57 protein-coding genes (2 of these 57 cut by a window edge) are annotated in these 56278 nt (G+C 59.2%); 20 read left to right on the top strand and 37 right to left on the bottom strand.

Annotated elements, in window-relative coordinates; genetic code table 11:
• The 3 genes in view from hslU to hslV are tightly spaced (at most 15 nt apart) and all read right to left on the bottom strand, a layout consistent with a single transcriptional unit that may run on beyond the window.
• Positions 1-1132 carry the 5' portion of an ATP-dependent protease ATPase subunit HslU gene (gene hslU / locus QNI81_RS13830; RefSeq protein WP_283966878.1) on the bottom strand. The gene continues 179 nt to the left of window position 1, outside the view, so 1132 of the gene's 1311 nt are visible here — the first part of the coding sequence; its start codon is at positions 1130-1132; its stop codon lies off the left edge, out of view.
• A 15-nt stretch (positions 1133-1147) separates the two neighbouring features.
• Positions 1148-2203 (bottom strand): hypothetical protein, encoded by a 1056-nt coding sequence (locus QNI81_RS13825; protein WP_283966877.1) that lies wholly within the window; start codon positions 2201-2203, stop codon positions 1148-1150.
• Positions 2200-2757: an ATP-dependent protease subunit HslV gene (gene hslV / locus QNI81_RS13820; protein ID WP_283966876.1), complete on the bottom strand. Its 558-nt coding sequence runs from the start codon at positions 2755-2757 to the stop codon at positions 2200-2202. Before hslV ends, QNI81_RS13825 begins: the two co-directional genes overlap by 4 nt.
• Positions 2758-2991: 234 nt before the next feature.
• Between hslV and QNI81_RS13815 the strand changes: the two genes are divergently transcribed.
• Positions 2992-3186, top strand: a complete 195-nt coding sequence (locus QNI81_RS13815) for a DUF1127 domain-containing protein (protein WP_005616102.1) — start codon at positions 2992-2994, stop codon at positions 3184-3186.
• Between the two features lie 144 nt (positions 3187-3330).
• Here the strand turns inward: QNI81_RS13815 and trxA are convergent, their stop codons facing one another.
• From trxA to regB, 8 genes are all read right to left on the bottom strand, one after another.
• A complete protein-coding gene (gene trxA, locus QNI81_RS13810) occupies positions 3331-3651 on the bottom strand; it encodes a thioredoxin (RefSeq protein WP_005616100.1) in 321 nt (106 codons plus the stop codon).
• Positions 3652-3713: 62 nt separating this feature from the next.
• The gene (addA, locus tag QNI81_RS13805; RefSeq protein WP_283966875.1) at positions 3714-7079 is read right to left on the bottom strand and encodes a double-strand break repair helicase AddA; all 3366 of its coding nucleotides are present in this window, start codon (positions 7077-7079) and stop codon (positions 3714-3716) included.
• A complete protein-coding gene (gene addB / locus QNI81_RS13800; protein WP_283966874.1) occupies positions 7076-10009 on the bottom strand; it encodes a double-strand break repair protein AddB in 2934 nt (977 codons plus the stop codon). Before addB ends, addA begins: the two co-directional genes overlap by 4 nt.
• Entirely contained in the window at positions 10002-10691 is a 690-nt protein-coding gene (locus tag QNI81_RS13795; RefSeq protein ID WP_283966873.1) for a nucleotidyltransferase family protein, read from the bottom strand. The genes addB and QNI81_RS13795 overlap by 8 nt, the downstream gene beginning before the upstream one ends.
• Positions 10688-11686: an aminoglycoside phosphotransferase family protein gene (locus tag QNI81_RS13790; protein WP_283966872.1), complete on the bottom strand. Its 999-nt coding sequence runs from the start codon at positions 11684-11686 to the stop codon at positions 10688-10690. Before QNI81_RS13790 ends, QNI81_RS13795 begins: the two co-directional genes overlap by 4 nt.
• Positions 11683-12159, bottom strand: a complete 477-nt coding sequence (gene tsaE / locus QNI81_RS13785) for a tRNA (adenosine(37)-N6)-threonylcarbamoyltransferase complex ATPase subunit type 1 TsaE (RefSeq protein WP_283966871.1) — start codon at positions 12157-12159, stop codon at positions 11683-11685. Before tsaE ends, QNI81_RS13790 begins: the two co-directional genes overlap by 4 nt.
• A 41-nt stretch (positions 12160-12200) precedes the next feature.
• Positions 12201-13751 carry a PAS-domain containing protein gene (locus QNI81_RS13780; RefSeq protein ID WP_009178267.1) on the bottom strand — a complete coding sequence of 517 codons (1551 nt, stop codon included), beginning with the start codon at positions 13749-13751 and terminating at the stop codon, positions 12201-12203.
• A gap of 85 nt (positions 13752-13836) precedes the next feature.
• Positions 13837-15234 carry a sensor histidine kinase RegB gene (gene regB, locus QNI81_RS13775; protein WP_009177587.1) on the bottom strand — a complete coding sequence of 466 codons (1398 nt, stop codon included), beginning with the start codon at positions 15232-15234 and terminating at the stop codon, positions 13837-13839.
• A 118-nt stretch (positions 15235-15352) separates the two neighbouring features.
• Between regB and QNI81_RS13770 the strand changes: the two genes are divergently transcribed.
• From QNI81_RS13770 to QNI81_RS13760, 3 genes are all read left to right on the top strand, one after another.
• Complete coding sequence (locus tag QNI81_RS13770) at positions 15353-15976, top strand: SCO family protein (protein ID WP_005627565.1); 624 nt, start codon at positions 15353-15355, stop codon at positions 15974-15976.
• Between the two features lie 81 nt (positions 15977-16057).
• Positions 16058-16612: an ActR/PrrA/RegA family redox response regulator transcription factor gene (locus QNI81_RS13765; RefSeq protein ID WP_005627563.1), complete on the top strand. Its 555-nt coding sequence runs from the start codon at positions 16058-16060 to the stop codon at positions 16610-16612.
• Between the two features lie 7 nt (positions 16613-16619).
• Positions 16620-17837 carry a glycosyltransferase 61 family protein gene (locus QNI81_RS13760; RefSeq protein ID WP_283966870.1) on the top strand — a complete coding sequence of 406 codons (1218 nt, stop codon included), beginning with the start codon at positions 16620-16622 and terminating at the stop codon, positions 17835-17837.
• A gap of 2 nt (positions 17838-17839) precedes the next feature.
• On the opposite strand, the gene QNI81_RS13755 is transcribed toward QNI81_RS13760, so the two are convergent.
• Entirely contained in the window at positions 17840-18436 is a 597-nt protein-coding gene (locus QNI81_RS13755) for an HD domain-containing protein (RefSeq protein ID WP_110365637.1), read from the bottom strand.
• A gap of 242 nt (positions 18437-18678) precedes the next feature.
• Here QNI81_RS13755 and QNI81_RS13750 point away from each other — a divergent pair, with 242 nt between their 5' ends.
• The 3 genes from QNI81_RS13750 to QNI81_RS13740 all read left to right on the top strand — a co-directional run bounded on the left by QNI81_RS13750 (position 18679) and on the right by QNI81_RS13740 (position 21087).
• Complete coding sequence (locus QNI81_RS13750; RefSeq protein ID WP_065325608.1) at positions 18679-18993, top strand: hypothetical protein; 315 nt, start codon at positions 18679-18681, stop codon at positions 18991-18993.
• Positions 18994-19131: 138 nt separating this feature from the next.
• Positions 19132-20517, top strand: coding sequence for an adenosylhomocysteinase (ahcY, locus tag QNI81_RS13745; RefSeq protein ID WP_283966869.1), 1386 nt, complete (start codon positions 19132-19134; stop codon positions 20515-20517).
• 228 nt (positions 20518-20745) lie between these two features.
• A complete protein-coding gene (locus tag QNI81_RS13740) occupies positions 20746-21087 on the top strand; it encodes a DUF2853 family protein (RefSeq protein WP_005651880.1) in 342 nt (113 codons plus the stop codon).
• A gap of 200 nt (positions 21088-21287) precedes the next feature.
• Here the strand turns inward: QNI81_RS13740 and QNI81_RS13735 are convergent, their stop codons facing one another.
• From QNI81_RS13735 to tsaD, 5 genes are read right to left on the bottom strand one after another with little or no spacing between them, the layout of a single operon-like run.
• Positions 21288-21683 carry a DUF1761 domain-containing protein gene (locus tag QNI81_RS13735; RefSeq protein ID WP_283966868.1) on the bottom strand — a complete coding sequence of 132 codons (396 nt, stop codon included), beginning with the start codon at positions 21681-21683 and terminating at the stop codon, positions 21288-21290.
• Positions 21684-21740: 57 nt separating this feature from the next.
• Complete coding sequence (locus QNI81_RS13730; protein ID WP_283966867.1) at positions 21741-22163, bottom strand: EVE domain-containing protein; 423 nt, start codon at positions 22161-22163, stop codon at positions 21741-21743.
• A complete protein-coding gene (locus tag QNI81_RS13725; protein WP_283966866.1) occupies positions 22163-22435 on the bottom strand; it encodes a YciI family protein in 273 nt (90 codons plus the stop codon). The genes QNI81_RS13730 and QNI81_RS13725 overlap by 1 nt, the downstream gene beginning before the upstream one ends.
• A 1-nt stretch (position 22436) precedes the next feature.
• On the bottom strand, positions 22437-23399 hold the full coding sequence (locus QNI81_RS13720) for an NAD(P)H-dependent glycerol-3-phosphate dehydrogenase (protein ID WP_283966865.1): 963 nt from the start codon (positions 23397-23399) through the stop codon (positions 22437-22439).
• A complete protein-coding gene (tsaD, locus tag QNI81_RS13715; RefSeq protein ID WP_283966864.1) occupies positions 23396-24493 on the bottom strand; it encodes a tRNA (adenosine(37)-N6)-threonylcarbamoyltransferase complex transferase subunit TsaD in 1098 nt (365 codons plus the stop codon). The genes QNI81_RS13720 and tsaD overlap by 4 nt, the downstream gene beginning before the upstream one ends.
• A 74-nt stretch (positions 24494-24567) precedes the next feature.
• Here tsaD and QNI81_RS13710 point away from each other — a divergent pair, with 74 nt between their 5' ends.
• The 3 genes from QNI81_RS13710 to QNI81_RS13700 are packed head-to-tail and all read left to right on the top strand — an operon-like array spanning position 24568 to position 28131.
• Positions 24568-25305 (top strand): uroporphyrinogen-III synthase, encoded by a 738-nt coding sequence (locus QNI81_RS13710; RefSeq protein WP_283966863.1) that lies wholly within the window; start codon positions 24568-24570, stop codon positions 25303-25305.
• A gap of 50 nt (positions 25306-25355) precedes the next feature.
• Complete coding sequence (locus tag QNI81_RS13705; protein ID WP_283966862.1) at positions 25356-26627, top strand: COG4223 family protein; 1272 nt, start codon at positions 25356-25358, stop codon at positions 26625-26627.
• A gap of 10 nt (positions 26628-26637) precedes the next feature.
• A complete protein-coding gene (locus QNI81_RS13700) occupies positions 26638-28131 on the top strand; it encodes a heme biosynthesis protein HemY (RefSeq protein WP_009177452.1) in 1494 nt (497 codons plus the stop codon).
• An 84-nt stretch (positions 28132-28215) separates the two neighbouring features.
• On the opposite strand, the gene QNI81_RS13695 is transcribed toward QNI81_RS13700, so the two are convergent.
• Genes QNI81_RS13695 through QNI81_RS13685 form a run of 3 tightly spaced genes read right to left on the bottom strand, consistent with a single transcriptional unit; the run spans position 28216 to position 31096 of the window.
• Positions 28216-29496: a TRAP transporter large permease gene (locus tag QNI81_RS13695; protein WP_005616437.1), complete on the bottom strand. Its 1281-nt coding sequence runs from the start codon at positions 29494-29496 to the stop codon at positions 28216-28218.
• On the bottom strand, positions 29493-30056 hold the full coding sequence (locus tag QNI81_RS13690) for a TRAP transporter small permease (protein ID WP_009177759.1): 564 nt from the start codon (positions 30054-30056) through the stop codon (positions 29493-29495). The genes QNI81_RS13695 and QNI81_RS13690 overlap by 4 nt, the downstream gene beginning before the upstream one ends.
• 56 nt (positions 30057-30112) lie before the next feature.
• The gene (locus QNI81_RS13685; RefSeq protein WP_283966861.1) at positions 30113-31096 is read right to left on the bottom strand and encodes a TRAP transporter substrate-binding protein; all 984 of its coding nucleotides are present in this window, start codon (positions 31094-31096) and stop codon (positions 30113-30115) included.
• Between the two features lie 238 nt (positions 31097-31334).
• On the opposite strand from QNI81_RS13685, the gene QNI81_RS13680 reads away from it, so the two are divergent.
• Genes QNI81_RS13680 through QNI81_RS13660 form a run of 5 tightly spaced genes read left to right on the top strand, consistent with a single transcriptional unit; the run spans position 31335 to position 36651 of the window.
• A complete protein-coding gene (locus QNI81_RS13680; protein WP_005616431.1) occupies positions 31335-32510 on the top strand; it encodes an L-rhamnonate dehydratase in 1176 nt (391 codons plus the stop codon).
• Positions 32507-33418 carry a dihydrodipicolinate synthase family protein gene (locus tag QNI81_RS13675; RefSeq protein WP_283966860.1) on the top strand — a complete coding sequence of 304 codons (912 nt, stop codon included), beginning with the start codon at positions 32507-32509 and terminating at the stop codon, positions 33416-33418. The genes QNI81_RS13680 and QNI81_RS13675 overlap by 4 nt, the downstream gene beginning before the upstream one ends.
• A 1-nt stretch (position 33419) precedes the next feature.
• Complete coding sequence (locus QNI81_RS13670) at positions 33420-34139, top strand: GntR family transcriptional regulator (protein ID WP_283966859.1); 720 nt, start codon at positions 33420-33422, stop codon at positions 34137-34139.
• Between the two features lie 2 nt (positions 34140-34141).
• On the top strand, positions 34142-35149 hold the full coding sequence (locus QNI81_RS13665) for a 4-hydroxythreonine-4-phosphate dehydrogenase PdxA (protein WP_283966858.1): 1008 nt from the start codon (positions 34142-34144) through the stop codon (positions 35147-35149).
• Positions 35146-36651: an aldehyde dehydrogenase (NADP(+)) gene (locus tag QNI81_RS13660; RefSeq protein WP_283966857.1), complete on the top strand. Its 1506-nt coding sequence runs from the start codon at positions 35146-35148 to the stop codon at positions 36649-36651. Before QNI81_RS13665 ends, QNI81_RS13660 begins: the two co-directional genes overlap by 4 nt.
• A gap of 94 nt (positions 36652-36745) precedes the next feature.
• On the opposite strand, the gene QNI81_RS13655 is transcribed toward QNI81_RS13660, so the two are convergent.
• Positions 36746-38128 (bottom strand): NAD-dependent succinate-semialdehyde dehydrogenase, encoded by a 1383-nt coding sequence (locus QNI81_RS13655; protein ID WP_283966856.1) that lies wholly within the window; start codon positions 38126-38128, stop codon positions 36746-36748.
• 180 nt (positions 38129-38308) lie between these two features.
• Between QNI81_RS13655 and QNI81_RS13650 the strand changes: the two genes are divergently transcribed.
• From QNI81_RS13650 to QNI81_RS13630, 5 genes are all read left to right on the top strand, one after another.
• Positions 38309-39259 (top strand): diacylglycerol/lipid kinase family protein, encoded by a 951-nt coding sequence (locus QNI81_RS13650; RefSeq protein WP_283966855.1) that lies wholly within the window; start codon positions 38309-38311, stop codon positions 39257-39259.
• A complete protein-coding gene (locus tag QNI81_RS13645) occupies positions 39256-40059 on the top strand; it encodes a metallophosphoesterase family protein (RefSeq protein WP_283966854.1) in 804 nt (267 codons plus the stop codon). Before QNI81_RS13650 ends, QNI81_RS13645 begins: the two co-directional genes overlap by 4 nt.
• 517 nt (positions 40060-40576) lie before the next feature.
• Positions 40577-41689 carry a DUF4123 domain-containing protein gene (locus QNI81_RS13640; protein WP_283966853.1) on the top strand — a complete coding sequence of 371 codons (1113 nt, stop codon included), beginning with the start codon at positions 40577-40579 and terminating at the stop codon, positions 41687-41689.
• 3 nt (positions 41690-41692) lie between these two features.
• The gene (locus tag QNI81_RS13635; protein WP_283966852.1) at positions 41693-42550 is read left to right on the top strand and encodes a Tox-REase-5 domain-containing protein; all 858 of its coding nucleotides are present in this window, start codon (positions 41693-41695) and stop codon (positions 42548-42550) included.
• 38 nt (positions 42551-42588) lie between these two features.
• The gene (locus QNI81_RS13630; RefSeq protein ID WP_283966851.1) at positions 42589-43353 is read left to right on the top strand and encodes an Imm52 family immunity protein; all 765 of its coding nucleotides are present in this window, start codon (positions 42589-42591) and stop codon (positions 43351-43353) included.
• A 166-nt stretch (positions 43354-43519) separates the two neighbouring features.
• Here QNI81_RS13630 and QNI81_RS13625 read toward each other — a convergent pair whose 3' ends face one another.
• The 16 genes from QNI81_RS13625 to QNI81_RS13550 form a co-directional block, all read right to left on the bottom strand.
• Positions 43520-43795, bottom strand: a complete 276-nt coding sequence (locus QNI81_RS13625) for a hypothetical protein (protein ID WP_283966850.1) — start codon at positions 43793-43795, stop codon at positions 43520-43522.
• Positions 43792-44514, bottom strand: coding sequence for a lysozyme (locus tag QNI81_RS13620; RefSeq protein WP_283966849.1), 723 nt, complete (start codon positions 44512-44514; stop codon positions 43792-43794). The genes QNI81_RS13625 and QNI81_RS13620 overlap by 4 nt, the downstream gene beginning before the upstream one ends.
• 62 nt (positions 44515-44576) lie before the next feature.
• Complete coding sequence (locus QNI81_RS13615; protein ID WP_046002836.1) at positions 44577-44903, bottom strand: hypothetical protein; 327 nt, start codon at positions 44901-44903, stop codon at positions 44577-44579.
• Positions 44904-44912: 9 nt separating this feature from the next.
• On the bottom strand, positions 44913-45320 hold the full coding sequence (locus QNI81_RS13610) for a DUF4376 domain-containing protein (protein WP_283966848.1): 408 nt from the start codon (positions 45318-45320) through the stop codon (positions 44913-44915).
• Positions 45317-45646: a hypothetical protein gene (locus QNI81_RS13605; protein WP_283966847.1), complete on the bottom strand. Its 330-nt coding sequence runs from the start codon at positions 45644-45646 to the stop codon at positions 45317-45319. The genes QNI81_RS13610 and QNI81_RS13605 overlap by 4 nt, the downstream gene beginning before the upstream one ends.
• A 13-nt stretch (positions 45647-45659) precedes the next feature.
• On the bottom strand, positions 45660-46634 hold the full coding sequence (locus QNI81_RS13600; RefSeq protein ID WP_283966846.1) for a pyocin knob domain-containing protein: 975 nt from the start codon (positions 46632-46634) through the stop codon (positions 45660-45662).
• Between the two features lie 12 nt (positions 46635-46646).
• Complete coding sequence (locus QNI81_RS13595) at positions 46647-47552, bottom strand: hypothetical protein (RefSeq protein WP_283966845.1); 906 nt, start codon at positions 47550-47552, stop codon at positions 46647-46649.
• Complete coding sequence (locus QNI81_RS13590; RefSeq protein ID WP_283966844.1) at positions 47552-52366, bottom strand: hypothetical protein; 4815 nt, start codon at positions 52364-52366, stop codon at positions 47552-47554. The genes QNI81_RS13595 and QNI81_RS13590 overlap by 1 nt, the downstream gene beginning before the upstream one ends.
• Positions 52367-52645, bottom strand: coding sequence for a hypothetical protein (locus QNI81_RS13585; protein WP_283966843.1), 279 nt, complete (start codon positions 52643-52645; stop codon positions 52367-52369).
• Between the two features lie 38 nt (positions 52646-52683).
• Complete coding sequence (locus tag QNI81_RS13580) at positions 52684-53052, bottom strand: hypothetical protein (protein WP_283966842.1); 369 nt, start codon at positions 53050-53052, stop codon at positions 52684-52686.
• 3 nt (positions 53053-53055) lie between these two features.
• A complete protein-coding gene (locus QNI81_RS13575; RefSeq protein WP_283966841.1) occupies positions 53056-53499 on the bottom strand; it encodes a phage tail protein in 444 nt (147 codons plus the stop codon).
• A gap of 48 nt (positions 53500-53547) precedes the next feature.
• Entirely contained in the window at positions 53548-53910 is a 363-nt protein-coding gene (locus tag QNI81_RS13570) for a hypothetical protein (protein ID WP_283966840.1), read from the bottom strand.
• Positions 53907-54380, bottom strand: coding sequence for an HK97-gp10 family putative phage morphogenesis protein (locus tag QNI81_RS13565; RefSeq protein ID WP_283966839.1), 474 nt, complete (start codon positions 54378-54380; stop codon positions 53907-53909). Before QNI81_RS13565 ends, QNI81_RS13570 begins: the two co-directional genes overlap by 4 nt.
• Positions 54380-54715 (bottom strand): head-tail adaptor protein, encoded by a 336-nt coding sequence (locus QNI81_RS13560; protein ID WP_283966838.1) that lies wholly within the window; start codon positions 54713-54715, stop codon positions 54380-54382. The genes QNI81_RS13565 and QNI81_RS13560 overlap by 1 nt, the downstream gene beginning before the upstream one ends.
• A complete protein-coding gene (locus QNI81_RS13555) occupies positions 54715-55281 on the bottom strand; it encodes a head-tail connector protein (protein ID WP_283966837.1) in 567 nt (188 codons plus the stop codon). The genes QNI81_RS13560 and QNI81_RS13555 overlap by 1 nt, the downstream gene beginning before the upstream one ends.
• 9 nt (positions 55282-55290) lie before the next feature.
• On the bottom strand, positions 55291-56278 hold the 3' portion of the coding sequence (locus QNI81_RS13550) for a phage major capsid protein (RefSeq protein ID WP_283966836.1). The gene runs 296 nt beyond the window's last position; only the last 988 of its 1284 coding nucleotides appear in the window; its start codon lies beyond the right edge, outside the window — the gene reads right to left on this strand; the stop codon is at positions 55291-55293.

Below are 56278 nucleotides of genomic sequence, written 5' to 3'. Positions count from 1 at the left end.
GGTTCACCTCCGCTGCGATCTGGGCAAGTGCATGGATGCCCTCTTTGGTGAAGGTGACTTTGACCTTTTCCGTTCCCAAAAGCGCCTCATACTGACGGGTCAGCGCGTTATCGGTTTCGGTCAGGATACGCACAAAATCCTCTTCGCTGAGGGCGCGCAGATTGACGCGGATCGGTAGGCGACCCTGAAGTTCCGGCAGCAGATCCGAGGGTTTCGCGATATGGAACGCCCCGGAGGCAATAAACAGGATGTGGTCGGTTTTGACCGGGCCATGTTTGGTGCTGACGGTGGTGCCTTCAATCAGCGGCAACAGGTCACGCTGCACACCCTCGCGGCTGACATCGCCACCGCGTGCGTCGCTACGGGCGCAGACTTTGTCGATCTCATCAAGGAAGACGATGCCGTTCTGCTCAACTGCTTCGAGGGCCGCTTTATTGACGGTTTCATCGTCCAAGAGCTTGTCAGCTTCTTCACCGATAAGCACATCATAACTCTCTGCTACAGTGAGCTTTTTGCGCGTGGTGCGCCCGCCCATGGCTTTGCCAAACAGATCGCCGAGGTTCATCATCCCCATGTTTGCGCCCGGCTGACCGGGAATTTCAAACATGCCGCCCATTGGATTGGAGGTATCGGCAATGTCCAATTCAATCACCGTGTCGTCCAGATCACCCGCTTTGAGTTTCTTGCGAAACATCTCCAGCGTGCTCTCGCGGGCGTCGCTACCTGCGATCGCTTCAAGGACGCGGTCTTCGGCAGCTTGATGCGCCTTTGCCTTCACGTCCTCACGCATGTGGTCGCGGGTCTGTACGATGGCTGTGTCCACCAGATCACGCACGATCTGCTCAACGTCGCGACCGACATATCCGACCTCGGTGAACTTGGTGGCCTCGACCTTAATGAAAGGCGCGCGGGCGAGTTTGGCCAGACGGCGCGAGATCTCGGTTTTGCCGACGCCGGTGGGGCCGATCATCAGGATGTTTTTTGGATGCACCTCGTCGCGCAGATCATCTGGCAACTGTTTGCGCCGCCAGCGGTTGCGCAGGGCCACGGCGACAGCGCGCTTGGCGTCCTTTTGGCCGATAATGAACCGGTCGAGTTCGGAAACGATTTCGCGGGGGGTCAGATCAGTCATGTCTATCCCTTGAGGTCAGTGAGAAGGTGGCAGCCGATGAAGCGGCAGCACACCAGATAAGAGCGAGAGCAGCACTGCGCGAATCCGGGCCCAGAAGGCACCAAGGATCACCAGAACCACGCCAAGCATCAGGATGCTGATCCCGGTGCCCTCGCTGTCGAAGACGGTTGTGCTCAGAGCTACGATATAGCCGATGGCGGTAATCAGGAACGACCGGCGGTCAATCACGATGGCAATGAGCGCGAAGAAGCCAAGAACCAGCGCAAGCACCACCTCTTGATCGCGTTCAAGGAGCGACAGCGCGATGGTATTCACCAGTGCGGGGGCCGCCACCACATGCAGCCAAAAGCCCTGAGCGGAACGGCGGGTCACGCGGTGGGGATCACTGAGGTCAAAGGCCATGGCGACCGCAAAGACCAACAGACCCACCGCCAATGTGATCCATGCAAACGGGCCGTTGGCACTCAGCAGGAACAGATCACCCAGCTCGGTGGGGACGCCGGATTGATCGGCTGCAACGATTAGGGCAACCGCGAACAAGCCAAGCGCGATCAGCGCCATGGCAAAGGGCACACGAAACCGGCCCCAGAACACAAAAAGCGCCAGCGTCGAAAGCCCTAGGGCCATCGGCAAGGACGAATAATCCTCCTGCGCGATCATGAAGGGCTGAGCGTATTGTGCGATGAAACCGGTTGCGGCGTTTCCGGCAAACATCACCGACAAGGCGATGGCGGGGGCGACCATGCGGCGGCGGCGAATAAAATACTCGGAAAGTCCCCAAAGGATCACCGCACCAAACAGAGCAGCCGAAGTGGCCTGAGTGCGATAATTGACGATCTCAGTGAGCATGGAGGCGGTGTTGACAGTGACCCAACCCATCGCGAGGATCACGAGGCCGACGACGATAAAGATTTCATTGAAGCCCTTGAACAGCTCAAACGGCTCATCGCCAGGCGCAAGATCCTCTCGCGCACCGCGTCGGCTGTCTGCGAGTGCTGACAAAGACGCCGCCTGTGCTTCGGACAATAGCCCGGAGCCGACAGCCGCCCTGAGATCATCGCGCGATATCATTTACTGATACGCTCCACCGTGAGGTTTCCGTTGGTGTAGACGCAGATGTCTGAGGCGATCGCCATTGCGTCACGGGCCACTGTTTCTGCATCACGATCGCTGTCCATCATGCCCCGCGCCGCAGCCAGCGCGAAGTTTCCGCCCGACCCGATGGCAGCCACGTCATGTTCCGGCTCCAGTACGTCACCTGCGCCAGTGATGACATAGAGCTCCTTGCCATCTGTGACGATGAGCATGGCCTCGAGCTTTTGCAGGTATTTATCGGTGCGCCAGTCTTTGGCCAGTTCCACACTTGCGCGCTGAAGCTGTCCGGGAGTTGCCTCCAGCTTGGCTTCGAGCCGCTCCAGCAGGGTGAAGGCATCGGCGGTTGAGCCGGCAAAACCTGCCACGACATCATATCCGCCGGGCGATAGCCTGCGCACCTTGCGCGCACTGCCTTTAATCACGGTCTGTCCCAGCGACACCTGTCCGTCACCTGCAACCACAACCTCGCCCCCTTTGCGGACTCCGATGATTGTGGTGCCGTGCCAGCCGGGGAATTGATCCTCTGCCATAAAAGCCTCCGTTTCTTTGCTGACCTATATGGAAGTATCGCCAGTCCGCCGCAAGGGCAGGGGCCGATCAGGGTGGTTCAAAGGGCAGGGTGCAAAGTTTAATAACTGCTTAATTGCTATGCACTGGGTGCAAGACGGGGCTGAAGAATAGGCAATTGTGAGACTCGCTGCACGATCGTACATGAGCATCAACAACCGACAAGGGGTCGGCTGGAACCATCAAGGAACACGATCATGGCAAACGCAAGCAACGTTATTGCACCGGCCGGCTCCGTCGCAGTTCTGCGCGCAGTCGACTTCTTCTTCAACCTGCGCAGCAACTTCGCTGACTGGAATGAAGCTCGCATTACCCGCAAAGCTCTGTCCGAGCTGAGCGACGACCAACTGGAAGACATCGGCCTGACCCGTGCCGACATCGCGGCGCTGTAACGCTCGATGACATATCCGGTAAAGTAAGAGCCGTCCTGACGCAGGGCGGCTTTTTCTTTGTCCGGGACTGGCGAGCTGATCCGCCACGAAAAAAGGCGCCTCCCTCGGGACGCGCCTTTCTCTAACTCATATCTGGCTGGCAGATCAGATGGATTCGTCAATCCAGCTTTTGAGTGCAGCTTTGGGTGCGGCACCTGCGCGGTTTGATACCACTTGGCCATCCTTAAAGACGAAGAGCGCAGGAATGCCACGCACGCCCATTGCGGCGGCGGCGTTCGGGTTGCTGTCAACGTCGACTTTGGCGATTTTCACCTTGTCGCCGTATTCGGCGGCCAGCTCTTCGAGAGCGGGGCCGATCTGTTTACAGGGGCCGCACCATTCGGCCCAGAAGTCCACCACAACGGGGACATCGGAATTCTTGACTTCGGCGTCGAAGGTCGCGTCGGTAACGGCTACGGTGGACATGGGTATGTCTCCTGAGAAGTTTGGCAACTGGACCCGGAACCTATGGACGCGAGCAGGCGACGTCAAGGTTCCAGCCGCTGGAAACCAGCGCGTTCACGCGCCTGTGTGATCAAGGTGACCGGAAGCGGCATCAGAGTGGCAGTGCGCGTCCAGAGGATCGCGGTTTCAATCTGGCGATCTGGATAGATCTGGCGCAGTGCTGCATCATAGGCCCCCATCTGCCGCAACAGACCTTCGGGGCAGGTTTCGGGGCTTTGGGGGACAACCGCGTTGGATTTGAAATCGACCGCAAGCACCCGGTCTGGCGTCACCACCAGTCGGTCGATAATGCCATGCATGCGGGTCTCACCCAGATCTGCGGTGATGGGCACTTCGGCCAGCGTGTTCGGCGCGAACACTTCCTTGCACTCCGGTGCGCGGAGGACCCGCCGCGCCTCCGCCAGCAGAGCCTGCCAGTCATCATGCTGCGCGATATGTTCGGCGCGACTGTCCCAATCTACCTGCGGCACAGTCGGCAGATGTTCGAGCAGGAGGTGCAGCGCCGTGCCGCGGGCCTTGGCCTCCTCTTCGCTGAGGCCGCTGTCACCGGGCAAGGCCTTGGCCCCGCCCAGATCTTCGGACGGGCGCAGGGTTGCTGTGGGCGCAACATAGGCGGGGGCTGCGCGGCGAAAGACGTCTGGCAGCGTGATCTCTTCTTCTTCGGTCAGATCGGACGGTACAAACGGTGGGGCATTCCAGTCCCCATGCGCCCACCGCAAGCCGTCTCCGCCGGGGGCGTCAAAGGGCAGGGCGCCCATGGTTTTTAGGGCCGCTTCTACCCGCTGGTACCAGCTGTCTCCGCCCTTATCGAGATCTCCAGCCCCGGCCACGATCAGCCATTTTTCCGCCCGCGTCAGCGCCACATAGAGCAGTCGCAACCGTTCGTTGGCCTGTTTTTCCTGCGCAAACGCCCGGGCGGCATCCATGGCTGGTGGCATCTGGTCACTGCTCATACGCCAAAGCGGCGTGCCTTCGACCTCCATCACCTCTGGCGCAGGCGAAGGGCGGCGCTTGGTGGTGTCGGGCAGGATCACGATCGGGGCCTCCAGCCCCTTGGAGCCATGCACCGACATCACCCGGATCATCGAACTGGCAGCCCCCATCTGGCGCTTGATTTCCAGATCATCGGTCTGCATCCAGACAAGGAACCCGGTGAGGCTCGGCACTTCCGTGCGTTCATAGGCCAAGGCCTGCGACAACAGCGCGTTGATGCCATCCTCAGCCTCGGTGCCCAGACGCCCCAGCAGTTTTGCACGGCCCAGATGGCGGGTCAGGATACGTTCGATCAGATCATAGGGGCGCAGGAAATCCGCCTGACCGCGAAGATCATCGAGAATCGCCATGGTCTCGGGGAATTCTTCAGATCGCGCACGTAAAGCAGGCCAGAGGTGCATCTCTGTGCGTCGATGCGCTAGGTCAAAGAGCTGTTGCTCGCTCCAGCCAAAGATCGGCGATTTCAGGGCTTCAGCAAGTGACAGTGAATCCTCGGGCAGCGCAAGAAACCGCAGCAAGGCTGCAATATCCTTCACAGCCAGCTCGGCCCCAACCTTGAGGCGGTCAGCGCCCGCGATTGGCAGCCCGGCGGCCTTGCAGGCGCGAATGATCTCGGAAAAAAGGTCCGACCGGCGCTGCACAAGGATCAGGAAATCGCCCGCATGAACGGGGCGGCGCTGGAACGTGCCACGCTCTGGGCCATCTTCGGGGATGGTGACGCCGCTATCGATCATCTCCTTGATCTGCCCGGCGATCCGCTCTGCGAGGATTACGGAATGGTGGCGCGGGCTTGGGCGGTCCACCGGGTCCGTCCAATCGCGGTCTTCCTCATCCTCTGTCTTTTCCACCAGCGGCCACAGGTCCACCCGTCCCGGCAGGTCGGATTTAAACGCCTGGTGTTTGGCATCGCGCGCAAACCCGGCTCTATCCTGACCATCAAACACCACGTCAACCAGACCAAGGATCGCCGCAGAGGAGCGGAATGAAAACGCAAGACTTGCGTTCTGCAAGCCCTCGCCGGTCTCCTCCAACCTGCGCCCGAACTCCGCCTGCATGCGATCAAAGGCATCCGGGTCCGCGCCCTGAAAGGAATAGATCGACTGTTTCTTGTCGCCGACCACGAAAATGGTGCGCTCAACATCAGCGCGGGCGCCTTCACCGGCGGTGAACTCCTGCGCCAGTTTTTCCACCACATCCCATTGCACCGGGCTGGTGTCCTGCGCCTCATCCACAAGGATATGGTCGATGCCGCCGTCCAGACGATAGAGCACCCACGCCGCCACCGCTGGATCATTCAGAAGGTTGCGCGCCTTGACGATCAGGTCGTCGAAATCAAGCCAGCCCCGCAGCTGTTTGCGCCGCTCATATTCCGGTAGGAACACTCGGGCAAAATCATGCAGGACGAGCGATTTATCCATCGCATCCAGCGCCAGGCGACGGGGGCGGGCTGTTTCGACCCGCGCCATGAAGGGCTCCAGCTGATCCATCAGCGTGCCATGGCTTTCGCGCAGTTTCTTGGTGGGAAAGCTGCCGATCTTGGCGCTGAAGGGCTCTTTTGCGCTTTTCCCGGTGAGGAACACATCCTCCAGAATGGGCAGGACCTCGGGCGTGACGGAGGAAATCCGCGCGAGTTTCTCGGCGTTCTTGGCATCCGTTGCCCCGCCGGACTTCAGCATCTCGATGGTGCGCGACAGGATGTCGGCCTCATTGCCGAGAAACACCTCGGATCTCAGCGCCTCCTGATCATAGCCAGCGGGCAGCTCGAACACTTCACCCAGCGCATTGCGGTCAAGGTTGGGGTCAAATCCAGCTTGCCGGCGGCAAATCTCGGCGGTCAGGCTCTCAAAATCCAGACCCCCGATATGAAAGGACGCAGCCTCAACCACATGCGCGTCGGGGCCTTGCGCCATGTCCTCGGTTATTTCCGCACGCAGCATGGCGGCCGCGCGATCTTCCATTTCGGAAAACTGCGGGCTGACACCGGCCTCCAGCGGGAAACGGCGCAGAAGCGACGAACAGAACGAGTGAATGGTCTGGATCTTGAGACCACCGGGCGTCTCGATCGCGCGCGCAAAAAGGGTGCGTGCCTGCGCCAGCCCATCCCCGACAGAGGCATCTTCGGCACCAAGGTCCACCAGTGCCGCGCGCAGTTTGGCATCGGGCAGCATCGCCCATTCCCCCAAGCGCTGAAACAGCCGGTTCTGCATCTCGCTGGCGGCGGCCTTGGTGTAGGTCAGACAGAGAATATGTTGCGGTTCCACCCCGCGCAGCAACAGCCGTGCAACCCGGTCGGTCAGAACCTTGGTCTTGCCTGATCCGGCATTGGCCGCAAGCCATGTGGAGGCATCGGGGCGGGCGGCGCGAAACTGCGCCTCGGACGCGGCGTTGCGGCTCATGTCAAATCCTCCGGCACAGGGTCCGAGCTGCGATCCCATTCGCCGTAGCGGGCGAGGTGGTCGTAATCCCCGGCAAAGTCATCCCGGTGCACCATGCGGCGGCTGCTGTAGCCCTGTTCGGCGTCAAAATAGGCCTCGATGAGGCTGCGCAACTCTTCCCAGACCTTGGCGGGTGGTTCATCCAGAATAGGGGCCGCGACCTCTTTCACCGGAGGCTTCAGCCCGATGTAGAGCGACCGTTCCACCCGCGCTGCACCATAGTCCTCGAATGCGCCTTGCTCCGCCATGGCGGTCTCGATCAGAAGCTGTTTTTCAAAGGATTTCTGTTGTTTTTCCGAGGGCGGATCCCCGGTTTTATAGTCATAAAGATGCAGCATGCCGCGTTCATCCACATCAATCCTGTCGGCCTTGGCGGCAATCTCGAAATCGAGGGGATCAAGGCGGACCTGACCGGATTTCTCAAACCCCGACGGGTGGGCACGCAATTGGCGCTCTCGCTCACCAGAGACAAAATCCTCCGCTACTTTTTTCAAGCGTGTCAGCCAGAGCGTGCGGGCAACCGGCCATGGCACCTCTGCCTCCAGGATGCGCTGTGATTGCTCGATAAACGCGCGGGCGGTGAGGGTTTCTGGCTGTTGCTGAGCGGATTTTATAAAATCTTCGAGCACCTTATGGATGATGGTGCCACGCAGCAGGGCGTCGGGTTCCTGCAACAAAGGGTCCACAGGTTTCAGCCGCAACACGTGTTTGGCGTAGATCGCATAAGGGTCGCGGATCAGTTTGGGGATCTCCGTCACAGTCAGACGACGCGGCCTTGCTGCAACCGGCGGGCGCGGCGAGGGTCGGGGGCTGAGCGGCGAGGGCTGCGGCGCATCCAGAACGCTGGCCCAATCCAGCCAGACTTGCCCTCGCATGCGCATCGCGGACAGCGCGGCCTGACCACCCTGATCCGGCAACCCACCCAGGAGGTTGGTCATTCGATTGAGCCAACGCGAGGGCACTGTGTCGGCCTCTTCAGACCGCACCGCGCGGGTGAGCCAGACTTCGGGTGCCGCGACTGCCTGTTGGAAGTCATGCGCCGACAGACCGATGCGCCGCTCTGGCAAGAGCAAACCGGCCTCGTGGCGCAGTTTGCGGTTGAGCCATGGATCGGGGCTTGCGGCTTCGGGCCAGCTGCCCTCATTCAGGCCGCCAAGGATGACCAGATCAGCGCCCTGCACCCGTGCCTCCAGAGTGCCCCAGATCATGATAGACCCATAGGGCGCATCGCGATCACGCACTTCGCCTTGTGACAGCAGCGCGCCCAAAAGGTCTGCAAAATCGCGTGCGGTCATTTCGCCGCCATGGGGGGCCTCGGCTTCAAGCTCTTCAAAAATCTCAAGCGCCTTGCGCCCGGCCTTCTTGTCCCAGAGTTCGCCAGATCCACCTGTTTGCGATCCCGCAGCGATAAACTCGGCGGTTGTACGCAGGTCAGCGACCCAATTGCTCAATGCGCGCAGGCCCGTCTGCTCGCGTCCGGCAAAGCTATGGGCGAGCCAGTCAGACCAGCCCGGTTGCAGGTCGCGCGTAGTGCCAAAGGCGCTCAGGCTCTCATGATCCGGGAAGGGCGGACCATAGCGGCGCATATGAAGTTCAAGATCGCGGGTGTGCAGCAGGTGCAAACCACGCTCCTCGCCGGAGTGGGTCAACGGGTGTTTCAGCAGTGTCAGCAGCATATCGGCCTGCAAGGGCCGACAAAACAGATCCGCGACATGGCGCAGGAACCGACCCGGTGGCGACAGCTGTAGCGGTAGACCCGCGGAATCGTCCGGCAGGATGTTCCAGCGATCCAGCGCGGCAGAGACCTGTCGGGTGAGCATCCGATCCGGTGTGATCAATGCCGCCGTCTGCCCGTCCTCGGCGGCCTGACGCAGACGCAGTGCAATTGCCAAGGCCTCGCTCCGGGGGCTTGTGGCCTCGATGAGCGTCAATGCGTCGGTGGCTTGGTCGAGATCGGTCAGGTGCGTGCCCTCGCTCATCCATGCATCGGTCACGGGCGCGGGGCGCAGAGCCAGTGAAATCAACTTGTTGCGCGGTGGGGATACGGGTTTCGTGCTGATCCAAGCGCGAATGTCGCGCGGGCGCAGATCAAGATCGCGCATCAACTTGAAAAAGCGGTACTGCGGGTGATCTTCGGCGACCAACCCGTCGGCCAGACTGTCCCAGACGTCCTCTGGTTGGTCAAAGTCGAACCCCGGCAGGACCACAGCGCCCTGCGGCAGGCGCGCGATGGCTTCCATCAGCAAGAGCGTGGTGCCGCGCGAACCGGTGGAGCCTGCCAGGATGATCGGGTGTTGCGGGGGCGTGTGTTCCCACTCCGCAATCAGATCCAGAACCACCTGCCGTTGCCGCGCATTCACATCGAGCGCGCCTTCGTGCATTTCGACAAACTGATCGGCGATGCCGATGAAATCCTGCGCGCGTTTCCAGTGCCCGGACATATCCGACACATCCAGCGCGCGGATCTGGTCGGTGGTCACGCCTTCGCTTTGCATCTCGTCGATCAACTCGGCCAGACTGTCCGAGAGATCATAGAGCGATGAGCGCGCCGCCAGATCGGGCTGCGCATCGAGGAGTTTTGCAATCAGTTGTGACAGTTCCAACCGGCGGCGCAGCGGCGGCAAAGCCGGGGGCAGACCGCGTAGATTGGCTTGTTTGTTGAGGCCTGAGAGCAGCGAAATGCGTGGTAAAAGCCGCGCCGGGCCGCTGTCGAACAGTTGACGCACCCGGCGCTGCATACGTTCTGTGTTCAGGATCAGCTCAACCCGGGCCAGCGCCTCTGGTGGTTGATCTGCAAATCGCTGGCTTAGCCCATCCACAAGCGCGCGCGGGAAATCCACACCGCAAGGAACGGCGAACAGACGCGGTGTGGTCTGGCTGGGGTCAAACATCTGCATGCGCCATCATGTTTTCGGCCAAGGTGATGCCTTCGGGGCGGCCCACGTCGCACCAGTGGCCGGGGTATTCAACCGCCGAGACGCGTGCGTCGGGAATGAGAAGATCCCATAAGGCGTTGAGGGAGAAAACCTTTTCAGTCATGCGATCTAGCTGGTCAAGTTTGATGATCTGCGCACCGGTGTAGACGAGATCGCCCCCACGGCTGATGTGACCTGCGTTACTTGCGGTGAAATCTCCGGCCCCCAGTCGCCCCACGGCGCGCGCGGTCGGCACGCAGAGCAACAGCGCATCCATGTGTTCCGGTCGCCAAGCGTCGCGCAACACCATGAGAGGATTGGGCCCGCGCCACGCAACATCGGGGTTCAGCGTATAGCTGCAGGTGGCATCGAGCAGGTCGCGCGCTTGTTTCAGCCCACCACCGGTATCAAGGATTTCGTCCCCCTCATGACTGATGAGGACATCGCGACCTTCTAGGTGGGTCGCCAGAACCTCGGCCTTGTAATGCGTATTGATAACAATGCGCTGGGGCGAGATGTCAGAGACCAGATCCAGCGCATGATCAATCAGCGGCCGCCCGGCCACGGGGATCATCGGCTTGGGTCTGTCGGCTGTGAGCGCGCCCATGCGGGTGCCAAATCCGGCAGCAAAGATCATAACAGCGGTCGGGGCAGTCATGCGCGCAGCCTTTCCATGGCCTCGGGTGACGGGGCGGGCAGGGCGGAGAGCAATTCCTCCGCCACGCTGGCGAGGGCGGGGTGGCTCAGCCCACGTTCGAAATGATCCCAGACGCGCGGTACAAGATCGATATAGTGGTGTTTGCCAAACTGCTGCGACAGGCGCGCAAAAATGCCAAGGATACGCATATTGCGCTGAACACCGATAACAGCATAGGCGCTGCGAAATCTGGACTCATCCACACCCGTTTGACGAATATAGTGGTCAATCATCTGCATCTCGACGCCAGCAGGGACATCGCGGCGGGCATCCTGCAACAGCGACACCAGATCATAGGCGCGATGACCGGCTTTTGCGTCCTGAAAGTCGATGACCCCGACTTTGGCAATGCCTTGCCGTTCCGGCAACCAGAGCAAGTTCTGGGCGTGAAAGTCGCGATGAACAAAGACCATATCGCCGTCTAGATGATCGCGTAAAACTGCCTCAAACCTCTGCTCAAACTGCGTGCGGATATCGTCTGCGGTATCACCAAGTATGGTGTGCCGGTATTCGCTGAACGCGAGCGCGGTCATGTCTGCCATGATACGAGGTTCAAGGGATGGCAAGTCCGGCACTTTCGCGTCGTGCAGACACACCAGAAGATCCACCGCAGCCTCGTAAAGTGGCAGTTCCATCGTCGGATCATCGGCGATCACTTCGGTGAACAGGGCATCGCCGAGATCTTCTATCAGCAGCAAACCCTGCGCATGATCTTGTGCGAGGATCGCAGGCGCTGAAGCGCCAAGCGCGCGCAAATACTCTGCAAGCTCGGCAAAAGGGCGTGTGTCACCTCCATCAATGGCTGGCCAGTCCATTAAGACCACGCTGTCTCCGGTTTGGGATGTCAGCCGTTGATACCGGCGGCTGGAAGCATCACCGGCGAGTGGGGCAGCTTTCCAGCTGGAATAGCCATGCGCGGCCAGAAAGCGCGCAATTTCTATCTCGCGCGTGGTCATGACATGATCCCTTCGAGACGTATGTTCCATTTCTCAGCGCTCCAAACAAACTCTGCTTGTCGGGCGTCTTCTATCTCCGCGTCCAGTGAGAGGCGCAGCGTGAGCGCGTCGTTGGGGCAAAGATCGTCGAGTTTGTCGGGCCACTCAATCAGGCAGATTGCGTCGTCAAATGCGGCGATCAGCCCGAGTTCCTCGACCTCATCCACATGCGATAGCCGATAGAGATCTGCGTGCCACAACTCACCTGTTGGAACATCATAGGTCTGAACCAATGTGAAGGTCGGAGAGGGCACGTCCTCGGGCACGTCCATCAGGGATTGGATCAGGCTGCGGGCAAAATGGGTTTTTCCGGCGCCAATGGGCCCTTCAAGCAAGACAACATCGCCCGGAACGAGGATCCGGGCGATGTTGCAGGCCAATTCTGATGTTGCCTCGCTGCTGGGCAGTCGGCAGGTCGCGGAGCGTTTTGTCATGGCGCCACAATGACGTTGCGCGCGAGGCTCCGCAAGCGGGTTCAGCTCTCCTTGAGGGCGGCGAAGCGCTCTTGTTCGGGCGGCGCGAGCGGGACACCGATTTGCTGGAAGCGCACCATCACCGACCCGTTTTGCAGGGATTGTACACGGCACAGCAATTGCTCGCCATTGCGCATGTCCACGCGCGACCACCAATCGGAGCGATCACTGGTGCCGCCAGCGACGAAATCGCGAACCTCGCCCCATGTGGGGGTCGGACCTGACAATTCCTGCCACGTGCGGCATGCATCGGTGATGGAGATTTTTGCAAAGCTCGCATCAGGGTCGGTTTTCCACATCGTGTGATAGGCGGTGTTGGAATAGACCATGCTGCCATCTGTACCAAAGACCGCAAAGGCATCGTCAATGTGATCAAGGATCGACTGGCCGAGTTCCAGTTCCGAGCGGAATTGACGGGTCAGAGTGATCTCGGCAGTGATATCTTCAAAGAGGAAGGCAATGGCACCATCGGGATGCGGGCGGCCTGATACCGAATAGACCGAGCCCGACGGCAAGGACCATGTTTCCTGATAGCGCCCTTCTGCTGCGGCTTCCAATAGATCCGCCATTTGGTGACGCCAGCTTGAATAGTTCTTCGGCTCCGGCATCATGCGCTGATCGCGCAGGCGGTCAAAGAATGACATCATATTAGGACGCGAGCTGAGGAAGCTTGCGGGCAGAGCGGTAAGGTCGATCAGCACTGGGTTGAACAGCACCAACTGACGATTGCGGTCAAAGATCGCAAGACCGATGGAGAGCTGAGCAAAGGTTTTCGCCAATGTCTGCACAAAGTTGCGTTGCGCGATTTCGGCGTCGACCACGGCATTGACGTCCATCGCATGACAGAGCCAACCAGCCTCTGTTTCGGTGGTGGAGACATTGTACCAGAGCTTCTTGTCAGTTTCCGGCAACTCAATCGAGACGCGTTCCGCGCGACCGCTGCTCATCGGGGCGTCGAGGTTGGGAAACAGCGGTGCAGAGGTGTCGTTGCCGCGACCGCGGATTTTCTGGTTCAGGCGATCATAGGCGAGGTTGGTCCAAGTGACGCGTGCATCGTCCGACTGCAGCCAAACCGGGTAGGGGGCCTGATGAACCGCTGCACGCAGGGTCGTAAGTTCCTGATCATCTCCCACATGCCCCAAATCTGTCGCGGCGCGGCGCAACTGAACGCGGGTGACACCGTCGATCCACTCACAATGCGCCTCGCGATTGTCGGCTTCTGCTGTGCCTGACAGCGTGAGAGAACCAACATCGCGCAAGAAGCCGGGGGATTGAGGCAATCCGGGGTAACAGCGCGACAGTTTGTCCCGCAGTTTGCCCCAGCTGAAGTCCTCGGTGTTGTCATCGAGAAATTTCCGAGCGCCGGACGACCATGCGATCAGCGTTTGGTCATCGAACAGAAACACCGCATCGGTGCGACCATCCGCGATCAACAATTCATGCTCCATCCCCTTGGCGTCTGCCTTGGGGTTGAGAAACCAGACCGCAACCGCTGCGCTGGCGATGCAAAGGGTCACCAGAATGAACCACTCTACGGACATCAAATCTTGCATGGACACGGCCTCGCTATTTCTCCTTGTGCTCAGTTTCCATGACAATGGTTAAGTGAAGTTTAATTGGTTTCCCAAAAGTGAATAGTTAAAACTGTATTGGAGTGTTTTCCCCGGTTGGCACAGGGGTGTCGCCGCTGATTGCGTCGATTTTGCGCCGCGGCCAAGTCACCACCACCAATGCCCCTTGCTGCGCTGGGGTCAGGTTTTGCGAAATGCGTACATCGCGACCGTTCAGGAATTCCAGATGTGCGCCGGTACGTTCCAGCAGGGTTTTTGCGATGAACAATCCAAGCCCCATGCCCTCATACTCCGGGCGTTTCCCACGGTCTGCATGGGAGCTTCGGCGTCGCATGAAAGGATCACCGAGACGCCCGAGCAGATGGCCCGGAAACCCGTTCCCATCATCACTGATCCTGACCGTGATTTCGTCATCGCTCCAGTGCAACTCGATCCAGACCTTTGATTGGGCAAAGTCGACGGCGTTTTGAACAAGGTTACGCAAACCGTGAATGATCTCGGGTTTACGCAGCACGCTGGGTTGGTTCAGCCCGTCGCCCTCAGCGGGATGCTCACTGAACCTGATGTCTTTGCCACGGTCGAAATGTGGTTCGGCGGCCTCATGAACCAATGTCGAGAGAGGCGCTTGTCGCAGGTGCAGGTCGTCTTTGCCCGCACGCCCCATCCCACGCAGGATGTCTCGGCAGCGGTCGGCTTGTTCGCGGATCAGGCGCGCGTCGTCCTGCAGTTCGGGGTTGTCGTCCAACTCTTCGATGAGTTCCGAGCTGGTCAGCTTAATGGTCGCCAGTGGTGTCCCAAGCTCATGCGCGGCTGCCGCCACAACGCCGCCCAGATCGGTGAGTTTTTGTTCTCGCGACAGGGCGAATTGCGTCGCAGCCAGAGCATCCGACATTGATCGAATTTCCGCGCTGATGCGGTAGGAATAGGCGCCCATGAACATGATCGCGATCACCAGCGCGCACCAATGGCCAAACACAAAGAGCGAGGGCATCTTCAGGATTTCGCCCGTCGCCGTCTCTAGGGGAACATGCAGCGGAACCAGAAGGGTGACGAGAATAATCGCGCTGGTGCCAATAATGAGCGTGGAGCGCAGACCCATCACCGAAGCTGAGATTGTCACAGGTCCCAAAACCAGTAGCGCAAAGGGGTTATTCAACCCGCCGGTCATATAAAGGAGGAAACACAGCTGCAGCAGATCAAAGAGCACCATCAGGAAATTCTGAAACTCCGTCAGGCGCTTGTTTTCCGGAAAGACGATTAACGCGACCAGATTTGCCAGTGCGGACACACCGATGGCAAAATAGCAGGGCAGAACCGAAAGCTGCAGATCGTATTGGGTTTGCGCCACGCCGATTGCGGTGGCCTGACCGATGATGGCAACCCATCGCAAAACGATCAAAGTGCGCAGCCTGACCCAGTGGCTGCGTTCCTGGCCGCTCATCAGGCCAAAGGTGGTCTCGCTCATGTGACGTTTGCTCCCGTTGCATCGTCGGTAATTGTTGATAGGTCTACCGCAAACCGGGATCAACTCGGGTGCGTCTTCCCTGAGTGCCCGCCCGTTCAGGTCTGTGAGGAAACAAGACATGATGAGAAACATCGCAATTCTGGCTTTTGCCTGTGTCGTCGCCCTTCTGGGGGGTGTTTGGTATCTGACCCTTCGTGGCAACGGTTCTGATGATGCATTTGCGCAGTGCCGTGCAAGCGCGGTTGCAGGTGGCAGCGCAGCGATTGGCGGGCCGTTCGAGCTGTTGAACGCCAAAGGTGAAACAGTTACCGACAAAGACGTGATTACCGAACCGTCCCTCGTCTACTTCGGATATACGTTCTGCCCGGATGTCTGCCCGTTCGATGCTGCACGCAATGCCGATGCAGTGGATGTGCTGGAGGAACGTGGATATTCGACAACACCGGTTTTCATCTCCATCGACCCTAAGCGGGACACGCCCGAAGTGGTCGGAGATTTCGCCTATAATATTCATGAGAAAATGATCGGTCTGACCGGATCGCCTGAGCAGATCAAAGCTGCGAGCCAAGCTTACAAGACCTATTACAAGGCGCAGGAAGGTGATGATGACTATTACCTCGTGGATCACACGACCATGACTTATCTGGTGTTGCCGGAGTATGGTTTTGTCGATTTCTTCCGCCGCGATGTGACGCCAGAGCAGATGGCGGACCGTGTCGCCTGCTTCATGGACAACAGCTGAAACTCGGCAGTGATTTGACGTTTCAGTTCCGAGACGTAATATCTCGGGAAATAAATGCGCGTGACGCTGGAAGGAAAGTGAATGGCCGAAGCAGCTCAGTCCGAGATCGGGCCTGACCCCTCGCTACTCTTGGTCGATGACGACGAACCATTTCTGCGCCGCCTCGCCAAGGCGATGGAAAAACGTGGATTTGCGGTTGAAACCGCAGATTCCGTGGCTTCGGGGCAGGCAATCGCAACTGCGCGGCCACCGGCCTATGCGGTGGTGGATCTTCGACTTGAGGATGGTAACGGCCTCGATGTGGTCGAAGTTTTGCGTGAAAAACGTCCCGATAGTCGCATTGTGGTTCTGACCGGATATGGCGCAATTGCAACCGCCGTGGCTGCCGTGAAAATCGGGGCGACAGATTATCTGTCAAAACCAGCGGATGCGACGGACATCACAAACGCGCTGTTGGCAGGCGATGATGCGTTGCCACCGCCCCCCGAAAACCCGATGAGCGCAGATCGCGTGCGCTGGGAGCATATCCAGCGTGTCTATGAACTGTGCGATCGCAACGTCTCGGAAACCGCGCGTCGTTTGAACATGCACCGTCGGACCTTGCAGCGCATCCTCGCCAAGCGCAGCCCGAGGTAAGCACCCGATGAGCGCAGCTGGCGAACTTGATCCCACGCAGCTCCCTTCTCCGAAAGGGGGCTGGTCGGAGAGTATGACGGTGTTGCGCAACGTCACCGTGGTCCCACCGGTTGAGAGCAGCATGGTTCAGGCTGCGGGTCTTCTGCGCGAAGATGGCAGCTATTGCCATGAGGGTGCTTTGTGGCGGCGGCACCGCCCCATCACGACAGAGCCGGATATGCCCAAGGAAATCACCCAGAAAATCCCTGGCCGTTGGCTTTGGGGTGGGGTGCTTTGGGCGCATTTCGGGCATTTTCTGGTGGAAAGCACCGCGCGCCTCTGGGCGTTGGCCAATCTGGATGTACCGGTTGACGGGGTGTTGTTCATCCCCAAACGTCCGGCCGTGCGCGATCAGGTACGTGGGTTTCAGTCCGAATTTGTTGGCTTGATGCAAAAAGATCTGCCGATCCGCGTAGCGGCTGATCCGGCGATGGTCGAGGAACTGGTGGTGCCCGGACAGGGGTTTGGGCTTGGTGACATTACTGAGGCCACGCCCAAATACCGTAACGCGATCCACGCACAATTCGCGCGAGACATCAAACCCGAAGGGCCGGAGAAGCTTTATATCTCTCGTTCGAAACTGGGTTTGGGCAAGGGTGGTCTTTTGGGCGAGGAGCAGATGGAGGCGTATCTCGCGGCTGAGGGCTACGAGATTTATCATCCGCAGGAACATAGCCTTTCTGCGCAACTGGCCCGCTATAAAGCGGCGCGCAAGGTGATTGCTGCGGACGGGTCGGCGCTGCATCTTTATGCGATGGTGGGACGGCCAGACCAGAAAGTTGCAATGGTGCTGAGGCGTAAATCCACGGCGCATACTCTGCTCACCGACAATGTTCGCCACTTCTGCAAATGCGATCCGCTGGTGATTGGCGCCCTTCGTACGGAATGGGTGCCAAAGGACAATCAGCGCTCCAGCCGATTGAGTTTCGGGGAGTTGGATCATTCCGTGATCGGACGCGCGCTCAAGGATGGTGGTTTCATTTCAGGTGGTGAAAATTGGCCCGTTCTGGATGATGACGCACGCCAGAACGTCCTCAAGGACAAGGGGATCAAGAGCAATCGTTTTGTAGAGTCCCCTGCCTTCCAAAAGGCCCGCGAAGAACAAGAGCGCGCGGAACGTCGCGCCCGCCGTGCTGCGCGCCGTGCCCGCCGAGAGGCCCGCGAAGCAGCACAAAACGACGGCTGAGTCTAAAGCTGACCCAGCAATGCCTCATGACGGCTGACAAAATCTCTGCGCACCTCCACAGGGGGGCGCAGATAGATGTCCAGACCCTCAATCAATTCGGCATTTGGCCTGCCAAAGAACTTTGTCGCCTCAGATTCAGAAAATCCAGCAATCTGGACCGCTTCCATCCATGCAGAGACCTTATCTGCACGTTTGATCTGCGCTTTCACCGTTTTAGGAAGGGCTGCGGGCAGACCAAAACGGATGTGAATCGCTGAGGTGAGACGTGCGTCCAGCTCTCCATATCCCGGGCCTACTGCAGCCTTCACAGGTGAAATCATATCCCCGATGACATATTCCGGCGCATCATGCAGAAGTGCTGCAAGTTTCCACTTAACCGGAGCTTTGGGGTACATGCGGCCGTGAATGATCTCCACCAGTAGTGAGTGTTCTGCCACTGAATACGCAAAATCTCCACGCGTCTGGCCATTCCAGCGGGCAACAAAGGCAAGCCCATGCGCAATGTCTTCGATCTCGATATCAACTGGGGTCGGGTCAAGCAGATCAAGCCTGCGCCCAGAGAGCATTCGTTGCCATGCACGGGGAGATTTCGCAGCCATGATGTGATCCGTGATTGTCGCGCTGCGCACTTGCTACCCCTCTCGCCGCGTAGTTGCAAACCGACAGTCATGTGCAGTGCGGCCTATGTAGACAATGCTCGGCGCTCACTGTGAGCGACGATAAGTTGAACTGGGCTTTTCTTGATCCGCAGAGCTTAGATCCCCATATTTACGGTAGAAAGGGGCACGTCCCCGACATGGCCTGTCCTTTTCCGATGCTTACACAGGAAAGGAGAAGCACAATGTTCAAACGGCTCATATCCTCAGCATTGGTGTTCGGCATGGCTGCCATCGCGCCACCTGCTCGGGCACAAAACTGTGCCCCTCGAGAGATTGTGGTTGAACGTCTGGAACGCCAGTTCAACGAAACGCTTAGCTCTGCTGGACTGCAAAGCGGTCGTTCTCAGGATGTGATCATTGAGATCTGGTCATCATCCCAAAGCGGCACGTTCACAGTGCTGGTCTCACATCCCACAGGTCTGAGTTGCATGGTGGCTTCGGGGCATGACTACTTTATCGTTCCGGAACATAAACGGCGCAATGATCCTGCCAGTTGATCGCATCCTGTATACGAGTGGCAGATCGTATATCCTCCGGTATCGCCGAAGCGCGCCGCCATCTTCGTTGCTTATCAACCTTTGCGGTGTTACCTCCCAAAACCAAGAATCCTGTGGAAATCTCAAACGGAGCAGAAAATGGCCGGAGACTATATCGTCAAGGACATCTCGCTGGCGGGCTTTGGCCGCAAAGAGCTGGACATCGCAGAAACTGAAATGCCGGGCCTGATGGCGCTGCGCAAGGAATACGGTGAGGAGAAGCCCCTGAAAGGCTCTCGTATCGTCGGTTCGCTGCATATGACGATTCAGACCGCTGTGTTGATTGAAACGCTGGTAGCGTTAGGTGCCGATGTGCGCTGGGCGTCCTGTAACATCTTCTCGACCCAAGACCATGCTGCTGCGGTCATCGCCGAAGCGGGTGTTCCGGTTTTTGCGATCAAAGGTCAGAGCCTTGAAGAGCATTGGGATTATCTCGACCGGTCCTTCCAGTTCCCTGAAGGCCCGAACCTGATCCTTGATGATGGCGGCGATGCGACGCTCTATATTCTGCTGGGCGCACGTGCCGAGGCGGGTGAAGACGTGATCGCGGTTCCGACCTCCGAGGAAGAAGAGGCCATCAAAGCGCAAATCAAGAAGCGGATGGAGCAGTCCCCCGGCTGGTTCACCAAGATGCGCGATCAGATCAAGGGTGTTTCCGAGGAAACCACCACCGGTGTGCACCGTCTCTATGAGCTGGTGAAACAGGGTCAGCTGCCCTTCCCGGCGATCAACGTGAACGATTCTGTCACCAAGTCGAAGTTCGACAACAAATACGGCTGTAAAGAGAGCCTCGTGGACGGTATCCGCCGCGCCACCGACACCATGATGGCGGGCAAGGTTGCCGTTGTCTGTGGTTATGGTGACGTGGGCAAAGGCTCTGCCGCGTCGCTGAGCGGTGCCGGTGCACGGGTCAAAGTGACCGAAGCAGACCCGATCTGCGCGTTGCAGGCCGCCATGGACGGCTATGAGGTGGTTCTGCTGGAAGAGGCGCTGGACGCGGATATCTTCATCACCACCACCGGCAACAAAGACATTCTGCGCATCGAACATATGCGTGAGATGAAAGATATGGCCATCGTCGGCAATATCGGCCACTTCGACAATGAAATTCAGGTGGCGAACCTGAAGAACCACAAGTGGACCAACATCAAGGAACAGGTGGATATGATCGAGATGCCTTCGGGCAACCGGCTCATCCTGCTCTCTGAGGGACGTCTGCTGAACCTCGGCAATGCGACCGGGCATCCGTCTTTTGTGATGTCTGCCTCCTTCACCAACCAGGTTCTGGCGCAGATCGAGCTTTGGACCCGTGGCGATGAGTACGACAACAAAGTCTATATCCTGCCCAAGCACCTCGATGAAAAAGTCGCGGCGCTGCATCTGGAGCGTGTCGGTGCAAAACTGACCAAGCTGACGTCTGAGCAAGCCGCCTACATCGGTGTAAAACCCGAAGGCCCGTTCAAGCCGGAACACTACCGCTACTGAGCGACTGGATATTTGAAGAACTGGAAAACCCGGCCATTGCGCCGGGTTTTTTCGTGATGCTGTCCGGCGCTCGTTCCGGGGGAACATCGCCCCTCCCACCATCCCGCAACGCATTTGTGATGCGCAAAGCGAAGAAAAACCCCTTTGTTGGAATATGAAATCCTCCTACCGTCAAACCACAGTAACTCTGCCAGCAGGGCAGAAGATCCAGGACAGGAGAATTTAACGATGGGCAAGCGTGAAGAGCTGATTGCGCAATATGCGGATGATCTGAAGAACAAATGCGGCATGACGCCGGATATGGATCTTCTCACCAAGGTGACAATTGGTTGCGGTCCTGCGATCTATAATGCCGATGCCTCTACCGTAGCGTCGAGCCAACCGGATGAGTTGGAGACAGTGAAAAACAACTTCTTGATCAAGAAACTCGGCTTGGCAGACGGTCCAGAGCTGATGGATGCGATCAACAAGGTGATCGAGACCTATGGTAAATCGGAGCGCAACAAATACCGCGCCGTCGTGTATTACATGCTGACCAAACATTTCGGCAAAGAGGCGATCTACGCCTAATCAGATCGGCCCGATAGAAACCCTAGTGTTTTAATGAGATTGTAGGATCGTAAGAATTGCACTCCTTCGCGCTCTCGGGGTAGATAGTGAGGAGACGCAACTTTTGCGAGAAAATCTCGGACGTGCACGGTGGGAGTGGGCGTTGAGTACACGAGAAGGCCGCGGCATCGCCAGCGGCCTTTTTCGTGGTTTGATGCCAGTTAGAACAGGGTCAGGATCAGCCCCATTATGGAGCATGCAAGGGCCGCGTATCCGCCGTCGATGATCGTCAACATTCGTGGCCGCATGCTGTAGAGATTGTTGAGTGCGATCCAAGGCGTGATGAAAAACAACCCAATACCCAGCCCGGCAAGAAACCCTGCGCCGAGAGTTTCAATCCCGGAGAGGCTGAACACGTGACGCATCATGCCCGCGATAATCAACTGGCAGAGAAACGCGATGGCAAAAATCGCAGGAGTTTGACCGCCTTTGGGTTTTCCCTCCGCGTCACGTTCAACGCCAGAGGCTGTCATCCATGGATCGGCAAGCGCGCCATAATAGGCTGCGCCTGAAGCAAATGCCGCAAGTGTCGCTACGAGTACACTGACCAGTTCCATGCCATAGTCCCTTCCTGCTGCGGGTTAAGGAGAACAATGCCAGATCACGTGATCCGGTCAATCGGCCTGTGTGCGTCCCATCTTGCAGATCTCATTCCACTCGGCTTCTGTCACGGGCTGGACGGAGAGCCGCGAGTTCTTGACCAGGACCATGTTTTCCAGGGCCGGGTTTGACTTGATCTGGTCCAGAGATACCGGCTGTGCAAAGGCACGAATGGCCTTGATGTCCACGCATTCCCAGCGTGGATCATCCGTTTTGCTGTCTGGGTGCACCTCGGCGCAGACCTCGACGATCCCGACCACGGATTTTTCCTTCAGGGAATGATAGAAAAACCCACGATCCCCCAGTTTCATCTCCCGCATGAAATTGCGGGCCTGATAGTTGCGCACGCCGTCCCATTCCTCGCCAGCATCCCCTTTGGCGACCTGGTCGTGCCAGCCCCAGATGTTGGGTTCGGATTTGAACAGCCAATACGCCATCAGCCCATGACCTTCTTCCAGGTGATCAACTCGACCGCTTCAAAGAGACCAGCCTTGTTGTAGGGATCATTGGCAGCCCATGCGTCGCCAGCGGCCATATCTTCGACATCGAGAATAACCAGAGAGCCAACCATGTCGCCGTTCTGGTCCAACAGAGGGCCCGCTTGGGCGACAACTCCGGTCGACTCGATATAGGCAAGATGTGCCGCACGATTGTCGAGACGGGTTTGCAGATGGTCGGGTTTGTCGCGGGCAATCAATGCAATAAGCATTTTATTCCTCTTTTAGTGGTCTTTTAAGCAGTTGATCCGCAGCATCCGCGATCGTCAACCTTTGATCCAGCAAATTGGTTACCGTTTGCGTGATCGGCATCTCCAGCCCCATCACTTGGGCGGCTTTTGCCGTTGCGCGGGCGGTGGCGGCGCCTTCAACGGTGATCGACGGGTCAAAAACTTCGCCACGCCCCAGGCTGAGGCCAAGGCGAAAGTTGCGGGATTGTTCCGAGCCACAAGTCAGCGTCAGGTCACCAAATCCAGAAAGCCCGGCGAGGGTTTCCGGCCGCGCACCGCGCGCAAGGGCCAGTCGCTGCATCTCTGCGTAGCCGCGTGTCATCAGCGCCGCGCGGGCACTGTCGCCAAGCTGTGCGCCGATGACCGCACCGCAAGCAATGGCGATGACATTCTTCAGCGCGCCACCAATCTCGGCACCGACGAGATCCGTGGTGCGATAGAGCCGCAGATTGTCCGTCGATAAATCCGTTTGCAGGCTTTTGCCGGCTTCGTCCGGCTCGCAGGCCAGCGTCAGCGCGGTGGGCAGGCCCTTTGCGATATCTGCGGCAAAGCTGGGGCCAGTCAGCAAGGCCGCTGTTGCCTCAGGAGCCGCTTCACGCAGCACGGAGACAGGACCCAATCCAGTGTCGAGTTCGATCCCTTTGCAACAGGCCACCAGTGTCTTGGTCGCAAGTGCCGCACGATGCTGCACCAGAAAGCTGCGCATTTTCTGCATCGGCACCGCAAGGAGGATGACATCATGCGCCTCGAAACAGGCATTGTCCGAAGTGACGGTCAGGGACGCGGGCAGGGGTGCTTTCGGCAGGCGGCGGGTGTTTTCCCGAGAGGCCTGCATGTCGGCCGCATGGGTCTCATCACGACACCAGAGCGTTGTAGGCGCTTTGCGCGCCAGCGAGATCGCCAAGGCGGTGCCAAAAGCACCTGCGCCGAGGACCGCGACGCTCATGCTTTCGCTCCTTTTTTCCCGCTGCCAATAAGCGCGGGGCTGGTCTGGTCCAGCGGCCAGCGCGGGCGTGCAGCTAGATCCATGCCATCGCGTGCTCCGGCACGAAATCGCTCAAGCCCGGCGTAGGCGATCATGGCCGCGTTGTCCGTACATAGATTTAGGGGTGGCGCGAGGAAATCAGTCTCTAATTCGGCGCAAAGAGCCATTAGGCCAGCGCGAATTTCTGTATTGGCCGCAACGCCGCCGGCGACGGCCAGCGTAGGAATTGCGGGCGCTTCATCAAGGTAGAGCCTGAGTGCGCGGCGTGTTTTTTCAACCAGTGTATCGACGATAGCGGCCTGAAAACCGGCGCAAAGATCGGCGCGGTCTTGCCAAGTCAAGCCGCCTTTCTCCGTTACGATCTGATCCCGCATCCGCATCAAGGCCGTCTTCAGTCCGGAAAAGGACAGGTTGCAATCGGGGCGGTCCAGCAGGGGTCGCGGAAAACGGAACCGTGTCGGGTCGCCATGCTCCGCTTCTTTTTGCACGGATGGGCCGCCGGGTTGTGGCAGGCCAAGCAGACGTGCGGTTTTGTCAAACGCCTCACCCGGCGCGTCGTCAATCGTTCCACCGAGGCGAGAGAACACCTCTGGCCCGCGCGCAATCAGATATTGGCAATGGCCGCCTGACACCAACAGCATCAGATAGGGATAAGCGACATCATCCGTCAGCCGGGGCGTCAGCGCATGCCCTGCAAGGTGATTGACACCCACCAAAGGCAACCCTTTTGCCGCCGCGATCCCCTTTGCACACATCACGCCCGACATCACGCCGCCGATGAGCCCCGGACCTGCGGTCACGGCTATTGCGTCGAGGTCATCCAGCGTCAGATTTGCCTCAGACAAGGCATCCCGCACGCAAGTATCGAGCTTTTCTGCGTGAGCGCGGGCTGCGATCTCTGGTACGACACCGCCAAAGGCGCTGTGCAGCTCCGTTTGGCCAAAGACGACCGACGACAGGATTTCTGCAGGGGCACCGTCCTGTTGCCGCACAATGGCAGCAGCAGTGTCGTCACAGCTGCTTTCCAGTCCAAGAAGAGTGAGCGTTTGGGTCATAGGCCTACCGTTGCATCCTTTGTGCTGCGGGGCTACCACCATGAGGTGATGCAAACAATCCCGGGAGCGTGCAGGTGAACGAGAACGGGCTAGCCCTTCTGATGACGCGCCCGCGCGAGGCCGCGCAGCGGTTTGTTGAGTTATTGCCGTCTAATCTGCGCGCAAATTTGCCCATCATCTATTCTCCGCTGCTGGAGATATCCGCTCTGCCGGTCATGATTGATCTTGGTGGTGTGGATGCGGTGATCTTTACCTCGGGCGAGGGAGTGAGGGTGGCTTCAGATGGTCAACCGCTTCGTATTAGAGCCTATTGCGTGGGGGAGCGCACGACGAAAGCAGCAAGAATGGCAGGATGGGACGCGCAGTATTCTGGTGACACTGCTGACGCTTTGGTCGCAGCCTTGCGGGCTGATGTGCCGGGCGGAAATCTGCTACATCTACACGGGGAATATACCCGTGGAGCAGTTGCAAAACGCCTGTCGGATACGGGGATTTTATGCAGTGGTATGGCGATTTATCGTCAGGAGTTATCTTCCTTTACGGCAGAAGCTGATACGGCGCTTGCGACGCAGAGGCCGTTGATCGTGCCGCTTTTTTCACCGCGCACCGCTGCGCATTTTGCCAGCTTATGTCCTGAAAATGCGCATTTGTCGCTGATTGCAATGAGTGAGCAGGTCGCCGAGGTGATGCCGCGCTTGCAAAGTGGTGCACGACACGTAAGTAAGTTTCCAACAGCTGAAGCGATGGTGGAATTGGTGTGTGATGTCGCACAGACGTGGCTTCGGGTTGAGACGGAGCCGTCTGAAGACTAGGGTCGGACCGTAGGGTGTTGAGTACGTTTGGGGAATCGGGGGAGGCCAGAGTGGCTGAAGACAAGAAAACTGGTGACATGGCAAAACCGACCCCGGAGGAGTCCAGGGACGATCTTGAGCAGGATCTCAGCACAGAGTCTGAACAGGTAAGTAAAGAGAAGGTCGAAGAGCGGCTGGTCACGGAGGAGCTTGACGACTTCGCTGAAACCGAAGTGCCTGTTTCCGAGACCGAGACCGAGACCGAGACCGAGACCGAGACCGAGACCGAGACCGAACAGGGCGCAACCCACGAAGAGTCAGCGCCTGTTCCTGTGATTCAAGAGCGCATCGTTGAAAAGCGCGGCGGCTTTGGGGCTGCGGTTCTGGGGGGGGTCGTAGCGGCGCTGATCGGCTTTGTTGCAGGCAAGGGCGACGTGCTCGATAGCGTTCTGCCGCCTTCTTTGCGTGGCAGTAGTGTTGATATCGAACCGTTGCAGACCGCTCAGGCGGATTTGAAATCGCAGCTTGCGGACCTTCGCAGTAGCGTATCGGCGATCAAAGTGCCTGATCTGGAGCCGATTGATGCACGTCTGTCCGCGCTTGAGACTGCTCAAGAAGCTGAGGACCAACCGGGGTCCGATCTAAACGCAGAAGTGGCACAAACCCTGCAAGGCCTCTCGGACCGTGTCGCAGCATTGGAAGCGCGCCCAATTACTGAAGGTGCATCCGCTGACGCAGTCGAGGCATTTGAAACAGAACTGCAGCGTGTCCGCGATAACCTGAGCGAGCAGCAGGCCGAAGTAAAACGCATGGTCACTGAAGCGCAAGAGATGGAGCGTGCGAGTGCGGAAGCCGCGCGCATAGCCGCCGCACAATCGGTGGTTTCACGCCTGCGCTCCGCATTGGATGCGGGTGCGCCTTATGGTGATCTGGTTGCGGAACTCAACCGTCTTCAAGTTGAGGTGCCTGAGGATATTCAAGTCGCGGCAGACACAGGCGTTGCGACGCTGGCTGGTTTGCGCGACGGGTTCGCCCCGGCCGCCCGCGCGGCGCTTGCAGCAGCGCGAGAGGAAACCAAAGGCAGTGGTGGCATCGTGGCCTATGTGAATCGCCATCTTGGTGCGCGCTCCGTTGCCCCACGCGAAGGCGATGATCCGGATGCGATCTTGTCACGCGCCGGTGCCGCCGTTGAGGGCGCAGATATATCCGCCGCGCTTGATGAACTTGCAGCCCTGCCTGATAGCGCAAAAGCACAGTTGGAGGCCTGGCAAACATCGGCACGGATTCGTCTTGATGCCGAAGCCGCCACCGACGCGCTGTCGCAAAGCCTGAACGCCAACTAAGGACGTCGCCATGCTCTGGTCATTGTTGAAGATTCTCGTATTCGTCGCGATCGTTGCGCTTATGGCCTTCGGTGCGGGCGTCCTGATGGAAACCGCCGGAGGTGTGCAAATCACCGTTGCGGGCATCGAATATACACTTGGTGCGCTGCAGTCCGTGATGGCGCTGGTGGCGCTGATGGTACTGACATGGCTGTTCTTTAAGCTGCTGTCGCTGCTGATCGCGACGCTGCGTTTTCTGAATGGCGATGAAACGGCTCTATCACGCTATTTCGACAAAGGGCGCGAGCGGCGCGGATATCAGGCGTTGTCGGACAGTCTCATGGCGCTGGCTGTGGGCGAGGGGCGCACGGCGCTTTCAAAAGCTGCAAAAGCAGAGCGCTATCTTCAAGACCCGGCCCTGACGGATCTTGTGGTGGCGCAAGCCGCGGAAATGGCTGGCGACACGCATAAGGCGTCAGAGGCTTACAAACGTCTATTGTCCGATCAATCCACCCGTTTTGTTGGCGTGCGTGGGATCATGAAACAGAAACTCTCTGAAGGGGATACCGAGACCGCGCGGCAACTGGCTGAAAAGGCGCTCGCATTGCGGCCCAAGCACGAAGAGGTGCAGGACACCCTGTTGAAGTTGCAAGCGCAGGCCGAAGACTGGGCCGGCGCGCGTCAGACCTTGGCGACCAAACTTAAGACCGGAACGCTACCGCGCGAGGTGTTTAAACGTCGTGACGCTGTGCTTGCGCTTTCCTCGTCCAAGGCGCTTTTGGCTGAGGAAGCCACGCCGGAGCAACAGGAACAGGCCATTGAGGCCAACCGCCTCTCGCCAGATCTGGTGCCTGCTGCAGCCCTTGCCGCGCGCAGCTACATCGCAAAAGGTAAGCCGCGCAATGCGGTGCGTATTCTCAAGAAAGCATGGGAGGCGCAGCCTCATCCCGATTTGGCTCACGCCTTTGCTGAGATTGAACCCAATGAGAGCGCGCAGGAGCGTGTGAAACGGTTCGAGACCTTGTTGCGGGTAAAACCAGACCACGATGAAACGCGTCTGGTGCGGGCAGAGCTTTTGATTGTCGCAGAAGACTTCCCTGAAGCACGTCGCGCGCTGGGCGATCTGGTGGACCGTGCGCCGGATGCACGCGCACTGACGCTGATGGCAGCAATTGAAAAAGGCGAAGGTGGCCCCGATGCCATGGTACAGGGGTGGCTAACGAAGGCGCTTACTGCGCCGCGCGGGCCGCAGTGGGTTTGCGAGAGCTGCAATCACATCCACGCGGAGTGGGCACCGACATGTGAAAACTGCGCAAGCTTTGACACGCTGACTTGGAAGCGTCCTGAAACACCGGAATATCACTCGGCGACTGGGGCGGCGATGCTGCCATTGCTGGCGGCGCGTGCAGAGGCTGGTACCGGCGCGCTCACGATCGTTGATCCGGACCCGATTGATGTCAGTGATGACGTCGAAATCGATCTGGATGACACTTCGGAACCAAGTAAGGGCGACGTGAAAAGCTGACAACCGGCTGGGAACATTGCCACTGTTCGCCTCGCCAGATGAAAATACCCCCGGCCAAGCGAGACTTGGCCGGGGGTATTGCGTTTAGTCGAGGAAGCGTGTCAGCCCCAAGGAGAGCTCCGGCACATATGTCACCAACAGCAAGATCAGCGCCAGCACCCCGATAAAGGGCAGGTTGGTACGTGAGGTTTCCCAGATCCCGGCACGCGCAATCGAGCAAGACGTAATCAGGACCGACGCAACTGGCGGGGTCTGTTGCCCGATGGCAAGGTTCAGCGTCACCATGATGCCAAAGTGAATGGGATCAATCCCCACCGCATTCACCAAGGGCATCACCACAGGCACCACCAGAATGATCGCCGCCGCACCATGCAGGAACATGCCCAGCACCAGCAGGAGTATGTTCAGCAGGGCCAGAACAATCAGCGGGTTGGTGGTGACTTCTGTGATCTGCGCCGCCAATTGCTGCGGGACCTGCGCTTGGGTAAGGAACAAGCCCAGAGCGGCAGATGTGGAGACCAGAAGCATCACAATCCCGGTCTGGCTGATCCCTTCGAGCATGGTTTTGCGCAGTCGCGATACATCCAGATCTCGGTAGATAAACAGACCGATCACCAATGCGGCCACAACGGCAAGCCCGGCGCCCTCGGTTGCAGTGACAAAGCCAGAGAAGATCCCGCCAAGGATAATTACTGGCATGGTGAGCGCCCAGAAGGCCTCTTTGAAGGTGCGCCAGACGTGCGCGGGGTCAAACCCTTCGGCGCGCGGCAGATCGTAGCGCACCGCCAGCACCCACGTGACGAGCATCAGCAAGAAGGCCCCCAGCAATCCCGGCACCACGCCTGCAACAAAGAGCTTGATTACCGAGGTTTCCGCGATTGCTCCGTACAGGATCATTGGGATTGAGGGCGGGATAATGATCGCCAGTGACGCCGATGAAGAGGTGATCGCTGCCGCCAATGTGCGTGAGTAGCCGCGCTTCTTCATCTCGGGGATCAAAACCGTGCCGGTCGCAGCCACATCAGCCACGGCAGAGCCGGAGATTTCGGCAAACACCATGGAGACACCGATATTCACCATGCCGAGCCCGCCTCGGATGAACCCGATCAGTGCTGTCACAAAATTGATAAGCCGAAGTGAAATCCCGGAAGTGTTCATCAGGTTTCCGGCCAGAATGAACAGTGGAATCGCGATCAAAGGAAAGGAGGTCGAACCCGAATAGAGCTTGATCACCATGTCGTTCAGGCTTTCGGGACCTGCGGTCAGCAGGAAACCTCCCATCGAGACAACACCAATCGCGACGGCAATCGGGACATTGATAAGGATCAGTGCGATCAGGACGATTGTGGTCAGCAGCAGGATCATTTTGCGCCCTCCTTTTCTGCCATTGCGGAATTTTCTGCTTCGGCCTCTGCGATGGCCTGTTCGATCTCGGCATGTTCCGGGTCGATCCCTTCAGCCGCAAAACGCAGGGCACGGGGGAGCGTCAACACTGTGCCGATAATCATAATGACCGAGGCAATCGGGATCACGGATTGAACAATGTCCAATGTCATCCAGCGCAGCGAGAGCAGCGAGTCCCACTTGGCCACGGCGAGCACCGCATTGCCGTACCACGCAACCACCGCGAAATAGGTGATCACCAAGAGTTCGGAAAACAGCGCCAGCGCAACAGCCAGCGGTTTTGGCAGCGCGGTTACAATGCCGGAAAATCCCATGTGCTGGCGCAGGAACACCGCATAGGCCGCGCCGAAGTAAGTGAGCCACGCCAGAAGGACGCTGGCAATTTCATCATACCACGCGGGCGACGCGCCAAGGTATCGCATGGTGGTCGAATACACGACGGACACTGCCAGGATTACCAGCAGCAATAGGCATATCGTCTCGATTGCCCGTAACAGTATACGCTCGATCATTGCGATCATGCCCATCTCCTGTCTCAAGTTGGCTCCGGCCGGTTATGGCCGACCGGAGCGCATGGTTATTTCTGGGCCAGATCTTGTGCGCGGCTGACAAGCGCATCACCACCGGGCACCTGATTATCAAAGGCTTCGTAGATCGGGGCTGACGCCGCGATAAAGGCCGCCTTGTCTGCCACATTGACCTCGACACCGGCGGCACGAACCTTATCGACCAGCTCGTTGTCGGCGGTTTCGCCCTGCTCAAGCGCCCAGTCCTGAACCGAAGCCGCAACTTCGGTGACGGCGGCTTTTACATCATCGGGCAGTTTCTCCCACGTCTGCGCGCCGCTGGTCAGATAGGTGGGCGAATAGACGTGACCGGTCAGGCTGAGGTATTTCTGCACCTCTTGGAAATTCGCACCGACAATGTTCGTCAGCGGGTTTTCCTGACCGTCCATTGTGCCGGTTTGCAGGGCAACAAAGACTTCGGAAAAGGACATTGGGGTGGGGTTTGATCCCCATTCCTTGAACATCGACACGCGCCATTCCGACGAAGGCGTGCGGATTTTCAGACCATCCAGATCGGCGGGGGTGTTGATGGGACGGGTGCTATTGGTGATCTGGCGGAACCCATTTTCCCATGTGGAGAGAACCTTTAGCCCGGCCTGCTCTGCCAGAGGAGCGAGATCGGTCTGAACAATCTCGGCATCGATGGCCTTCAGGTGCGCGCGGTCCTGCACAAGGAACGGCATGTCAAATAGCGCGAACTCTGGCGCGACATTGGTCATGATCGACGAAATCAGCGTGAAATCGACAGTACCCAGACGCAGCTTCTGCATCAGCTCTTTTTCATTGCCAAGCTGCGCATCGGCGTAAAATTCGATCTTATGCGCATCACCAAGCTGGGCCTGCAACTCTTCGGCAAAGCGTGCGGCGCTTTTTCCTTGCAGGCTGTTTGAGGCGGCGCCCACCGCCACAACATAGGTATCCGCCGCAACAGGCGCCGCGATGGTCAGGGCTGCGGCGGCGAGGCCGGCGCTCAGTGTTTTTGTCAGGGTTTCCATGATTCTTCCTCCGTTGATCAGGAAAGTCGTGCCGCAGGCCGACGCCGTTTTGGTGGGCTAGTATAGGGCAACCGGAATGCATGAGGCGTTCCGATTTGCGCTGTACTCTCTCCTCCCTTGTTTTTGGCGCTACAGCATTTTGGCATTCCAAAACACCATTATCATGTTAAGACAGATGTCAACATGATTCGTGTTTCGGCCTGTCCCGAACACCCAGCCAAAAGAGAGAGGGGCCTTGATGACCAAGATCAAATCCGTCCGAACCCGCGTCTGGACCTGGAAAGGGCCAACGGTTCCACCGACCGGCAATTTCTGCACCAACGCCTCTGATGCCCTGTGGATCAAGGGCGATGCGATGCAGTCCTTTCGTTTTCACCAATGGCTGACCTGCGAGGTCGAATGTGAAGACGGCACCATCGGTATCGGCAATGCCGCCCTCGCGCCGACGCTGGTGAAACAGGCAATCGACGATTGGTATGCCCCTTTGGTGGTGGGCGAAGATCCGTTTGATTACGCCTATATCTGGGAAAAGATGTACCGCCGCAGCCATGCTTGGGGCCGAAAGGGCATCGGCATGACAGCCATGTCCGCGATCGACATCGCCATCTGGGACCTGATGGGCAAACTGGTTGGAAAGCCGGTGTTCAAACTGCTCGGCGGACGGACCAAAGAAAAGATCCCGGTCTATTATTCCAAGCTCTACGCAGGTCCGGTTGAGGACATGCAGGCCGAGGCCGAAGAGGCGATGAAAAGCGGCTACACCGGTTTCAAATCCCGCTTTGGCTATGGACCCAAAGATGGCATGGCGGGCATGCGCGAGAACCTCAAACGGGTCGAGGCGCTGCGCGAAGTGATCGGTTACGACACAGACCTCATGCTTGAATGCTACATGGGCTGGAACCTTGATTATGCAAAACGCATGCTGCCCAAACTGGCCAAATACGAACCGCGCTGGCTCGAAGAACCGGTAATTGCGGACGACGTGGCAGGCTATGCTGAACTCAACGCGATGGGGATCGTACCGATTTCCGGCGGTGAGCATGAATTCTCGGTCATCGGTTGTGCAGAGCTTATCAATCGCAAGGCCGTCAGCGTCCTGCAATATGACACCAACCGGGTTGGTGGCATCACCGCGGCCCAAAAGATCAACGCCATTGCAGAGGCCGCGCAGATCCCGGTGATCCCGCATGCTGGCCAGATGCATAACTATCACCTGACCATGGCCAACACCAACTGTCCGATGTCAGAGTATTTCCCGGTCTTCGACGTCGAAGTCGGTAATGAGCTGTTCTACTACATCTTCGAGGGCGACCCGGAGGCGGTGGATGGCTTCCTGCAGCTCGACGATGATCTGCCCGGTCTCGGCATTACGATTTCCGACAAGCATCTTCATAACTTCGAGATTACAGAATGACCAAATATTCAGGCATCTGGCCCGTCGCGCCCACCCCATTCCATCCGGATGGAACCGTTGATTACGAAGGTATGAAACGCGTGATCGATTGTATGGTCGATCAGGGCAACGATGGCATCTGCATCCTTGCCAACTATTCCGAGCAGTTCCTGATCTCTGATGAGGAAAGGCGTAAGCTGACAGAGATCTCGCTGGCACATGTCGCGGGTCGGCTACCAGTGATCGTGACGGTCAGCCATTTTGCAACCCAGATCGCGGTGGAACGCGCCCAACACGCCAAAGATCACGGTGCCGCCATGGTGATGATGATGGCCCCCTATCATGGGGCGCTGATGCGGGGCACAGCCGAACAGACCTTTGAACAATTTGCGCTCGTAGGCGATGTGGGGTTGCCGATTATGGTTCAGGACGCGCCCCTGTCCGGTGTCGATCTGCCTGTTCCGCTCTTGCTGCGCATGGCGCGCGAGATCGAAATGGTCAAACTGTTCAAGATCGAATGCCCGCAGACCGCAGCCAAGCTCCGCGCACTTGTGGCGGAAGGTGGCGATGCGATTGAGGGCCCGTTTGATGGCGAGGAGGCGATCACCCTGCTGGCGGACCTCGAAGCGGGGGCCACGGGCACCATGACCAGCGCCATGATCCCTGATCAGATCAAACCGGTTCTTCAGCATTTTGCAGCCGGTGATTTGATTGCAGCCACAGAGGCTTACGCCCGCGTCTTGCCCGCAGTGAACCACGAAAACCGTCAGTGTGGGTTTCGTTCGGCGAAGGCTGCGATGGTTGAGGGCGGCGTTATTGCGTCAGATTTCTGCCGTCACCCCATCGCGCCATTGCATCCGCAGACGAAGGAGGCTCTCTTTCGGTTGATCCGCCCGTTGGATCCTGTGGTTTTGAACTGGGGAAAATAACATGAGCAAAAAAGCCGAGATCTCTGACCTTGATACGAATGAACTGGAACTGGCACGTCCGCGTGCCACGCTGGTCGAGATTGCGGCTGACAAGCTGCGTGAACTGATCTTGCTGGAAAAGCTGCCTGCCGGCGCGCATATCTCGGAACGGGATCTGGCCGCAGCGCTGGGGATCAGTCGCACACCGCTGACGAAGGCACTGACCATACTCGAGCAGGACGGGCTGGTGGAATATTCCGTCACCCGTCGCCCGCAGGTGGCCAATCCGCCCATCGAAGAGATCGAGCAGAATCTCGTGGTGATGGGCGCGTTAGAGGCCCTTGCGGGGGAGTTGGCCTGCACCCTGATCACCGATGCTGAAATCGCACATGTAGTGGATTGTCAGCGCCGGATGGAAGACGGCGCTGGGACTCTGCCACCGCTTGAATCGTTTCAGCTCGATATGCAAATGCACGAGGCCATCGTTCAGGCCAGCCGCAATGCGCCGCTCATAGACACCCACCGCAAATACAATGCGCGCCTGTGGCGGGCGCGTTTCCAATCGTCGCAACGCCGTTCAGGGCGCGACCAGACGCTGGCCGAACACCGTGCCATCGTCGACGCCCTGAGCCGCCGTGACGCCAAAACCACATCCGACGCCCTGCGCCATCATCTGGCCTCGGCTGTCGCCAACATCAGGAATGCCTTGCTCGAGAGCGGCGAGGCTTCGGAAACGGAGTAAACATGTCCCCACGGATAGGAGTTATCCCCGGCGATCCCAGCGGCATCGGGCCGGAACTGGTCGCCCGGCTTTTGGCCGACGACATCACACACGACGCGCAGATCCTGCTGATCGGCGACCGTCACGTGTTTGAAATGGGTCAGGCGCAGGCGGGTCTGTCACATGACATGACGGCAGTAAATGCCAGCCAGCAGGACTGGTCCACTGTCGAAGGCTATGCCCTGCACGAGATGATCACGATCAACCCCGACGAGGTGGTGCTGGCACAAAGCACCGAAAGCTCGGGCCGCTCCACATTGCAAGTGCTGGATCAAGCGCTGGAGTTCGTGCGCACGGGTGTGATTGATGCCATCGTCTTTGCGCCCTTCAATAAGGCGTCGATGCATTTGGCGGGGATCGGACATTCGGACGAGCTGCACTACATGGCCGAAAAACTCGGCGTGACCGGCTATATCTCCGAACTCAACACACTGGATGGTATGTGGACCAGCCGTGTGACCAGTCACATTGCTCTGCGTGATGTGGCCGACGTGATCAGCGCCGAGCGCATCGAAGACGCCACCCATCTGATTGAACGCACTCTGCGGCGAGCCGGGTATGCCCGCCCGCGGATCGCGGTTGCAGCGCTCAACCCGCACGCCGGGGATGGCGGCAACTTTGGGCGCGAAGAAATCGACGTGATCGAACCGGCGGTGCGCCAGATGGCGGGCGGGCAAATGGCCGTCACGGGTCCGCTGCCCTCAGATACTGTGTTCCTCAAAGTGACACGCGGAGAGATCGACGCGGTTGTGACCATGTATCACGATCAGGGGCAAATCGCGCTCAAGCTCTTGGGCTTTGATCGTGGTGTTACTGTACAGGGCGGTCTGCCGGTGCCGGTCACAACACCCGCTCACGGAACCGCCTTTGACATCGCAGGGCGCGGAGAGGCCGACGTCGGTGCAACCCGTGCTGCCTTTGAAATCGCCTGCAAAATGGTAAGCAACTGGCAAAAGGAGGACGCAGCATGAGCTTCGACCCGCACGGAAAACACCTGATCGCCGGAGACTGGATCGCCTCAGAGCAGACCTTCATGTCCGAGCCTGCAAACGGCGAGGCGCATGCCTTCAGCATTGGCACCCCTTCGCTCGTGGATCAGGCCTGCCGGGCTGCGGAGGACGCATTCTTGTCATATGGCTACAGCAGCCGTGCAGATCGTGCCGCCTTTCTCAATGCGATCGCGGATGAAATTGAGGTCCGCGCTGAGGCGATCACCCAGATCGGCACCGAGGAAACCGGCCTGCCCGAAGCGCGACTGAACGGCGAGCGAGGCCGGACCACAGGTCAGTTGCGCCTGTTTGCACAACATATCCTTGCCGGTGACTACCTCGACCGGCGTCATGATGCAGCGCTGCCGGATCGTCAGCCTCTGCCACGTCCGGATCTGAAAATGATCCAGCGTCCAATCGGGCCGGTTGCCGTCTTTGGCGCATCAAACTTCCCATTGGCATTTTCCACGGCGGGGGGCGATACAGCTGCGGCGCTGGCGGCGGGCTGTCCTGTCGTCGTCAAGGGTCACTCCGCCCATCCCGGCACCGGTGAAATCATCGCCGAAGCCATTTATGCCGCGATCAAATCCTGTGACATGCCGGCGGGTGTGTTTTCACTCATTCAGGGTGGCAAGCGCGATGTCGGGCAGACCCTCGTTCAGCACCCTTTGATTAAAGCTGTTGGTTTCACCGGTTCGCTCGGTGGCGGGCGCGCGCTGTTTGATCTTTGCGCACAGCGGTCTGAGCCGATCCCATTCTTTGGTGAACTTGGCAGCGTCAATCCGATGTTTGTCTTCCCCGAAGCCACAAAAGCGCGCGGCGTCAGCTTGGGCGAAGGCTGGGCTGCATCGCTTACCATGGGGGCAGGCCAATTCTGCACCAATCCCGGTATTGCCGTTGTGAGTAAGGGGCCTGAGGGGGATGCATTCGTAGAAGCCGCCGCCAAGGCACTGGCAGATGCACCTGCGCAGGTCATGCTGACAGATGGCATTGCAGAAGCCTATCGCAACGGTAAGGCACGCATCAACGCCAGCGCCGAAGTGCGGCCCATCCTGACCAATGATAGCGAGGGACGCACTGCGCTCCCTAACCTCTTTGAAACCGATGCAGGCGCGTATTTGCAAAACAACGCGCTGGGCGAGGAGGTCTTTGGCCCACTGGGGTTGATCGTTCGGGTTCAGGACACTGCGGAAATGGAAACTCTGGCCCAAGGCCTGCACGGCCAGCTGACGGTCACACTGCATATGGATGAGGGTGATACAGAAGCGGCGCGCCGCCTGATGCCCCTCGTCGAGCGCAAAGCAGGCCGCGTATTGGTCAATGGTTTCCCGACAGGCGTGGAGGTCTGCGACAGCATGGTTCATGGCGGACCTTATCCCGCATCGACCAACTTTGGTGCGACCTCGGTGGGTACTTTGGCAATCCGCCGCTTCCTGCGTCCAGTATGTTATCAAAACGTGCCAGAAGGCTTGTTGCCAGAGTAACCCCGGAGCCTGAGATCACTCAAATTGGGTCTAGTACCCTTTGTTAGAGACAAATATGGGCCGCAGCAAAACTCCGCTGCGGCCCGTTTTTTATTTACGCCGCCACGGCAATCGCCTTTGCATTGACGAACTCAAGCATGCCAAAGCCGCCGTGTTCGCGGCCATACCCGGAATCTTTCACGCCGCCAAAAGGCATCTCTGGCGTGGCGAGGTTGAAGTGGTTCACAAAGACCATGCCGGTATCGAAATGCTGCTTTGCGAGTTGCACCGCGCGGGCGTCGTCCTTGGAGAAGATGCCACCGCCAAGGCCAAACCGGCTATCGTTGGCGATCCGCATCGCATCCTCATCGTCGCGTGCGCGAATGATCGAGGCGACTGGGCCAAAAAGTTCTTCATCATAGGCGGGCTGACCGGGTGCAACATCCGTCAACACGGTCGCCGGGTAGAAATACCCTTTACCCTCTGGCACTTTGCCACCGCAGGCAATTCGTGCACCCTTCTCGACACTCTGCTTCACCTGTTGGTGCAGTTCATCTCGCAGATCGGCGCGTGCCATCGGGCCTAGGCCAGTCTCATCTGCATTGGGATCGCCGAGGGGAACATCTGACATCGCCGCAACATAGCGCTCGACAAAGGCATCATAGACCGCATCGGTCACCACAAAGCGCTTGGCATTCACGCAGGTTTCACCGTTGTTATACAGTCGGCCAGCCACGCAGTTCTCAACAGCAACATCAAGATCTGCATCTTCCAGCACTAGATACGCGTCGTTGGAACCCAGCTCCAGGACCGTCTTTTTCAGATGTGCGCCAGCGGTTTTGGCGATGACACTGCCACCTTTGGCGCTACCGGTCATGGTCACACCGCGAACCAAATCATGAGCAATCAATGCGTCAGACTGATCATGGTCAATGGTGAGAACCGTAAAGAGGTGCTGGGGAAGGCCCGCAGATTCAAAAATCTCGCGCAGAAGCATCCCGCTACCTGTGCAATTGGCGGCATGTTTCAACAAGACTCCATTGCCCGCCATCAGATTTGCGATTGCATAACGCACGGCCTGATACGCAGGGAAATTCCATGGCTGAATTCCATAGATAACACCCGTCGGAGCATAGGTGATGATGCCCTGACGGCCATCCTGCAGCGAACGGTGCTCGTCTGCCAGAACCTTAGGCCCATTGGCAGCGGTCCATTTGCAAATGCCAACACAGAGATCGATTTCATCGCGGCTGTCGCGCAAGAGCTTGCCGACCTCATCTGTCATCAGCTGTGCGAACTCTTCCTTGCGGTCGTTCAAAGCCTCGCCAATCCGTACGATAACCTCTGCCCGCTCCTCTAAGGGCGTCAGGCGCCATTGATCAAAAGCTGCATGACACGACATTAAAGCGTCAAACATTTGATCGTCAGACATTAGCGGATAACTGGTCAGGGGGGCTTCGCTAAAGGGGTTCACTGTAGTGATGCTGCGCTCGCTCATGGTGTATTCCTTTCGCATGGGTTTCATCAGCACAACACGAAGGCGCACCTACCTGTTCCAAGTTGTCTTGGGGGTACGTGCTGCGGAACTTTTGCGCATTCGGCGCGTTTCAGGCGGGTAACTGAGCAATGGACCAAGCGGGTTTTACCCTCACCCGAGGTCATATCGAAGGATCTAGCGATGTTTGACGCCAATTCCCCCACGACTGCGCAGCGGCGTCAAAAAAGCATCTGCATCCTGCACAATCCCCACTCCGGCAAGAAAGAGGCGGCGGGTGGTGCGCAGGCATTGAAAGATGCCTTTGCAAAACACGGGCTCGCGCCGAAAATTACGGAACTTGATCCCAAGCGCGACCTGACATCGACTCTGCAGGAGGTGGTCGCCGAAGGACATGATACGATTGTCGCAGCTGGTGGAGACGGCACGATTTGCGGCGTTGCGCAGGCTTTGAAGGGCAGTTCTTGCAGTATGGGCATTCTGCCGCGCGGCACGTTTAACTATTTCGCCCGTTCACTTGGAATCCCTGAGGATCTTGAGGGCGCCGTCGAGGTCATTGCCCATGGCCATAAACGTGATTTGCGGGTCGCAATGCTCAATGATCGAGTATTTCTCAACAACGCCAATTTTGGTCTTTATCCACAAATCCTGCGATCCCGTGAAGAGGTTTACGACTTTTGGGGCCGCAGCCGGGTTGCGGCCTATTGGTCTGCGCTCAAGGTATTGTTTCGTTGGCCGCGGCCGCTCGAACTGGACATTGTTGCCGACGGTCAGCGCACCACGGTGCGTACACCCCTTGTCTTTGTGTTCAATAACGCCTTTCAGTTGCGCCAAATGGGAATGGAGGGGGCAGAGTGCATACGCGACGGCCAACTGGCCCTGATGATTGCCCCCGATTATGGACGCTGGGGGATGGTGCGCAGCAGTTTGGCGGTGCTGCTTGGACGTGCCAGCCGCGACCGCGATTTTCATCTCATGTGTAGCGATAGTTTTGAATTACACGGTCGCCGCAAGAGACTGTTGGTGGCGCGCGACGGAGAGCGTGCCCGCATGAAGGGACCGTTTCGACTACACCTGAGTGAAGACGCGCTTCAGGTCATTGTCCCGACCGACTTTGGGGATGCAACGCGTTGAAACGTCTGCTGCACTTGTCGGACCTTCATTTCGGGCGTGACCGCCCGGAACTTCTGGATCCATTGATTGAACAGATCAACGGGCTTGCACCTGATTTGGTGGCGATTTCCGGTGATCTGACCCAACGCGCGCGTGATTGGCAGTTCATGCGAGCACGAGAGATGATCGACCGCATCAAAGCGCCATGTCTCGTGGTGCCGGGCAATCACGACACCCCTCTCGACAACTTGTTTGAGCGGGTATTGATGCCATGGCGGCGATACCGGAAGTGGATCTCCTGCGATCTCGAACCGCAGATTCATGACACGGATTGGTCTGTTGTCGGCGTGAACTCTGTGAACCCGCTTGGATGGCAAAGGGGGCGATTTTCGCTAGGAGATATCAGGCGAGTCCAAACCTGTTTTGCACAGACACCCGAGGAAGCCTATCGCATCGTCGTCGCTCATCACCCGCTGGAGCATCAACCGGGTGAAACCAAACGGCTGACACGCGGCGCACAGCATGCGCGCGCCGAGCTGTCGCGCATTGGCACCGACATAATTTTATCCGGGCATTTGCATAGCTGGTACGCCGACACCTTCGCGATGGTTCCCGACCAGACACCGGCTGTGTTGCAAATCCATGTAGGAACCAGCCTGTCAGATCGGTTGCGTGGTGAGGAAAATGATTTCAATTTGCTGACTCTAAAGCGGTCAGCCGTACGTGTTGACCGGTATGCTTGTCGCTCCGATCGCAGCGGATATGATCCGTCACGTACCGTACATTTCAGCCGAACGGATATGGGCTGGCATCCGGCCTAACCCTTCAAGTGCCCACAAGTGTTGCCGCACATTCCGTTTAAGAGCGAGGTACGTAGAACGTTCTGATACTGAGTTGTTATCGGAGGTATGGTGCCTCAAGAGGGCAACTAAAGTCTTTTAAAAACAAAGTATAAGTAGCTATTAGCGTACAATTTGCGTACTTCGGCCACATCCTTCACACGTAGTCCGGTGATACATGCCCTGACAGTTGAGCTTAGCACATACGGTTTTATTGCCTCGATTCCCGAAACCTGACATTTGCAAACGCGATAGTCTACCAAGCCCAGCTGGCAACACCTGCCTCTAATCGGGATCTCGGAGACCTTTTCAACGGCGCGGGTGCAGAGACCGCAGCAGTGGCCACATTCTCATTGCTCTAAATACATAGGGTCTGTTGTCAGAATAAGTCGGCAAGTATACCTATGCGGGTACAGCAGCATGCCCGATGCAATTTTGTATCATTGGAGGGTATGCAAATTTTGTAATGATTACTTGAATTTATGCGGGATACCCGTTTATGAAATCGAGAAGTAACCCTGACGATTACTGGACTGCGGACCCTAGCGATCCGACGCAGTCGAATGATCATGCGTCTACTATCAAGATTGAGCGGTTCAGTGATCTGGACCCCCTGGATAATCAGCTTGGTGTAGATCATCCAAAATCGGTACCTGATGCGCTAGTTCAGCCTCTCTTCGGCAAGGCACCACTAACAGCGGCGGAGCTTGAAGTTGCAGGTGGTGATCCCTCCAACGTGCCAGAGATGCATACTTATGTCATTCTTGACGCATCAAAGGTAACCAACTTGCCAGAAATGCTCGAAACTTCGGGGCTTGAGCATCGATGTTTCTTCAAGGGGCAGGTCTTTGAAGAATTGAATGCTGTAGCCCCATGGCTTGTTCGGCTGGAGGAAAACAATGCCTTCTGCAGCGGGCTCTTCACGAAGAGTGAAGCGCCTTGGCATTTGTGGGGTAAGAACTTCGGTCTCTTCATTCGATCCGAGCTGACGTTTGACAGGTTGTGGCAGCACCTACGGAAGTTCACCAAGATCGAAGGGGAAACATCTAGCACATCTCTTTTGCGGTATTGGGAAGTGAACACCCTTGAAGCATTTGTCGCTTGGCCGGATATGTTTCCAGCCATCACCAAGATGCTAAATGTGATTTTTGCGCCCGGTCACCTTCTGTTTCATGCGACCCACTACGATAGTTTTTACCAGATCAGCCTCCTTCCTACCGAGAGCCAAAAGAGGCTGCCTGAGGACTTGAGAGGCGACCTGAAGCGGGCGCGCTTCTATAGCAACATGTTCGACCAGGCCGATGATTTCTTCGAGAGTTATCCGGTTGAATCAGCCCGATACGGAGAAGATGCAAAGGCGATGCACCGGCCGCTATTTGAAGCAGTGAATGAGATCTATGCATCCGGCCTGCAAGACCCTCAACTACGTGCCCGCTTCTTGCTCCTGGCAATTATTAAGCACCCGCAAGTTTGGCCGGCGCTGTGTCAGAGTGCTGCCTGGCAAGCAATTCGGTCGGACCCGGAGAATGCAGATGTTAGGTTCCGCGACTTATGCGCGGTCATGAAACACTATAGCACCCGTCGCAATGGTGCCCTTAAAACTTGGTGGTAAGAGATGGTAGCACCCGCAATTCCATTAGTTTACTGGGGGATCGGTATTCTTTTGGCCGGCGGCGCCGCAGTCACTGCGCGCCGCATTCAGGAAGAAGAAATCGGTCGCGTTGAACTGCCCGATAGCATTGCAGAGCTCTTTGAAAACGAACCACAGCCCGATCCAGAAGAAGACCCTGAGCAACCGCGCCCGTTTCCTCCGCCGTTCGACTATGAAACCGAGACGCGCACAAGGAGACGATGTGAAGATGACCCCGAGCAGGACTGTGATATTTGCAAAGCGCTAACCGAGGGAAGCAGTACACTCCCAAGACACACGTTCGCAGGTGGCACTGTGCGCAGGCCATCGCCAAGAGCAAGGGGAGCGCTGTATCAACACTACGTGGTGGGGTGGCTACATTTTGAGGCGTCGGCTGATGAGGATAACAATCTGGAGATCCAGATTGAGGAATGGAATTGGAAACTTGGCGTGCAACAGAGCTGGGATGGGCTTGTGTTCAGTGAGTGCAGGCTGCTGGAGTGCAAGTTAGGATATCGGGATTACCTAAACCCGAGTGCTCCACACTACAGAACGGTCAACCCTCAAAAACCATTCTTGGGAACGCTGGCGCAGCAGTTTACACTCCAACTAAGAACTCAACACTCCGCAATAATGCCAGACTGGCCACAAGTTTCCCTTGACTGGGTTTTCAGTGACCAAGAAGTCATGTGGCAATTTATAGCTCTTCGCGACGCTGGAGGAATGACGCAGGTTGGCAACAGATATGTACCCTTCCATCTCGCCCCCAGTGGAACTGACTTCGTACGCGAACAGTTTAGTGATGGAAGCGCTACTGATTACGGATATTGGGAGGATGTTTAGTCGTGACGAGAACAAGTGAGGATGCAAGGAGGGAAACCTTGACGCAATTGAGATCACGGCCACGGAGTTCAGATGTCCCCTTTTTGACCGCATACTTTGCTTATGAGCCGGAGGCATTGGAAACTGGAGTAACAAATTTTTTGGCGTTGGCAGGCCGCCTTATCGGTAGCAACCGATACGTCGAGGAATGGCGGCAAGTTCGGACCGCAGCTGAACACAAAGCCAACACGGGCTTGAATATAATCGCCGACAGCGAAGAGTTTTTGAGTTTTCTCCAAAAGGTGAATGATAGTCAGGATTTTTTCTTAATTGATACAACAGGGTTCAGTTCAGCCATACCAAGAGAGGACCCTCGTTATTACACTGCTAGTCTGGGTTACAGCGGTGGCTTGCTCCACGGAGCAAACAACCAGTTGAACTTTTCCGGTAGCAACTATGCAGAACCGTTTGAGCACACCCTGTCCTTCAAAGAGTGGGTGAACGTCATCACCGAGATTGTCGCGTGGAGAACGCCGCTTTTTGTGGCGGTCGGATCACGCAATTATCCAATCCATGACGCAGTCTTCGATCATCGCGCTTGGCCAGGTTGGATGGCTTGGTTCCCTACTCGCGTTGATGCACGAGGTTTGCCGGAATATGCTCGGACATTGGATATCGGTGAAGGCACACTTGTTGCCACGCAGGAGACCAACGTGATTACTACGGACCCTTCGCAGGTTGAGCGCGCCAAAGAGGTTGAAATTGCGCTTGTGGAATTGGGTGTTCTGCCGGCGAAGAGCGACTTGATAGGGCGTGTGATCTAATATCCGGTTCGGGCCCCGCTATTGGCGGGGCCGTCCCGACAGCGCCTCGACCTTCCCACCGCAATCCAGCAGCGCGCGCCGATCCCGTGCCCAGAGCAGCTCGACCTCCTGATCCGACAACCAGCGCTCCGGCAGCAGCACTGGCGCTGCGCAAGGATCGGTGCTTTTAACGGAGGTGGTTGAGGCGGCGCAGGCGCTGAGGGCCAAGGCAGCGAGGCACGGCAACAGGATCCGCATGGGCTTTCTCCTCGAGGGTTCTGGCAAGGGTGGCGCGTTCGCGCTCGCTGGCAATGCGGGCGCGATCCAGTTGATTGGCCCGCTCGATCTGCGCGAGCGCGCGGGCTTGATAGCTGGCGCGGCAATCGGAGGCCCCGCGCTGATAGGCAAGGCCAGCAACCACGGCGATCAGCGCCAAGGCGGCCACAAGGGTGATCGCCCTCACGCCTCAAGCGCCTTCAAACACATGGCACGCTCCGACATGCGCCGGTTGGTGAGCCCCCGGATCACCCGGCCACCCGCGCGGTTCCAACGCGGCAGCTCATTGCAGGCCCCGGTGAGATCGCCTGCATTGGCTTTGCGCACCAATGTGGAGCGACAGGCGGCAGCGGGGCCGACATTGTAGGTCCAAGAGACCAGGGCGACCTTCATGCCAGTGGGCACATCAGCGGTGAGGCATCGATCCAGCGCCGCCTCATAGGCGATGATCTCGCGGGCCAGCATCGCGTCACATTCAGCTTTTCTGTAACTGTCACCGGGGCGTACGCCCATGGTCTCGCCATAGCAGACGGTCCAGACGCCGACGATATCGCGGTAAGCTTCTGTCCTGAGGCCTTCCCATTGGCCGATAAAACTGATCGCAGAGGCAAGGGCCACGCTGCCGCCAGCCAGCACGCCAATGGTGCGTTTGCGCACGGCCCCGCTTTCATCGCGCCGGAAGGCCGACCAGAGGCCAGAGGTTGGCTGCACCAGGATCCGCGCCGGGATGGCGATGAGGTTCACCAGAGCGGCGATGCCGGCAAAGACCAGGGGATCAAGTCCCAGAAGATCCGGGCTGACCAGTGAGACAAAGACTGGCAGCACCGAGATGACAGCGGCAATAATCAACAGCCGCACCGACCAGGCGCTGGTGAGAGTGGTTTTCCAATCGGGAGTGAGTTTCATGGGGATCTCCATGGCAAAAGAGCCCGCAGGCGGGCTTGGGGTGGTTTCAAAATGTTGGGGGATCAGCGGATCGGCAGGCGCTCCATGCGCTCAAGCCGGTTGTCGATCTTGTTCAGAGTGGAGAGGATCAGCGACAGGCGCTCATCCTGACGGGCAAGCGCGGTCTCATTGGCCCGCACCCGCGAGGTCAGCGCTGCTTGGCGCGCCTCAGAGGCGGTGAGATCCACCCGCAGCCCGTTGATGGTCTGCGAGAGGGCAGCGGTCTCCCCGCGCAGGGTGGCCACTTGAATGCCCACCCAAAGCCCTGCGCCCACAAGACCGCAGGCCACGGTCCAGGCGAGGGATTTGTTCAAGGTGATCCCACGGTCGCTGTTTTCAATCATGGTCATTGTGCGGGCTCAGCTGTCCAATGCCGCAGCGAATGCGGTCTCAAGATCAAAATCCGCAGGATCACTGAGGGCTGAGATCTGTGCCGCCACGGCGGCCTCGGCGGCAAAACAGGCCTGAACATGCCGCACCACAGCCTGCGCCGCAGCTTCGATTTCCGGTTGCGTCAACGCGACAAAACCAGCCGGTGTTTTCCACGCCACCGGTGCCGTGATCATGCCCTGTTGCAACGCGCTGACCGCGCCGGAGAGCGCAAGCCGCGTGGTCTCATCACCGGGGATCTGGAGGCCACCGGGCAAGGTCACACCGGCAACTGAGTGTTCCCAGCGCAGGCGGGCGAGACGGGCAAGCGCCTCTGCCCGCGTAGCCTCGCTGCGGTCCTGAGCGGTGATGATTTGAGAGAGGTCGATATTGCTCATGCCTCCGGCTCCTCGGTGGGGGCTGTTTCGGTCTGATAGGCCGGGAGTGACACCGGCCCATCCTCGGTCAAAGTCACAGGCTGCGGAAAGCGGGTGCGCTCCGGCGCATGTGGCCCATGAGGGAGGATCAGCGTCAGGCGGATCTCGCCATCGTGACGGGTCACATCCGAGGCCAACCAGGAACAAGCCACAGCATCACGGGGCAGCACATCGCCCTCCTGGAGCGGTGAGAAGTCGAAGATCTCGCCGTTGAGTGTCAAACTGTCGCCTGCGCGAGTGACGCTCAGTGCCTGGTCAAGGCGCATGGGTTGGAATGAGAGTTGCATGAATGTCCCTCCTTTAGAACCAGCGGCCAATGACCATGGCCCGTACTGCTCGACCGGTGGTCGAGTTGGGCGCATAGACACTGATGTCGATACTGTTGGAATTGATCACCCGCATGGTTCCCCAGTGAGTTTGGCTGTTGCCCTGGGATAATACCGCCCCAGACATGGAATCCACGCCGCCAAATCCAGCGGGTGGGGTCCAGGAGACCGGCGCGGCAGTGCGGTAAAGCGCCCCGGCGGGGTGTGTCACGTCAAGATATGTGAAGTCCGGCGAGACACAAATCTGCGTCCCATCAGCAAAGCGAACATATTCGCCATTGGCATTGCTGCCGCGCTCGATCACCGCACCGGTTGGGACACCACCAGACTGCGCGACCGTGCCGAGCAAGCTGGCCTGTGAGTAGACTTTGGACCAGGGCGACCAGACTTCGGGTGCACCGGTTGCAACCCGAACCCATAGGATAGGAACGTCGGAACTATAGGACAGCAATTGTGTCACTGAGGGTCCCGCAGAAAACTTTCTTTTCAGGACAAGGCAGACACCGGCATTGCCGGTTGTCCCATCCGGCTTGTTGGCAACCGTGCCTGAGATGGTCCATACACCTGCTGTTGTAAGGTCGTTCATATCCGTGATCGAAGCGTCGGAAGCTTCTGGCGCACCGCCGCCCCAGCCAAATGCCCCAACCGTGGTCAGCTTGCCGGGGTCAGTATCCATGACACTTGCCTGCACCGCCGCGCCGCTGATGCTGTCTGCGGCAAGCGATGTGAACTTGGCGGCCGCCGGATGGGTCAGGCCGATGGTGACGCCATTGATCGCGCCCTCGATGGCGGTGACGTTGTTTTCCAAAAACTGGATAAAGGCCAAGAGCTCCTGACGGTGGGTGGTCGCGAAGTGCTGGAACAACGCATACATCTTGGCGTCAAAATCCGCCTCCGGCGTGCTGCGCTGGGGGATCTCGGGAAAGGCCGAGAAGCTTGGAATGCTCATAGGGGCATTCTCCTATTTGAGAGTTTTCAGGATGAGAGGAAAGACGGACTCGCCCGCCACATCGATGGGCTGGCTGTGATCATCCACAAACCCAAGCCCCTCGATGCCGTAGCCCGGCCCGTCGCCAGAGAGATAAAATGCGGTCGCCAACCCATCGACCTCGGCCACAATATCCATGACCCGCTGCGCCTGATGGGTGGGCACCAGGAGCGACAGATCCACCTTGCGGGTGGAGCCGCGCTTCACCAGGATCTCATTGCCAAAGTTGTCATAGCCTTTGCGGCTGTGACTGACGAAGCGAACACTGGGCAGGTTCAACACCCGCCCCAAAAGGTTGTTGCGCCCCAGCACAATATGACCCACCTCGGCCATGGCGCCATTGGCATCGATGGTGATGTCGATGCGGTGCCCGAGATACCCCGGAAAGCCGTTGACCACCTTCTGGCGGGCATAGACCACACCGCCAAAGAACCAGGTATAGGCGCTGACCACATGGCCAGTGTCGGCCATCTCAAAGCGCTGATCGTAAATCCGCAGCGCCCCGTCCCAGACCTCGATGCGCAGGCTGCCCGCCGTGAGGCCAAAGAGCGCAATCGCATCGCAATCCTGCGTGGGCACAATGGAATAGGTGATCTCATTGGCCTGCCGCGCCGGGTTGGAGCGGTTCTGATCAAAGGCCCGCCAGCGGTTGGTGACACTGAGCTCAAGCCAGGCACTGCCATCGTCAATGCGCGGATCCCGCCCGCTGTTGTCCTCGATGAGGCTTTCATAGATCCGATGGGTCTGCGTGGAGATCACCCGCGCCCCCGCCGCATAGACGGTCTCGGCCTGCCATTCCGGGTGATCGTTCTCTGGGACATTGGATGCCACCAGCTCCGCCTCGGTGACTTGCATGGGAGAGAGGATATTGAAGTCCATCAGCTCCGCTCCCCCGGCAGCCCCACCTCATCCCACCCATCCAGATGGGTGGCGATGCGATCCACCAACATGCGCACCACCTGACCCTGCGCCACCACATGGCGGGTCAGCTCTTCCACCCCCTTGGCCAGCGGGCGGTTGTCCAGCATGGCCACAGACTCGGCATGGCTGTGAATGCGCGAGGGGCCCGTGGTCTCGATCTCCCAGCCGCGCTCGCCGACAATGCGCGCACCACCCCGATGCGCGCCGCCGCGGGCAAAGGCCGGAATGCCGCCCAGCTCGCGCACCTGGGCGCGGAGCTGCTCCAGCGCCTTGCTGCTTTTGGCATGGCGCTTGTTATAGGCGGCGATCTGATCCTCCAGCCCGCCATCGGCCCAGAAGGCTTTTTTCCAACCGGCCAGATCCGCGCCCGATCCATAAGAGACCCAATCCGCATCATATTGAATGCGACCGGTCTCGGGATCCACATGCAGCTCTGCATCGCGGTTGCCACTGCGGCGCAGCGAGACGCCGGTGCGCTGCTCAAGTGCGGCGATCTGAGCAATGAGGCCCGAGGCCTCGCTGCGATCCTCGAGCCCCAGCGCCAAACCACGCCCCTGCGCCTGCAGTTTGGCGAGCTGCTGCTCGGCCTCTCGTGCGGCGCGATCCGCATCCACCGCATCGCGCAGCTCCGCCAGCATGCCCCGCAGCCGCTCCATCGGCTCCACCAGTTCGCCGGTGCTGTCGACAAGATCGGCAAAGACATCATCTGCCTCCAGCACCACGCCACCACCAAAGGTGAGCCGCCCGCTGCCTTCGCCACTGCCGATGAGATTGGCAATCTCGGTAAGCTGCGCCACCGTATTCGCCCCTTCGCCGGTGAGCGCCACATTGATGCGGCGCGATAGATTGGCGGATTTGGTCAGCACCAGGGCGCGGGTCTCTGGGTCAAGATCCTGCGCCAGATCCAGACGCAGGCTGCGCCGCAGATCCGCCGCCGTGGTCAGCGCCAGCGTGCGGGTGGCCTCATCCAGATCCGATCCCAGCACCAGATCCAGCGTTGCCACATGCTGCGAGAGCGCGTGAGTGGCAATCCAGCGATCCGCTGCGGTCAGATCATCCCGACGAATGATGAAGTCCAATGTGGTGCGTATGCCGGTGTCGGCCTGTTCGACCAAGGCGCGCAGCCAGTCCGGGGCGCTGTCATCCAGTGTCACCGCCACATCAAGCGCGCCCACCAGATCCTCATAGCTGAAGGCCTCGGCGCTCTCGATGGCGTCCTGCAGTGCTGCAAGCGAGCTCTCAAAGGCGGCCACCGTGCCATCCCAATCCTGCGCCAGCTCTTGCACGCCCTCGCTCAGCTCGGCCACCTGATCGCCGGTGAGGCTTTCCAACTGCAAGAATGTGCCCAGCGATGTGAGAAGCTCAATCTGCTGCTCATAAAGCCCCGCCAGCACCTCATCATTGCCCGCTTCCAGCTCTGCAATCCCCGCCGCAAAAGCGAGGCGACCCTGCACCTCGGCGGCAATGCGGCGATAATCAAGCTCTGTGCTGGCGGTCTCGCGCGCCCGGCGCAGGAAGGCGCGGGCCAGCTCCGGCAGGTCTGCCGCTGCCGCCATATCCCCCGCCTGCACCTTGGCAAAGGCCGCATCCATCCGGGCGCGCAGGATCGCCTCGGTCTGCCCACCGCTGGCCGCCGTGAGCTCGGTGTTGACCAGATCCGCCACAAAGCCGCGCAGGCTTTCTGCGGTGCGCCGCCAGGCCTGAGCCGCATCGCGCGCCTCGGTCACCATCTGTTGTGCGGCCTCGATCTGCACCCCAATCTCGCCGCCGATCTCTTGCGCCAGCCCCGCCAGTTCTGCGGTGAAGGCCCCGACCTTGGGCAGCACATCGCCAAGCGCGCCCGACAGGCGCAGCAGATCCGCATACAGCGCCTGGCCGCCCTCCGTGGTCAGATCGAGGCTTTCCACCAGGGCGCGAAAGCCATCGCGCGAGCTGGGCATGGCAATGCCGAGCGCTTCAAACTCTTCCTGCAGGCGGCGCATCAAGACCTCGCTGCGCTCCGCCTCGGTGTAAAAGCCGCTAAAATAGCTGGAGATCGCCACCGAGAAGGCATCAGAGCCACCAAAGGCCTCAAGAAGATCAGAGGCTAGATCGGCCCCCTCAAGCGAGACATCAAACTCGGCCCGGCCCAACAGATCCATGGCGTCATTGACGCGGGTCAGACTGCCCGAGAGACGCGAGAGGGTTTCCGTGGCGCTCTCACCGATCTTGGCAAATTCCTCCGTGCCCAACAGCAGCTCTGCCATCTGATCGCTGGCGTTCTCCATATGGGCGGCGAGCTCGCGCTGGATGTCTTCCTGGCTTTTGCCATTGGTGATGATCTCAAAGCTGGCCCCACGGAAGTCTTTCAGCGCCTCGATGGAAAGACCTAGAGAGCCGCCCATGCCCTCGAGGTGATCGCGCAAGGAGCCAAACTGCAGATCGAGGGCGCGGTCCAGCTCCGGATCCAGACCGCGATACTTGGTCTTGTTGCTGCGGAACCAGCCGCCTTTGTAAAAGTCAAAGGCGCTGCCCTCAAAGCCCGTGGCCCCAAAAGAGCCCCGGATGCCGGAATGTTTGTATTTGCGGCCAAAGGCCTTTTTGAGAAGCGCCACACCGCCCAGCACAATGCCCACCGCAGGCAGGGCGGCCCCAAGCGCGCCAAAGCCCCCGACGGACCCGGAGAGCAACCCACCGAGATTGGCAAAGCTCGAGCCAAGCCCACCACCGGAGAACACCCCGCCCAGACCTGAGGCTATGCCACCCAAGGCCCCCCCGCCGCCAAAGAGCCCGCCCAGACCTTTGCCCAGAAGCCCCGACAGAAGACCGCCGCCACCGCCAGCGCCGCCCCCAAAGAGGCCACCGCCCAGCGAGCCGCCCGCCGCCTGCGCGGTCGATCCGGCCCCTGTAAGCGACAGCCCCAGCGCAATGCGGATCTGGTTCTTGGCAAAGCTTGCGGCGAGATCCGCCAGCCCGCGCTTGGCGGCCTGTTTGATCCCATCCCACATGGAGCGGAAGTCGCGCAGACCATCGGCGATCCAATCACCAAAGGAGCGCGCCACGCCATCCACTGCCGTTGAAAGCGGACCCTCCAGCTCAGAACTCAGATCCCCCGCCGCCTCAGTGGTGGTCTGCAGGCTGCCCGCCACACCGCCGCCGGATCCGTCATCCAGCGTGTCATCCAAAGTGTTCAGCGTATTGGCCAGCGCATCTGCGCTGTCATCGCCCGCCTCAATGGCGTCATTGGCGCTGTTCATCTGGCCAGAGAGAGTGCGCATGGCCGCCCCGGCTTTCTCAAACCCCGCCGTGAGCTGGCCTGCTGCCTCTTTGCGCAACCGGATCACGCGCCCCTCAAGAGAGCTGGCCGCAAGATCCAGCTCCATCACCTTGTCGATGGCCTGATCGGAGGCATTGCGCAAACTCTGCTGCACCTCGGACAATCCGGGGAGCCCCCGCATCCCTTGCGCGAGCGTCCATAAGAAGTTGCCCCAATTTAGCGACAGATCCTGCAGCATGCGGGTAAAGCCCGCCTGCACCTGCGACCAGATTGCGGCCAGCGAGGGTTTGATCGCCGCCGCGCTGGTCTTGATGCCCTCCCAGACGCCCACCGCCAGCGTGCCAAGCGCTCTGAGCGCCGCCCCCCAGCCGCCGGTGGCCACCACCAACTGGTGGAACTTCATCGCCAGATAGCCAGCCCCCACCACCAGCGCGCCAATGCCGGTGGCAATCACCGCGCCGCGCAACAGCAGCAGCCCGCGTTGCAGGCCTTTTATGGCAAGGCTCGCAACCGCCGCTTTGGTCGAGGTGGCCCCAAGGGCGATTTCCAGCGCAATGGCCGATTTGGCCGCCGCCGCAAAGCGCAGCGGGGCCAGGGCCACCGTGGAGACCACAGCCCCCATCGCCACCGCCAGCGGGGCCGAGATCTTCAACATCAACCCCAGCGCCAGCGCCGCCGGACCCACCGCCCCGGCAATCAAGCCGGTGGTGGCAATGATGCGTTTGGTGCCATCGGACAGCCCATTGAACCAGCTCGCCAGATCCGCCGCACGGTCACTCAGCGATTGCAACGCCGGGGCCAGCGCCACGGTCACCTGATTGGCGAGGCCGCGCCCGGCAAGGCTCATGCGCGACAGCGCGTCATTGGTAAGTTCGATCTGATCCGCATCCACCTCGGAGATTGCCACCCCAAAGCGGCTCACATCCTGCGCTGCGGTGCGCAGGGCGGCCCCATCAACGCGGGTGAAGATCAACCCCGCCCGGCTGCCAAAGAGATCCGAGGCCACCGCCGCGCGTTCAGCTTCTGGCACATACTCCGCCAATGCCGCTTGGATCTTTGACAGCCGCTGATCGAGCGGCAGCGCCTGCAGCTGTGCAGCACTGAGTTTAAGTCGCCCCAGTGCTTTGGCCGCAGCCCCGCTGCCACCCACCGCCTGGCTCAGACGTTTGGTGAGCTGCAATGTGGCCTGCTGCATCTCGCCCATGGAGACCCCGGAGAGATCTGCAGCGCGCTCGAGCACCTGCATCGAGGCCACCGTGGTGCCCAGCGATTGCGCCATCTTGGCTTGCGCATCGACGATCTGCAGGCTGGAGCGGATGGCCACCGCTGCCGCCCCGGCCATCGGCACCGTCAGGCCAAGCGCCATGCGACGCCCGGCGCGCTCCATATGCCCCGCCAGGCGCACCATGCGCCGCTCCACCGTGCCCATGGTGGCTTTGGCCCGCTTTGCGCCCGTCTCAAAGGCGGCGGAATCCATCGAGAGCACGCCGCGCAGCGCGCCAATTACTGCGGACATCTAAGGCCCTTTCTTGCTTTGGAAGTGCATATTCATCAGGCCTGCGCGCAGAGCGGCCAGCTCATGCGCAGGATCGCGGCTGCCTTGGCCCATCTGGGCCGAGGCTTTGGTAAAATCCGGCATCTTTTTGGGATTGTGGAAGGCGTGGCTCACCAGCACGCCCAGCTCTTGATTGAGCACCCGGCGCGCTTCCACCTGCGCATCCTTGGCCCGGATCCGCGCCCGGGTGATGAGATCGTATTCCTTGAAGGTCACGCCCTCAAAGCTGGCGTGGTGCAAGCCCAGCTCGCACCACGACGCATAAAGCGCGCTCCAGTCTACGCCCCCGCCGGGGGGCGGGCCTTTCCCGCTGTCGCCTCCCCATCACCGGTGCCGGGTGCATCACCCTTTGGGGGTGGGAAGGCTTTGGCGATGGCGTCGCCCACAAAGGGCACCACTTGACGCGCGCCGCCCGCCGCATCGACCAGCGCAATCGCCTCTTCGCGGCAGACGCCTGCACCATCCTCCAGCCCCGCCGCCAGCGCCGAGACCAGCAGGCGCACACCGCCCTTGCCCTGGATCAGATCATCCAGAAGCACATCAAAGGCGGTGCCGTTATTGTCTTCTTCAAAGCGCATCAGCGCGCCGGTGGTGAAGCGCAGTTTATGGGTGCTCTTGCCCTGCTTCAGTGTTGCTGCTGCAATCATCCCTTAGCTCCCTTTGGTCCAACTGATGAGCCCGGTGGGGCGCAGTTTGAGATCGGTCATCAGATCGCCCTCATGGTCGACCGCAGGAACCGAGGGGTTCACGAAGGCTTTGTAGGCAAAGATATCCCCCGTGGTGGCCTGACCCTCCATCTGCGGCAGCTTCACCCGGAAGAACACGGGCTTGCCTGCCGCCTTATAGGCCGCCGCCTGCTCATAGAGTTCGGAGGAATAAAAGCAGCTCAACGTGAGCTCGCTGGTATCGGTGAGGCCTACGCCCCACTCGCGCGACCGACCGGGGCTATCCAGCGAGGTGCGGTCCCGGTATTCCGGGTTTTCCTCGGGGATGCCCACGGTTTTACAGCCCTTGATGACGACAAATGTCGCCTCTTCTCCATCCGGGGACCATTCAATATCCGCCAGATCGCCTGCGATGACATTCTCTGCCATGGCTCGTCCTTTCATAAAGTGGTGGAAAGCGCCGGTTGCCCGGCCACATCAGGCGCGGTAGCGCACCTGCACATCCAGCATTTGCAGCCGGATCACATCACCGCCGGTCTCCACATGGGAATCCCGCCGGGTCAGCTCTTTGATGCGGATCACCGATCCGCCGCGATAGGTGGTGAGCGTGGTCGAGACCTCGCGGCCAAGGCTCAGCAACGCGCCATAGGTCTTGGCGGCAATGTTCACCTGCACCCGCGCTGTCTCGAGATCTGCGCGCCCCCGGAGCGAGTAGCGCGTCATCGTGGAGATCCGCTGCAGGGTGATACGAGGAAAGCCCACATCCCTGTCAAACGCGCCCCAGACCACCGGCACCCCCAAGACCTTCAAGAGATCCTTGACCTCGCGTTCCATGCTCATGCGCGCGCTGCTTTGCGCCGGGCCCGTTCCAGGCTTTTCTCGATCTCCGCCCAGACCTCGCGCTTGAGTGTCGCCAGCATCATGGCTTGGCTCGCGTCCCAAGCCGGGCGCAGGAAGGGCCGCGCCGGCATCGCCCCGGTGGCGCGTCCCGTTGAGCTTTGCACGCGGGGGCCGGTGCCAAACTCATAAAGATGCGCATGCGGGGCATCACCGCCATCTGGCTCAACCGGTCCCACATAAAGCAGCACCTTGCTGCGGCCCCGATCTCCGCGCGCCTCACGCGCCTGGCGGGCGGTCAGTTTAGCGGTCACCGCAATGGCAAAGGGCGAGGCCGCCTCGGCCATCTGCGCCACCGGTTTGAGGCTCTTCTTCATGGCGCGCCGCATCACCCCTTTGGCGGTGCCACGCGGCAGTGCTGCCAGCGCGCGCTCAATGTCGCCCGCGCCCTTGATGCGCATTTTGACGGTCATCAAGACACCTCCGGGATCTTCCAGGCGGTGATCTCGATCTCTCCTTTAAAGCCGCGCTGTTTGAGGCCGGTGATCTGCCAATCTGCGCCCTCAAACCGCAGCCGATGCGCGCCGGTGATCTGCACCATGGGCCCCGACCACAGCACCCGGAACCGCGCATCGCTGCGCTGTTCCACCGCCGCCGCCCGAAGCCGCTCGCCATCGCTCACCGGCTCATAGGCCGCCCAGCGATAAAACAGCGCGTCCCAACCGGTGACCTCTTCTTCGCCCGCATCATTCTCTGCGCGCCGCGCCTCAAGAAAGAGAATGCGGCGATCCCGTTCCGTGATGCTCATCACCGCCACCAGCTTTTATAGGGGGCCACCAGATGCGCGATCGACAGGGGCACCTCTGCCGGTTTGCCCTCCATGACCACCGGAGACCGCGCCTGATAGAGATGCGCAGCAAACAAGAGAATGGCATGACAGATGGGCTTGGGCACATCGGCAGCCGTGCCAAAGCCTGCGGTAAAGCGGATCTTGAGGGGCAGCGGGCAGCGCCCCGGGCGGGGCCAGTTGCGCGCCTGAACATAAGAGCGCCCGCCAAGCTCAAAGAGCTCCGGAGCTGCCACAACTTCCCAAGTTCCCGCAGGCGTATAGACCTCGATCTGATCCACCGAGGCCACCGGGCCCAGCATCAGCTCCACTGATCCACCAGCTCCGGGCACATGGGGAAAGCTCTGCTGCCAGACCTGATGCACCAGTGCGAGGCCCAGCTCGCCATCGTCGCCATCAAACTGCGCCACTGCCACATCCAGACAATGCTGCAGGTGGCCATCTTCTTCGCCCTCTTCCAGCCGCAGATGCGCGCGCAGTTGGGCGAGATCCACCGGCACCTCTGCCGGTGGGGTAAGACGCTCCATCGCCATGGCTCAGGCCGCTTTCATCTGCAGGACTTTGATGGCCTTGGTTTGCGCCGGGGCCCCATCGATGCGATGCACCCCCATGATGGCGAGGTTGGGGAAGAACTTCTCGCGCGCCACGCCAAGGAGCGGATTGCCCACTTTGCGCACGTAATATTCCGAGAAGTCCCCGTAAGCGATGGGCTTGGTGCCCGCGCCGATCTGCGCCATCGCCTGGTTAAACGACACAGGCCGCCCGTTGAGCGTGGCAGGCACGCCCTTGGTGACATCGCCATCGGACCACAGATAGCGGCCATTGCCATCCTTGAGCTTGCGCAGCGCCTTCACCGACTGGTCATGCATCTGGTAACGCACCTTGGGCCCACCGCGATAGGCCGGGTCTACAGAGTGCTCGAGATCCAGGATCTCATCAAAGGTGAGCGCATCGGTGGCAGTGGCCACATGGCCCACCGGCGCGCCGGTCACAAAGCCCAGAGGCTCATTGTTGCCGCTGCCGGTGGTGAGCCAGGCATTGCCCTTGCGCCCGATCCGCTCGCCAATCAGCTTGCCCAGAAGTGGTTCAAAGCCAAAGGCGGAATCCTGCGCCAGCTCAAAGGACCATTTGATCCAGGGCGTGGCCAGCGCATAGGCCAGCAATGTGGTCTTACCAAGCGCAATGTCACCGCTGTCGTCGTCCTTGCCCTCATCGCCCTCGCTGTGCGGTTTGGCCTCCTGATCGGTGTCATCCACCGTGGGCAGATCAAATGGCGCGCCATTGGCGAGGTTGATCTCCGTGGCGATCTGCCCATCCATCATCGGGCCATGGGCGGCAGCGGCCACATTGATAAAGCCCGCCAATGTGGTGGGCACCAAAAAGCCACCCTGCGCGCCGGTGCCTGCGTTTTGCGCCCGGTCTTCGCGGTAGCCCCGACGCAGGGCATCACGTGCTTCACGGTCCAGCTCCGACAGATCGGCCCCGGTGGCCAGATACAGCCGGAAGGCCTCGCGGTATTCTTCG

The sequence above is a fragment of the Tritonibacter sp. AK171 genome (assembly GCF_030127025.1).
GTDB classification, from domain to species: domain Bacteria; phylum Pseudomonadota; class Alphaproteobacteria; order Rhodobacterales; family Rhodobacteraceae; genus Epibacterium; species Epibacterium mobile.
This window is presented reverse-complemented; position numbering and strand designations above follow the sequence as displayed.

Coding starts and splice junctions, on each gene's coding strand:
- QNI81_RS13815 (WP_005616102.1), top strand. CDS start 2,992: ATGGCAAACGCAAGCAACGTTATTGCACCGGCCGGCTCCGTCGCAGTT.
- QNI81_RS13660 (WP_283966857.1), top strand. CDS start 35,146: ATGAGCTTCGACCCGCACGGAAAACACCTGATCGCCGGAGACTGGATC.
- QNI81_RS13690 (WP_009177759.1), bottom strand. CDS start 30,056: ATGATCGCAATGATCGAGCGTATACTGTTACGGGCAATCGAGACGATA.
- QNI81_RS13695 (WP_005616437.1), bottom strand. CDS start 29,496: ATGATCCTGCTGCTGACCACAATCGTCCTGATCGCACTGATCCTTATC.
- QNI81_RS13825 (WP_283966877.1), bottom strand. CDS start 2,203: ATGATATCGCGCGATGATCTCAGGGCGGCTGTCGGCTCCGGGCTATTG.
- QNI81_RS13570 (WP_283966840.1), bottom strand. CDS start 53,910: ATGAGCATGGAACGCGAGGTCAAGGATCTCTTGAAGGTCTTGGGGGTG.
- QNI81_RS13675 (WP_283966860.1), top strand. CDS start 32,507: ATGACCAAATATTCAGGCATCTGGCCCGTCGCGCCCACCCCATTCCAT.
- QNI81_RS13760 (WP_283966870.1), top strand. CDS start 16,620: ATGAGCGCAGCTGGCGAACTTGATCCCACGCAGCTCCCTTCTCCGAAA.
- tsaD (WP_283966864.1), bottom strand. CDS start 24,493: ATGACCCAAACGCTCACTCTTCTTGGACTGGAAAGCAGCTGTGACGAC.
- addB (WP_283966874.1), bottom strand. CDS start 10,009: ATGTTTGACCCCAGCCAGACCACACCGCGTCTGTTCGCCGTTCCTTGC.
- QNI81_RS13790 (WP_283966872.1), bottom strand. CDS start 11,686: ATGACCACGCGCGAGATAGAAATTGCGCGCTTTCTGGCCGCGCATGGC.
- QNI81_RS13765 (WP_005627563.1), top strand. CDS start 16,058: ATGGCCGAAGCAGCTCAGTCCGAGATCGGGCCTGACCCCTCGCTACTC.
- QNI81_RS13555 (WP_283966837.1), bottom strand. CDS start 55,281: ATGGAGCGTCTTACCCCACCGGCAGAGGTGCCGGTGGATCTCGCCCAA.
- QNI81_RS13560 (WP_283966838.1), bottom strand. CDS start 54,715: ATGAGCATCACGGAACGGGATCGCCGCATTCTCTTTCTTGAGGCGCGG.
- QNI81_RS13600 (WP_283966846.1), bottom strand. CDS start 46,634: ATGAGCATTCCAAGCTTCTCGGCCTTTCCCGAGATCCCCCAGCGCAGC.
- QNI81_RS13700 (WP_009177452.1), top strand. CDS start 26,638: ATGCTCTGGTCATTGTTGAAGATTCTCGTATTCGTCGCGATCGTTGCG.
- QNI81_RS13605 (WP_283966847.1), bottom strand. CDS start 45,646: ATGCAACTCTCATTCCAACCCATGCGCCTTGACCAGGCACTGAGCGTC.
- QNI81_RS13615 (WP_046002836.1), bottom strand. CDS start 44,903: ATGACCATGATTGAAAACAGCGACCGTGGGATCACCTTGAACAAATCC.
- QNI81_RS13590 (WP_283966844.1), bottom strand. CDS start 52,366: ATGTCCGCAGTAATTGGCGCGCTGCGCGGCGTGCTCTCGATGGATTCC.
- ahcY (WP_283966869.1), top strand. CDS start 19,132: ATGGCCGGAGACTATATCGTCAAGGACATCTCGCTGGCGGGCTTTGGC.
- QNI81_RS13670 (WP_283966859.1), top strand. CDS start 33,420: ATGAGCAAAAAAGCCGAGATCTCTGACCTTGATACGAATGAACTGGAA.
- QNI81_RS13650 (WP_283966855.1), top strand. CDS start 38,309: ATGTTTGACGCCAATTCCCCCACGACTGCGCAGCGGCGTCAAAAAAGC.
- QNI81_RS13655 (WP_283966856.1), bottom strand. CDS start 38,128: ATGAGCGAGCGCAGCATCACTACAGTGAACCCCTTTAGCGAAGCCCCC.
- QNI81_RS13795 (WP_283966873.1), bottom strand. CDS start 10,691: ATGACTGCCCCGACCGCTGTTATGATCTTTGCTGCCGGATTTGGCACC.
- QNI81_RS13610 (WP_283966848.1), bottom strand. CDS start 45,320: ATGAGCAATATCGACCTCTCTCAAATCATCACCGCTCAGGACCGCAGC.
- QNI81_RS13575 (WP_283966841.1), bottom strand. CDS start 53,499: ATGGCAGAGAATGTCATCGCAGGCGATCTGGCGGATATTGAATGGTCC.
- QNI81_RS13720 (WP_283966865.1), bottom strand. CDS start 23,399: ATGAGCGTCGCGGTCCTCGGCGCAGGTGCTTTTGGCACCGCCTTGGCG.
- QNI81_RS13740 (WP_005651880.1), top strand. CDS start 20,746: ATGGGCAAGCGTGAAGAGCTGATTGCGCAATATGCGGATGATCTGAAG.
- QNI81_RS13595 (WP_283966845.1), bottom strand. CDS start 47,552: ATGGACTTCAATATCCTCTCTCCCATGCAAGTCACCGAGGCGGAGCTG.
- QNI81_RS13620 (WP_283966849.1), bottom strand. CDS start 44,514: ATGAAACTCACTCCCGATTGGAAAACCACTCTCACCAGCGCCTGGTCG.
- QNI81_RS13725 (WP_283966866.1), bottom strand. CDS start 22,435: ATGCTTATTGCATTGATTGCCCGCGACAAACCCGACCATCTGCAAACC.
- QNI81_RS13680 (WP_005616431.1), top strand. CDS start 31,335: ATGACCAAGATCAAATCCGTCCGAACCCGCGTCTGGACCTGGAAAGGG.
- addA (WP_283966875.1), bottom strand. CDS start 7,079: ATGAGCCGCAACGCCGCGTCCGAGGCGCAGTTTCGCGCCGCCCGCCCC.
- QNI81_RS13685 (WP_283966861.1), bottom strand. CDS start 31,096: ATGGAAACCCTGACAAAAACACTGAGCGCCGGCCTCGCCGCCGCAGCC.
- QNI81_RS13750 (WP_065325608.1), top strand. CDS start 18,679: ATGTTCAAACGGCTCATATCCTCAGCATTGGTGTTCGGCATGGCTGCC.
- hslV (WP_283966876.1), bottom strand. CDS start 2,757: ATGGCAGAGGATCAATTCCCCGGCTGGCACGGCACCACAATCATCGGA.
- QNI81_RS13730 (WP_283966867.1), bottom strand. CDS start 22,163: ATGGCGTATTGGCTGTTCAAATCCGAACCCAACATCTGGGGCTGGCAC.
- QNI81_RS13635 (WP_283966852.1), top strand. CDS start 41,693: ATGGTAGCACCCGCAATTCCATTAGTTTACTGGGGGATCGGTATTCTT.
- QNI81_RS13770 (WP_005627565.1), top strand. CDS start 15,353: ATGATGAGAAACATCGCAATTCTGGCTTTTGCCTGTGTCGTCGCCCTT.
- QNI81_RS13755 (WP_110365637.1), bottom strand. CDS start 18,436: ATGGCTGCGAAATCTCCCCGTGCATGGCAACGAATGCTCTCTGGGCGC.
- QNI81_RS13735 (WP_283966868.1), bottom strand. CDS start 21,683: ATGGAACTGGTCAGTGTACTCGTAGCGACACTTGCGGCATTTGCTTCA.
- QNI81_RS13780 (WP_009178267.1), bottom strand. CDS start 13,751: ATGCAAGATTTGATGTCCGTAGAGTGGTTCATTCTGGTGACCCTTTGC.
- trxA (WP_005616100.1), bottom strand. CDS start 3,651: ATGTCCACCGTAGCCGTTACCGACGCGACCTTCGACGCCGAAGTCAAG.
- regB (WP_009177587.1), bottom strand. CDS start 15,234: ATGAGCGAGACCACCTTTGGCCTGATGAGCGGCCAGGAACGCAGCCAC.
- QNI81_RS13580 (WP_283966842.1), bottom strand. CDS start 53,052: ATGATTGCAGCAGCAACACTGAAGCAGGGCAAGAGCACCCATAAACTG.
- QNI81_RS13565 (WP_283966839.1), bottom strand. CDS start 54,380: ATGACCGTCAAAATGCGCATCAAGGGCGCGGGCGACATTGAGCGCGCG.
- QNI81_RS13665 (WP_283966858.1), top strand. CDS start 34,142: ATGTCCCCACGGATAGGAGTTATCCCCGGCGATCCCAGCGGCATCGGG.
- QNI81_RS13640 (WP_283966853.1), top strand. CDS start 40,577: ATGAAATCGAGAAGTAACCCTGACGATTACTGGACTGCGGACCCTAGC.
- tsaE (WP_283966871.1), bottom strand. CDS start 12,159: ATGACAAAACGCTCCGCGACCTGCCGACTGCCCAGCAGCGAGGCAACA.